The organism is Actinomadura meridiana (assembly GCF_039537545.1).
GTDB classification, from domain to species: domain Bacteria; phylum Actinomycetota; class Actinomycetes; order Streptosporangiales; family Streptosporangiaceae; genus Spirillospora; species Spirillospora meridiana.
The window spans coordinates 115,344-164,214 of sequence record NZ_BAABAS010000003.1 but is presented as its reverse complement, the minus strand read 5'-3'; the positions used below and the strand labels follow the sequence as shown (position 1 = coordinate 164,214).

Here is a 48,871-nt window from a genome sequence, read left to right as displayed (position 1 = left end):
CCCTGGATCGTCCTGCTCAGATTCGTCGGCGTCCCGTTCGCGTCGCCGTGGCACGTGCTGTACATCGTGCCGCCGTTCGTGCTGACCTGGCTGGCGACCCGTCCCGTCATCGAGGGCAAGCGCCTCACCGAACTCCTGATCTCGCAGGGCCGCTACCTGACCGAGCCCCGCACCTGGTGCCGCCTCACCCCGATCCGCGAACCCCGCGAGGTCGTCATCGTGGCCCGCGTCTGGCGCCGCGCCGGAGCGCCCGCCCCCGTCGCCGCCGCCGAACGCGCCGCGATCAAGTCCCGCCGCAAGCGCAAGCAGGCCGCCGCCGAACCCGCCCAACCCACCGTCGCGCCGCGCCCGACCGTCGTCCCGACCCCCGCCGCAGCCCAGGCCCCCGCCGTCGCCCAGACCCCCGCCCCGCCCCAGGCCCCGGCCGCCACCCAGAGCCCCGCCGCCGCGCAGAGTCCGGCCGCGCAAGGTCCCGTCGCGCAAAGTCCCGTCGCGCAAAGTCCGGCCGCGCGCACTCCGGCCGTGCAGAACCCCGCCGCTGCGCAGGGTCCGGCCGGTGCCCAGAGGCGTGCCGTGGCGCAGGGGCCTGCCGCGCAGAGGCCTGCGGGCGGGCCTGTTCGGATGCCGCGGCCGTCGGCCGCCGCTGCGCCGCCGCCGCTCGCGGAGTACGCGGCGCAGAGCGAGCCTCCGGCGGCTCCGCCCAAGCCGTGGCGGCGTACGCATCGCGACATCTCCCACGAGGACGACGTGCAGCCCGCCGCCGAACTCGCCCAGCCCACGGCGACGCCCGGGGCAGACGCCCCCGCGCCCGAGGCCCAACCCTCCGACGCCCCGGCGCCCGCCGCGCCCGAGTCCAGCGCTCCCGCGTCCGAGGCCCCGGCATCCGCCGCGCCCGCGCCGCCGTCCGGTAAGCGTGCGCTGGCGTCCGGTGTTCGACGTCCTGGCGCGCAGCCCGAGGTGTGGCAGGCCGCCGCGCCGCCGACCACCCGTCCGGACATCCCCCAGCAGTCTCCGCAGGTGGCGCGGCCGAATCCGGTGCCGTCACCCGAGCGGGAAGAGGCGAAGGAGCCGGAGGTTCCGGCGGCCGAGCGGGAACGTGCCGCCGAGCCGGTCTGGTCGCCGGGGGCGAAGCGGCGGGACGTCCGGCAGGAGCCCCCCACCGCGCCCGAGCAGGGACGGCAGGACCTCACCAAACGCGACGGCGCCCAGGAGAGCTCCAACGGCGAGGTCGGCGACAAGAAGGTCGCCGGATGGCGGACGTCCACGCCGCGGCCGACCGAGCCGCGACGGCGGGCGCCCGACACGCGGCCCGATGTTCCGGCGGCGCCCGCGGCGCGGCAGCCGGTCGAGCCCGCGCCGCCGCCGCGGATGGAGCCGCCGCGACCGTGGTCGGAGGGGCTGTCCCAGCCGTCGCGTCCGGCGCAGGTGCCGCCGCCCGCGCCCGAGCCGGGGCCACAGCCCCAGCAGCCCGTGCAGGCGCAGACCCAGCCGCAGCAGCAGGCCCCGGCTCCGCCGGAGCAGCAGGCGCCGCCGCGCGAGGTGCGATCGCAGCCCGCCTCGCCCGTCCGGCCACGGCCGTTGCCGCCGCCACCGGCGCCGCCGCCGTCCGGGCCCGCGATCACCCCGCCCGACCCGGAGCACGAGGTCACCGGCGGCGGGTTGCGACGGCTGTTCCACGCCGTCGGCGGCGGGCACGGCGACGTCGACGCCGACTACGAGCAGCGGTTGCAGCAGCCCTTCCACGGGACGCGGCACGTCGTCGTGCTCGGATGCACCGGCGGCGCGGGGCAGACCGTGACGTCGCTGATGCTGGGCCACACGTTCGCGCAGCACAACGGCGAACCGGTCGTCGCCATCGACGTGAACCCCGGCCCCGGCGCGCTGGCCCGGCGGACGCGCAGCGACACCAACGAGACGCTGACCGGGCTCATCACCCGGGCCGACCAGGTCGGCAGCCTCACCGCGATGCGCCGCTACACCTCGCAGGCCAAGTCGGGGCTCGACGTGATCGCCGCGGGCAAGAACCCGTTGCAGGCGCTGGACGACCGCGACTACGCGCTCGCGATCCGCACGATCGACCGGTTCTACTCGGTGACGCTGCTGGACGCGGCGGCCGCGGTCGTCGCGCGCGTCCTGCCGTACGCCGACCAGCTGGTGCTGGTCGCCCCGGCCAGCGCCGACGCGCCGCGCGCGGTCGCGATGACGTTCGAGTGGCTCGACGGGCACGGCTACGAGGAGCTGCGGTCCCGCGCGGTCACGGTGATCAACGGGGTGAGCCGCCGCAGCATGGACGACGTCGAGCAGGCCGAGGCCGTGGCGCGCGGCCGGTGCCGGGCCCTGGTGCGCATTCCATGGGATGATCACCTGAGCATGGACCGCGCGCCGCGCAACGAGCTGAGGTCGTTGCGCACGCCGACGCGGCGTGCCTATCTTGCCCTGGCCGGTGTGGTCGCCGGCGGCTTCACCGTCATGCCCGAGCGTTACCAGGAGTTCCAGCACGAGCAGGAGGCCAGCCGATGAGCGCCCCTCGCGGGCATCGAGCGGACACCGTCGGCGGGCTTGCGGTCAAGCCTGATCTTGATGACCGTCCGGACGGCGAACACTCTCCCGGACGGCGCTTGGCGGACGCCGCCGCGCCCGCACAATGGACCGGGGTGGGGAGGACGGCATGAGCAAGTCGAGCAGGCTGGCCGTGCGGTACTTCGACGACCGCGTGCTGCTGACCGACAACGCCGCCTGGGCGTACTTCCGGTTGCCCACGGTGTCGTACGAGTTCACGACCGACGAGGAGCGGGAGGCGCTCGCCACCAACATCACGATCGCGCTCGCGGGCATCCGCATGCAGGACGCCGAGGTGCACCTGCGGATCGCGCACCGGACGTACCCGGCGGCCGACTGGGCGCTGGCGCTCGACCGCACGTCCGACGACGGCGCCGGGTGGCGGGAGTACCTGGAGGAGACCTACGCGCACGTGTGGGCCAAGGATTTCTGGACGAAAGAGGTCTACCTCGGTGTAAGGCTCGGCCCGCGCGGGATGGGCGCGCACCTGTCCGGTGGCGTGCTGTCGCAGCTCCTCGGCTTCTACAAGCGCAGCGAGAGCGTCCTCGGCGTCCACGACGACGCGATCGACAAGAAGGAGACCGCCCGCTGGACGGAGCAGGCCGAACGCGTCGGCCGCGCGCTCGGCGGGTCGGCCCTGTACGCCAGGCACGCCACGTCGACGGAGGTGGCGTGGCTGTTCCAGCACGCGGTGACGGGGTCGCTGGCCGATCCGCCGCCGTCCGCCGTCCCGCGCCGGACGTGGGGCAAGGGCGAGATCGAGTCGCTGGTGGAGGGCGCCATCCACAACGGGCGCTCTTACCTGCGCGTCGAGCAGCCCGACTTCGCGGGCGCGAGCGGCGGAGCGACGGCCGCGTCGTACGTCGCGTACCTGTCGTTCGCGCGGTTCCCCGACCTGATGCCGTTCCCGGACGGCGAGCCGTGGTTCCACTATGCCGACGCGCTCCCGTTCCCGGTGGAGATCAGTGCGCGGATGAAGTTGATCCCGCCCGCGAAGGCGTCCAAGGACGTGTCGCGGAAGCTGGCGCACGCCCGCGACATGGACCAGCACATCCGGGAGGCGGGCGCGGAGGCGCCGATCGCGCTCGCGGAGCAGATCGACGCGGCGCGGATGCTGGAGCACGGCATCACCAAGGAGCGGCTGCCGTTCGTCTACGGGTGGAACCGGCTGATCGTGTCGGCGCCGACGGCGGAGCTGCTCGCGCAGCGGGTGGACGCGGTCGTCGAGCACTACCGCGACATCGGCATCGACGTCGTCAACTCCACCGGCGACCAGTTCTCCCTGTTCCTGGAGTCGCTGCCCGGCGACCGGATCAGGTTGAACGCCTACGCGCAGCGCCAGCCGCTGCGCACGATCGCGGGCGGCATGCCGGTCGCGACCGTCGACCTCGGCGACCGGACGGACGAGCACGACGAGGGCTGGATCGGCCCCTACATCGGCGAGACGCTGGGCCGGGCCAGGTCGATCGTGCATTTCGACCCGCTGGTCGCGGCGGCGCGGAACCGTCCGACCGCGGTGGCGATCACGGGTGAGCCGGGCGGCGGCAAGACGACGCTGGCGCTGCTGCTGATCTACCAGATGGCGCTGCGCGGCGTCACGATCGCGGCGATCGACCCGAAGGGCGACGCCGAGGCGCTGGTGGAGCTGTTGAAGTCACGGGGCAGGAGGGCGCGGATCCTGCCGCTCGGGTCGGCGGCGCCCGGCCTGCTCGACCCGTTCTCGTTCGGCGACGACCTCGCCACCATGAAGACGATGGCGACCGAGACGCTGCGGCTGCTGCTGCCGCGGATGTCGGAGGAGCGCGAGTCCGCGATGATCCAGGCGGTCGGCGCGGTCGCCAACGCCGAGCGGCCGTCGCTCGGCCGCGTCGTCGACTACCTGGAGGGCGCGGACGACCCGGCGTCCAAGAACCTCGGCGCGGTGCTGCGGTCGATGTCGGAGATGCGGCTCGCGCGGCTGTGCTTCGACCCGTCCGGCGGCGACCGCATCGACACCGCCGGGTGGACGACGGTGTTCACGCTCGGCGGCCTCACCCTGCCGGACGTCGCGATCTCGCGGGACGACTACTCCTACGAGCAGCGGCTGTCGGTGGCGCTGATGTACCTGGTGTCGCAGTTCGCGCGGCGCCTCATGCACGGCCTGGACCGGCGGATGCCGAAGGCCATCTTCCTGGACGAGGCGTGGGCCATCACCTCGACCCCGGAGGGCGCGAAGCTGGTGCCCGAGGTGTCGCGGATGGGACGGTCCCGCAACACGGCGCTGATCCTGGTGTCGCAGAACGCCGGTGACCTGCTGAACGAACAGGTGACGAACTGCCTGTCGTCGGTCTTCTCGTTCCGTTCCACCGAACGGGTCGAGGTAGGCAACGTGATGGCGCTCCTCGGCGTGGAGGCGTCCGAGGAGCACAAGGCCGTGCTGCGCAACCTGGGCAACGGCGAGTGCATCTTCCGCGATCTCGACGGCCGGGCTGGACGGATCGGCGTCGACCTGATCTCCGAGGAACTACAGCGTTGGCTGGACACCAACCCGACCCGGTCACGTCCGGGCGCATCCGAACTCACCGCCGCGGGGGCCGAGGTCGAGGAGGTCAGTCGATGAGGGGTCCCCGCGACCCGATGGCGCGCCTACAGCGCGCACCCGGCGAGGGCCTGGACCCATCGGTCCTGCGTCGGCGCCGCCTGCGGCTTCGGCGGCGGCGCCCGCATCCGGGGATGCGCCGCTCGGCGCTGCTGCTGATCATCATGGCGCTGTTCATGACCGGTCCGCTGGCACCGGCGTCCGCGTCGATCCCGAAACCGTTCCCGTCGCCCAACGACGTGTGCAAGCCGGCCGACAATCCCGCGCCGGAGCAGTACGGGTCCGGGACGGACGGCATGATCAAGCCGCCGGACTACCCGAACAAGGCACTGCGCGACACCCCGGTCGAGAAGCTGACCAACTACGACCGGTACGGCACGGCCGGGCAGTACTGGTACGCGGTCGACATGGGCTGCTCCGACGCGATGGCGTTGATGGGCAATGGCATCGCCAACACCGTGTTCACCGCCGTCCGGGCCATCGACCGGACCACGATCAGCGTCTACCAGGCGGCCGCGTCCGACTCGCTGCTCGGCTGGCTGAAGGACACCGTCGACGGCGTCATCAGCGACATGGGCAAGACGTTCAACGCGCGCTACTGGTCGTGGGTCGTCATCCTCGGCGCGATGTGGCTGGCCTGGTGGGGGCTCGTCCGCAAGCGCGCCAGCAAGGTCACCGAGGGCGTGATCTGGATGGTCGTCGCGATGACCGCGCTGGTCTGGCTGGTCGCGCGGCCCTCCGACTTCACCACGCTCGGGACGAAGACGTCGGAGGCGACGGGCGCCGCGTTCGACGCCGCGTTGCCGCAGAGCAACACCAAGGGCGGGGAGTGCGTGCCGAGACCCGGCGGCAAACCCGACCCGTCGGCGGCGGAGAACCTGGACGACACGACCCGCAACGCGAACCGGCTGTGGGTGGCGCTGGTCTGCAAACCGTGGTTGCAGGGTGAGTTCGGCACCACCGACCCGAACGCGCAGGTCGTGAAGGAGAACGCCGACAAGCTGTTGTGGTCGCAGGCCGTCGACCTGCCCGAGACGTACGGCAAGAACAACAGCGCCGACCTCGGGAAGAAGGCCGACGCGTACAAGGACGTCGCGGGCAATCTCAAGGAGAAACATCCCGAGGCGTATCCGCTCTTCCAGGGCAAGAACTGGGAGAACCGGCTGGCGATCGCGTTCGGCGGGCTGCTGGCGGCGCTGGTCGCGGGCGTGCTGATCATGGTGATCGCGATCGCGTTGATCGTGGTGAAGATCGCGTTCCTGTTGCTGCTGGTGGCCGGACCGATCTTCCTCGGGATCGGCATCCATCCGGGCATCGGACGGGTGATCGCCGTCCGCTGGCTGGAACTGTTGCTGTCCATGCTGCTGAAACAGGCGGCGCTGATCGGCGTGCTGTCGCTGTTGCTGTGGGCGTACGGGCTGATCCTCGGCGAGACGCTGCCGTGGGGCCTGCAAATCCTGCTCATCGCGCTGGTGACGTTCGCGGCGTTCGTGTACCGCAAGCCGTTCCAGCACCTGTTCTCCGCCGTCGGCTACGGCATGGTCGGCTCGCGGGAGAAGAGCGAGACGCAGCTCGACCGGTCCGTCTCCACGGCGCGCCGGAACTCGATCGCGGCCGTCGCTCCGTTCGGCGCGGGCGGGTTCGCCCGCTGGGCCAAGCGGGAGGCGACGTCCGAGTCCGCGGCGACGGCCGGGCAGCGCGACGCCTCGGCGGCCGCCCCGGTCGCGGCCGACCGCCGGGGCGTCGGTGCGGGCGAGGGCCCGTCGCCGGAGGACGCCCCGGTGCTGGCGGCCAGGCCGCGCGGTGGCAGTGCCGCCGCGCATTCGCGGTCCCGGCGGGGCGCACCGCCGCTGAACCTGCCGTCCCGCGCGGGCGCGCTCAACGGGCGCGGCTCGGACGACGGACCGTCCGAGCCCGCCGAGGGCGTGGTGGTCGGCGGCGGCAAGTCGGCCCCCGGCTCGGGCCGGGCGTCGTCGCGCCCACCGTCCTGGACGGGACGCGGCGGTTCCGGCGGCGGAGGCGGCGGTAGCGGTGGTTCCAACGGTGGCCGCGCCTCGGGCGGCGGTTCCGGTGGTTCGGGCGGCGCCGGTGGGTCCGGCGGCGGCTCGGCCGGTGGCAACGGCCGCGGTTCCGGCGGCGGCGGCGGGGGCGGCTGGTTCGGCAACGGCCGGTCCTCCGGTGGCGTGGAACGCGGACGTGGCCGCGGTGGCGGTTCCAATGGCGGCTCGGGTGGCTCGGGCGGTTCCGGTGGTTCCGGTGGTTCCGGCGGGTCGGGCTCGGGTGGCGGACGGTCCGGCGGATCGGGCGACATTCCCAGGCAGCGCGGCACCGGCGGCGGGACGGCCTCCGGGTCCGTGCCGGGGTCCGGGACGGGCGGTGGGCAGAAGCCGCCGCCGCTGTGGGCCAGGTCCGGTTCGCAGGAGAGCCCGCCGCTGCCGTTCTGGCTGCGTCCGGTCGATCCCGCCGAACGCCTGCCCGGTGAGAACGACTGAGCGGCGATGAACCTGAACGACCGGCAGCGCAGGCTCCTGTTCGCGGGGATCCTGGTACTGCTCACCGCCGCGGGCCTGTACTTGACGTTCGCCAAGCCCGACGACGGGCCGGACCGTCCGGAGGCCAAGTCGAGCGAGTCGGCCACCGCGCCCCCGACCGGCCCGGCGTCCCCGCCGCCCGGCATCCAGACGCCCGTGAACCCGAACGACTTCGACATCTACCGGCTGCTGCCGTTCACCCGGCAGGAGTTCGCGACCGCCGCCGACCTCGCGCAGCGGTTCGTCGCCGCCTACGGGACGTACCGGTTCGACGAGCCGCCCGAGACGTACTCGCAGCGGCTGGCCGGTTTCGTCACCGACGACCTGCGGACGCAGCTCACCCGGGACGCCACCACCCCCGGCCTGCTGGAGGAGCGCCGCCGGGAGCAGATCGTCGCGCGCGGCTCGGCGTCCCTCGACCAGGTCCGCACCATCGAGGACAACTCGATCATCTTCGTGGTGACGGGCACGCAGCAGGTCACCAAGGGCACCACCGAGTCCAGCGACAGCCGCAAGTACGCGGTCACCGTGACGCGGAACGGCGGCTCGCTGCGGATCTACTCGTTCCAGCCCGCCGACGCCGGGCAGGCGGGTGACACCGGATGACCCGCCGCGTAGTGATCTTCGGGGCGGTCGGCATCGCCGCCGCGATGTTCTCCGCGCTGCTGTTCGTCCCGATGATGTTCGGGGCGAGCCGGTTCCTGTTCGGCGGCGGCCTCGGCGGAGGCGGCTCCAACTGCGTGAACGTCGCGGGGGCCGGTGCCCAGCCCGCCGCGGCGACCGACGCGAAGGCCATTCCGGCGAACTATCTCCAGTTCTACCGGACGGCTGGCGGCAAGTACGGCATCCCGTGGAACGTCCTCGCCGGGATCGGCAAGGTGGAGACGGGGCACGGCACGTCCAACCTGCCGGGCGTCAAGAGCGGGGAGAACTACGCGGGCGCGGGCGGCCCCATGCAGTTCCTGGCCGCGACGTGGAAGGAGTTCGCGGTCGACGGCGACAAGGACGGCCACAAGGATCGCTACAACCCGGCGGACGCGATCCCGTCCGCCGCCGCGTACCTCAAGCACAACGGCGCCCCGACCCGGATGCGGACCGCGATCTTCCAGTACAACCACTCGTGGGACTACGTGAACCTCGTCCTGGAGTGGGCGAAGCGGTACGCGGGCGGCGCGTTCGAGGTCGTCCAGGCGAACGGGATCAACTGCGAGGACAACGAGCTGCCGGCGAACGCCAGCGCCCTCATCCAGCGGATCATCCAGTTCGCGCTGGCGCAGCGCGGCAAGCCGTACGTGTTCGGCGCCAACGGGCCGGACGCCTGGGACTGCTCCAGCATCATCCAGGCCGCGTACCGGACGGTCGGCCTGAACATCCCGCGCACGACCTTCGAGCAGTGGCCGTTCGGCAAGAAGATCAAGAAGGGTGACGAGCAGCCCGGCGACCTGGTGTTCTTCAACTCGGGCCCGGGGACGGCGTCCAACAATCCCGGGCATGTCGGGATGGTCGTCGGCAAGGGCAAGATGATCGTCGCGAGCTGCTCGACATGCGTCCCCGCGATCGGCGTGAAGTCGTACAAGCGGCCCGACTGGGTGGGCGTGACCCGTCCGCTCGCGCGGCCCGACCTGAAGAAGAAGGCCAGTGAGCTGGCCGCCGGTCAGACGGGCGGCTGACACCCCGAACGCGCGCCGCCGCCGCCCCTACAGGAAGCCGATAATGCGGAGGGGGCCGGGCCCGGACGTGGCATGCTGATCGTCGTGGAGTCCGAGATTTCCATCCGGGTCGCCGACGAGCTGTTGATGTTCCTGCCCGCCGCGCGGCGGATGCCGGTGAGCCGCGTCCCGTGGGACGGCACCTCCACGCTCGGGCATCTCGTGGAGTCGCTGGGCGTCCCGCTGCCCGAGGCCGGGCCGATGACCGTCGGCGGCGAGCCCGCCGACCCGGCCGACCGTCCCGATCCGGGTGGCGAGGTGCGCGTGGCGGCCGTGCCGCGTCCGCAGCGCGTCCCGCTGGAACCCGGTCAGGACGCGCCCCGGTTCCTCCTCGACGTGCATCTCGGCACACTGGCGCGGCGGATGCGGCTGCTCGGCCTCGACACCGCCTACCACAACGACATGGACGACCCGGCGCTGGTCGTCCAGGCCAACGCGGAACGCCGCGTCCTGTTCACCCAGGACCGGGGCCTGCTGCGCCGCCGCGCGCTGTGGTTCGGCGCCTACGTCCGTGGTTCCCGTGCGGACGACCAGCTGGCCGACGTGCTGGGCCGGTTCGCGCCCGTTTTGCGGCCGTGGACGCGCTGCACCGCCTGCAACGGCGAACTCGTCCAGGTCGACAAGCGCGAGATCGAACGCGACCTCGAAGCGGGGACGCGCCGCAGCTACGACGTCTACGGACGCTGCGCCGACTGCGGGAAGGTCTACTGGCGCGGCGCCCATGGCGACCATCTGGAGCGGATCGTACGGAAGGCGGTCGGAGCGTGACCGACAAGCTCACGGTCGTCGGCGCGGCGATCATCTCGGACGGGCTGCTGCTGACCGCGCAGCGGGCCGAACCCCCGCACATGGCGGGCGGCTGGGAACTGCCCGGCGGGAAGGTCGATCCGGGCGAGTCGGACGAGGACGCGCTCGTCCGCGAATGCCACGAGGAACTCGACGTCAAGGTGCGGCTCGGCCGCAGGATCGGCGACGACTGGTTCCTGAGCGACCGGGCCCTGCTGCGCGTGTGGACGGCGCGGGTCATCGAGGGCGAGCCCCGCGCGCTGGAGCACACGGCCCTCCGCTGGCTGTCCCGGGACGACCTGTACGACGTCGACTGGCTCCCCGGCGACCGCCCTGTGATAGACGCCATAGCCGCGCTGGACCTACTCAAAAGGTGACAAAACCCCTGCCTTTGGGCAGTTCCGGGGGGTGTGGCGGGTCGGCCGCCCGCAGGGGACAGGCCCGGTTCGAAAACGGCGGGATGGGGTGGTATGCAGGGCCAAGTAGACTGTGCTTGCCGCGTGTGTGCGGCCGATCCCGAACTCTCACGCAAGGCGAGCCCGCATGCCCATCTCCACGCGCGACGATCTCCGGAACGTCGCGATCGTCGCTCACGTCGACCACGGGAAGACGACGCTGGTCGACGCCATGCTCTGGCAGTCCGGGGCCTTCCGCGAGAACCAGGACGTCGACGACCGGGTGCTCGACTCGAACGACCTCGAGCGCGAGAAGGGCATCACGATTCTCGCGAAGAACACCGCCGTCCGGCACGGCGGGCTGACGATCAACATCATCGACACCCCGGGCCACGCCGACTTCGGCGGCGAGGTCGAGCGCGGGCTGTCCATGGTGGACGGGGTCGTGCTGCTCGTCGACGCCAGCGAGGGCCCGCTCCCGCAGACCCGGTTCGTGCTGCGCAAGGCCCTGGCCGCGCGGCTGCCGGTGATCCTGGTCGTGAACAAGACCGACCGTCCCGACGCCCGCATCGACGAGGTCGTCGACGAGACGTACGAGCTGTTCATGGACCTCGACGCCGACGAGGACCAGATCGACTTCCCGATCGTGTTCGCGTCCGGCCGCGCCGGGCGGGCCTCGCTCGACAAGCCCGCCGACGGCGAGATGCCCGACAGCCCCGACCTGGAGCCGTTGTTCGGCGTCATCACCGAGACGATCCCGGCGCCGTCCTATGACCCGGATGCAACGCTCCAGGCGCATGTCACGAACCTGGACGCGTCCAGCTACCTCGGCCGGATCGCGCTGTGCCGCGTCCACGCCGGGGCGATCAAGAAGGGCCAGCAGGTCGCGTGGTGCCGCCACGACGGCAGCGTCGAGCGGGTCCGGATCACCGAGCTGCTGATGACCGAGGCGCTGGCCCGCAAGCCCGCCGACGAGGCCGGTCCCGGCGACATCATCGCGATCGCCGGAATCCCCGACATCATGATCGGCGACACCATCGCCGACCCGGACGACCCGCGCCCGCTGCCGCTGATCACCGTGGACGAGCCCGCGATCTCGATGACGGTCGGCACCAACACCGGGCCGCTCGCCGGACGCGAGAAGGGCACCAAGGTCACCGCCCGGATGGTCAAGGACCGGCTCGAGCGCGAACTGGTCGGCAACGTGTCGATCAGGGTGCTGCCGACGGAACGTCCCGACACGTGGGAGGTGCAGGGCCGCGGTGAGCTGGCCCTGGCGATCCTCGTCGAGGGCATGCGCCGCGAGGGCTACGAGCTGACCGTCGGCAAGCCGCAGGTCGTCGCCAAGACCATCGACGGGAAGAAGCACGAGCCGGTCGAACGGCTCACCGTCGACATCCCCGAGGAGCACCTCGGCGCGGTCACGCAGCTGATGGCCGTCCGTAAGGGCCGCATGGAGCATATGACCAACCACGGGACCGGCTGGGTCCGGATGGAGTTCCTGGTCCCGGCGCGCGGGCTCATCGGGTTCCGCACCGAGTTCATGACCGAGACGCGCGGCACCGGCATGGCGCACCACGTGTTCGAGGATTACGAGCCCTGGTTCGGGGAACTGAGGACTCGTCCCTCCGGCTCACTGGTGGCCGACAGGAGCGGCGCCGCCACCGCGTACGCGATCACCAACCTTCAGGACCGCGGCACGTTCTTCGTGGGACCGACCACCGAGGTGTACGAGGGCATGATCGTCGGGGAGAACTCCCGGTCCGATGACATGGACGTCAACATCACCAAGGAGAAGAAGCTCACGAACATGCGGTCCTCCACCGGTGACGAGCTGGAGCGGCTCACCCCGCCCCGGCAGCTGTCCCTGGAGGAGGCGCTGGAGTTCTGCCGCGAGGACGAGTGCGTCGAGGTCACGCCGGGTGCCGTCCGCATCCGCAAGGTCGTCCTGGACGCCAGGGAACGCGAACGCACGCGGGCACGTCTGAAGCGAACGGGCTGAGCCCACCGTGCCGAACCGACACCGTGCCGAATCACGTGGCTGAACCCCCGCAAGGCTGATCTTCCGAGAACCAGGCGTTACGGCGGGCCGACGTTACGGCCGACCGCGGCGGACCGAACGTCCCGACCGAGCGCTGAAGGGACGGGGGCCGTCCGGTACCTGGCGGCCCCCGTTCGCTTGTCCACGGCCCGCTTGTCCACGGCCCGCTTGTCCACGGCCCGCTTGTTCCCGGCCCGGCAACGGTGACCAGACGGTGACCAAAATGGCGGCGGCCCCGAGGGAGAACCCTCGGGGCCGCCGTTCGCCGTTTCGCGGGTGTCAGCTCAGCTGGACGGTCCCGGTCACGTCGGCGGCCAGGCGGAGCTGGTCGCCGTCGCGGAGCGGGGCCTCCACGCCGCGGGGGAGACGCTCGCCGTTGACGAACGTCCCGTTGGTGGAGCCCTCGTCACGGACCCAAGCCGTCCCGGACGGGTCGAGCCACACCGTCGAGTGGCGCCGTGACACGTTGTCGTACTGCGTGAACGTGGACGCGACGGGGGACTGCCCGGCGTCCCGTCCGATCACCAGGTGCTGCCCGACCGACACCTTGAGCTCGCCGGTGGGGAACAGCACCCGCAGGACGGGCGTGCCCTTCTGCGGCAGCGGACGCAGGCACGAGTCGCACTGCGCGGCGCCCGGGTGGGGCAGGACGGCCTCGCAGTACGGGCACATGAACGCCGTGCTGTCGGGCTGCCGCCCCTGGTTGTGGTCGGGCGGCAGCAGCGTCGCCTCGCGCCCGTGCGGGGGCGGCATCGGCGGCTGGCCGCCGGGCTGCGGCGGACCGTACTGGTTGTCGGCGGGCCCCTGCTGCGGCAGGCCGTACTGGTCCTGCTGCTGGTACTGCTGGTCGCCGCCGCGACCGTACTGGTCCTGCTGGGGCGCGTACTGCTGGTCCTGCTGGGGCGAGTACTGGTCCTGTGGGGGAGAGTACTGCTGCTCCTGCTGCTGGTAGTCCGGCATCGGGGGCTGCTGCTGTTGCGGCGCGCCCCAGGGGTCCTGCTGCTGTTGCGGCTGCTGTTGGGGCAGGCCCCACGGATCCGGTGACTGCTGCGGCATCGGCTGCTGGCCGCCCTGCGGCTGCGGCGAACCGTACGCGGGCTGCCCATGTTGCGGTTGCCCGTGCTGACCCTGCTGCTGCTGGCCGTGCTGCTGTTGACCGTGTTGCTGCTGGCCGTGTTGCTGTGGAGCGTGCTGGTCGGGCGCCTGCTGCTGCATCGGCGGACCCCACGGGTCCTGCTGCTGCTGTGACTGCGGCGGCGGGCCCCACGGGTCGGACGACTGTCCGGGCGGGCCCTGTGGCTGCGGCGGCCCCTGCTGCGGTGCCTGCTGGTGGGAGGGCTGGTGCTGGGGGGCCTGCTGCTGGTACGGGTCGGGCGCCTGGCCGTAGGACGGCTGGCCGCCCTGCGGCGGCGCGGGCGGGCCACCGTACTGCTGCTGGCCTCCGTACTCCGGCTGACGACCGTACTCCGGCTGGCCTCCGTACTGCGCGCCCCCCTGCTGGGGGCCCTGGGGCGGCGGGAAGCCCCGGTTCTGGTCGTCGAATCCGCGCTGGGCACCGCCCGCCCGGGCCAGGTTGGCCCCGCAGCTCATGCAGAGCAGATCGCCCTGCTGGAACGGTTCGTCACAGACAGGACAGTTCAAGGTCGCCATGACACATCCCCCGAGCGCACCCCGGCGCGGTAGAGCCTCGACGTGAGGTGCTCCATGTCACCCCTTCGCGGGATCCCGATGTAGTACACCCGCCTTCCCTCCGGCCCTTCGTCCACGGACACCTGCACTTGGGGCCCTGTTCCTTCTCCAGTCTTCCCGATGTCGGCCAGTGCCCCGTACCGTTCCCGCCCCAGTGCGGACAGCGGCACGACGCGCTGGTTGGCCGACCCCCTCCAGAGTAGGGAGCCGCCCTGGGACTGTCGCCCCCCCGGGTTGAGCCGATCGACATACGGCCCGGTGATCACCGCATCGCACATGTCCAGGATCTCGCGGGACTCACCGCTACGGGTGAGCCGAGAGTAGACATATCCGCTGTAGACCAAAATGTCCAACGCAATCGTCTCATGGTCAAGGCCGTCTCGCCACGCGCGGATCCCTCGCACCAGTGCCGCCAGCGCCTCGGGCTGCTGGAACGGCTCACCTCCGGAAATGGTGATTCCGTCGACCGGTCCGGGCAGGGAGGCGAGCCAGCCGAGGACCGCCTCGACCGGTACGGCCCTGGCCGGATCGGCGTCCCAGGTGTCGCGGGACAGGCAGCCGTGGCAGTGCAGCGTGCAGCCCTGCGTCCAGATGCCCGCGCGGGTCCCGGGGCCAAGAGTGGTCACCGGATAGTGCGCCTTGGCGAGCAGCAGTGTGCCGGACGTCACTGAAGTTCCAGATGGACGATGCTGCCCTCGCGCCGGACGCCGGTGACGGTGATCTTCTCGTCCGCGACGAGTTCGCGGTCGAACAGTGCGCGCGCCAGCGGGTTGACGAAACACGACTCCAGTGCCATGCCGATGCCGCGTCCGCCCTTGTCCAGCTCCTCGGTGCACCAGCCGCGCAGCGTGGTCAGCGCGTCGCTCTTCACCGCGAGGACGAGCCGGTGCTCGTCGGTCACGCGGCGGCAGATGTTCGCGAACTGGAGGTCGAAGATCTTGTGCGCGGCCTCGGCGGAGATGAAGTCGAACACCACGATGTTGTCGCCGAACCGGTTGAGCAGCTCGGGACGGTTCAGCACCTCGGTGAAGTGGCCGGCGACGGCGCCCTTGATGCGCTGCTCCACCTCGTCGTACGTCATCCCCGGTGTGATGTTCTGCACACGGTTCGGCGAACCATAGGGGTTCGAGTCGCGGGTGGTCAGGTCGGTGCCCGGGACGTACATCCCGAGGTTCGAGGTGAAGATCAGGATCGACTCGGAGAAGTGCACGGTGTTGCCGCGCCCGTCGGTGAGGCGTCCGTCCTCCAGGATCTGGAGGAACTTGTCCAGGATGCGCGGGTGGGCCTTCTCGATCTCGTCGAAGAGCATCACGCGGAACGGGTCCTCGCGGACGGCGTTGGTCAGCTCGCCGCCCGCCTCGTGTCCCACGTAGCCGGGCGGCGACCCGATCAGCCGGTCGCCGGACCCCTCGCCGGAGAACTCGCTCATGTCGAACCGCAGGTAGGCGGACTCGTCCCCGAACACCAGCTCGGTGATGGCCTTCGCCAGTTCCGTCTTGCCGGTGCCGGTCGGCCCCGCGAAGAACAGCACCCCGCGCGGACGGCTGCCCGACCGGGTCGCCTGCGCGCCGGAGAGGCCGAGCACCGCCCGCTTGAGGATGTCGAGCGTCTTGGTGACGGCCTGCGGCTGCCCGATCACCCGCTCCGGGACGCGTTTCTCGCCCTCCAGCACCCGCCGCCGCAGATGGCCACGGCTCCACGGGTTGTCGAGCACACCGAGCTTGTAGGTGCGGACGGCGTCCGGCAGGTCGGCCAGGTCGACGTTGCGCTCCTTCGCCAGCCGCGTCACCTCGATCATCGACTGGAGGGTCAGGCCGTCGGCCTGCTCGGCGAAGGCGTCGCAGGCCGCGGCGGCGATCTCGTCCGCGCCGACGTCGCTGACCCCGAACGCGCGGGCCAGCAGCCGCGCCGTCTCCTGCCGGTCGCCGAGATGCGGGCGCGGGATCGTGATCTCGCGGATCGTCTCGTTGTCGGTCGTCAGCCACGGCGGCAGGTCGCCCGGCCGCTCCACCAGCCACACGATCGGGTTGTACAGCGGCTTCGGCCGCGGACCCGCCACCCGGACGGGACGCGCGCTGCGCGACAGCTTCGCGCAGAACCGGAAGAAGTCGCGTTCGGCGGGCTCCAGGTCGGTCGGGGTGCGGGCGATCCGCGACGCCGAGTCGATCACGAACGCGGCGCGGATGTCCTCCTTCGGGCGGGCGACCGCGGCCAGATGCCTGGTCAGCGCCTCCAGCGACGGCCTCTCGTCCGCCTTGACCTTGCCGATCAGCCGCTCCGCCGACCGGGCCGCCTCGTCGCCGATCTCGTCCCCGGCCTCCGGGTACACCTGGAGGCCGTCCACCGGGTCGTACACGATCATGCAGGACGCGCCGCTGGAACGCAGCGTCTCCCACAGCAGGCCGCGCAGCGGCAGTAGGCGGGCGGGCCCGACGACGTCCGGCGGCGGCGCGAGGAAGCTGTCGTGCAGGTTGCCCGACAGGACGTACTGGGAGTGGACGGAGAGGGTCGCGTCCATCTCGCGGATGAACGGCGGCCAGCCTTGCAGCCGTCCCCCGAGAGTCGGCGATTCAATGCTCATACCTGCTCCTCGCGGAGGGAGGATCCCCCGCGCCCCCCGGGTTCACTCCCGATCATGTCCGGCACCTCATGTACGACGCTCGCGGCGGCGCTCATGTTGCCCCGCGCGGGACCCAGTCTGCCGTGACGTGGCCGAAACCGGCAGCTCACGGACCCCCGGGTCGAGTCGCCACGCCACGTCGGAGCGGACTCCGGCGTCCTGGAGGCGGGCCCGCGCGGCCTCGAACGCCTCGCACCACTCCCGCTCCCGCTCGACGTCGACGCGCCGGTCGTCCTCGCTTTCGGCGGGTCGCGTCCGCACCATCGACGCCCGGACGTGCGCGGCGTCGTCGACCCGCATCCGGACGCTGTGGTCGGGCCAGGCGCCCTTCGTGAGCGTCATGCCGCCGTCGCCGTCCGCCGTCAGGGTCTCGAAGCCCGGCTGCACCTCGTACCCGAGGTCCTCGAACGCGGCGGTGATCGAGTCGAGGACGTAGCGGCGCTCGGCCTCGGCCTGCTCGGCGGCGTCGAGCTCGTCCGCCAGGCGTTGCTCCTCTTTACGGCGCTCCTCGGTGCGGCGGTTCGCGTCCTGGATCCGCAGCCTCACCTCGTGCAGGACGCCGTCGACCTCTTCTGCCGTCTCGATCCCGGCGAGCAGCCCGGCGGCCTCGGCGACGGCGCGGCGTTCCTCGTCGTCGGCGTCCGGGAGCAGGCGCGCCATGATGCGGGCGAGATTCTGTCGGACGTCCTCTTTACTGTCGGTGGTGGGGGGAGGTGGTTTCTGTGCCGTGTCGGATTGGAGCCCTTCTGCGGGGACGGCGAAGACCTGCGCGGTTACCTCGGCCGCCAGGTGTTCGGAGAGTTGGTGCTCTGCTTCGTCAAGGAGCCGGTCTGTGGCTGCGCACCACTCGATCAGCTCTTCGGCGGGACGGTCGTCGAGGGGCAGCGGCGGCGGGAGCGTCACGTCGGCTCCGAGCGTGGCCCGTGTTTCGGCGAGCGCCTCGATGCGTGCGTTGCGTCGCACGACCTCCCGCAGCGCCCGCTCCTGCGTCTCGACCTCGGCGAGCGCCGCCGCCCGGGTTTCCGCGCGTCCTTCCGCGAGGGCCGCCAGCGCCTCCGCGCCCCGGCCCGCCATCCCGGCGCCGCGCCCGAGGACGCGGTTCATGCCCAGGGTGAGCACCACCGCCATGTCCAGGGCGATCTCCGCCTCGACCCCACTGCTCACGTTTTCCCTCCGCCGCTTCGAGACTCCCGCCACCGGTGCAGCCGCATGCCCGCCGTGACGGCGTGCGCGAACGCGCCCACGGCCATCACCAGCAGCCACAGCAGCGTCCCGAGCGGCATCACCGCGCCCAGCAGGAACAGGACGACCACCGCCGGGAGGAATCCGACGAGCAGCAGCATGCCGCAGCCGCCGCGCCCGGTGCGCCGCGCGGCTCCCGACACCGACCGGGTCGCGCCCGACACCTTCGACAGCGCCCGTCCGGCCGCCGACAGCACCGTGGAGAACAGTGACCATGGCCCGCCCGGCAGGTAGTCGGTGCCCTGGGTGCGTGCGAGCATCACCTCGCTGCCGCACTGCACCCCCCACGCGAGCACCGACGCCACGACCAGGAGACCGGCTGACGCGCCGGACGACCGCTGGAAGCCCCCGACGGAACTGGAACCCGTGTCGTCCACGCCGAACAGGGCGTCGACGATCCAGCTGCCGAGCAGCCAGAACCCGAGGAGCGGCAGCGTCCACAGCACGGCCCGGGTCATGGCGGCGTTGACTCCGGCGAGCCGTTTTCGCTCGTGGTCTGCCCACTGCGCGCGGAGCGCCTCGTCCTGCCGCGCGGCGGTCAGCCGGTCCCGCTTCTGGACCTCGGCCTCCAGGACGGCCTCCGGCGCGGCGAGCGACACCGCGAGCAGCCGCAGCGGATCGTCTCCGGCGCCGTCCGCCATCCAGCCGAACCACGGCGCCGGTTCGGGGAGGGACGCGCGGGCTCGTGCCGCGCCGTCCGCGATCAGCCGTCCCGACTGCTCGGGACGGGCCGCGAGCGCCAGCAACGTCAGCAGGACGACGGGCGGGTCGTCGGCGCCGGCGTCGGGGAGCCGCGCGTCGAGCCCCGGGGGAGTGGCCTGCTGTGTGCGCAGCCAGCGGGCGAGGTCGTTCCACTCCGCCGCGTGGGCACGCCACTGGTCGTCGACGCGGGCCAGTTCGCGGCCTCCGCCGAACCCGGCCAGCACCCGCAGCAGGCCCCGCTCCCACAGGTCCAGGCCGATTCGGCAGGCCAGCCGGTGGTCGGGATGGCGGCGGTCCCCGGCAAGGACGGCGAGGTTCGGCAGATCGTCGGCCGTCATCCGGCGGCCCAGGTAATGAGGTGGCAGATCCGGGTCGAGCCAGTGCACCAGATGCAGCAGCTTCACGTCCGGTGGCAGGCGCGTCGTGAGGTGGCCGTCCACCAGGTCGTCGCGGCCGTCGTCTTGGATCTCTGCCAGCCAGTCGCGGAGGCTTCGCCACGCTTGCCCCGACTCGCCGCGTCCGAAGAAGTGCTCCGCGGCGTGCTCCCAGTCGTCGACGAGCTCGCGTGCCAGTTCGTCGCGGCGGGTGAATCGCCTGCCCTTGAACGCGAGCCCGCCGCCCGCGTCCGGCCGAGCGCTCTCTTCGGCGACCGGTGGGGAACCGCCGTCCAGCCACTCCCGCACCTGCGCGCCCGTCCAGCGCTGGCGCGGGTCGCGGGCCAGCAGCCCTCGGCACAGCAGCCGCAGCCCCGGATCGGCGACGTCGTCCGCGCTCACCGGCCGCGTCGCCAGATGGTCCACCACCACTGTTTCGCTCATGCCCTGAAACGGGGAGCGGCCGGTCGCCATCTCCCGGACGATCATGCCGAGCGACCACCAGTCACGCGCGGGCGACACCTGCCCCGACAGCGACTCCGGCGCCGCGTAGGCCAGCGTCCGCGACGACGACGCGAACACCACGCTCTGGTCGAGGACCCGGCTCAACCCGAAGTCGGCGATCACCAGCCGCACCGGGTCCGTGCCCAGGACCAGCACGTTCTCCGGCTTGAGGTCACGGTGGACGATGCCCGCGCCGTGCAGGGCCGCCAGGCCGTCCGCGAGCTGCGCCGCGAACTCGCGGGCGGTCGCCACGGGCAGCGGCCCGTCTTCCAGCAGTCCCCGCAGGTTGCCGTCCGGCGCGTACGCGGCGATCTCGTAGTCGCGGCCGTCCGCGTGCCCGGTCTCCAGGATCCGCAGCACATGCGGGGAGTCGAGCGCGGGAAGTTTCGCCCACACCTCCCGGTCGGCGCTGTACCCGCGGCGGAAGATCTTCGCGACGTACTCGTCGCCGTCGTCGTCCCGCACCAGCAGCAGATCGGACTCGGCGCCCTGCACCGGCAGCTCCCCGACCACCTGGTACCGCTCGCCCAGCGCCCCCGGCAGCCGCAGCAGCGGATCGCCGGGCGCCGTCCCCTCCCGCCGCGTCTCGTCCGCCGCCCGCGGCCCCGGCACCCGCGCGTCGCGCCGCGTGGCCCCGCTGTCTCGCCGCGCGTCGTCGTCCGGCCGCGCGTTGTCGTCCTGTCGCGCGTTGTCGTCCTGTCGCGCGTTGTCGTCCTGTCGCGCGTCCCGCCGGGTGTCCCGCGACGACGTCCCGCCATCGGACCCCGTCCCGTCGAACTCGCCCACGTCGGACCCCGCCTACGTCTTGTCCTTGATGATCCGCAGATACTCACTGATCTTGAACTGGTTGATCACGAACTCCAGGATCAGCCGCGTGACGAGCAGTTGGAAGATCCAGATGAACGGGGTCGCGACCAGCAGCGCGAGGCCGAGCCCCGAACCGTCCACCAGCAGGGCCAGCCCGTACCACGCGAGGATCAGGTCCATGAGGGTGATCGAGACCAGCGCGAGCGCGTAGACGGCCTTCACCAGCTTCGCGGTGATCATGTAGTCGAAGCTCAGGTCGAGCAACGTCCCGACCACACCCTTGCGCGCCGGGACGCGTGGCGGGGGCGCCCACCCCTGCTGCTGTTCCTGCGGCCCGCCCGGCGGCGGCCCCGGCGGCCCCGGCGGGCGGGGGCCGGGCAGCGGTGGCGGCCCATAGAAACGGGCCGAGTCGGGCTCCGGCCGAACGGACTCCGGATGGACGGGAACCTGCGGGCGTGGTGGATGACCGGGATCCGGCTGGTGCGTCATCGCTGTCGTCTCCAGAGTGGGGCCGCCTACACCGGAACTCTAGAGCCTGCGCGCCGCCGCATGCCGGAACGCGACGACGGACCGGCCGGCCGCGGGCCCCCGGTATCGTGCGGGGGCCGAGATCGTAGGGGCGAGGGTCGATGGTCGCGTTGCTGCTAGTGCCCGTGGGGTTCGCTGTCGGCCTGCTGCTGACCCCCCTCGCGGCACCCTTCGTGGAGGACGTTTCGCGCCGTCACCGGATGGCAACGGCACTGCTAACGGCGGTCACCTTTTCCTTGCTCGGATGGCGTGTCGGGCCCGAGCCCGTCCTGCCCGCACTGCTCTACCTCGCCGCCGCCGCGACGCTGCTCGGCTTCATCGACATCAAGACCAAACGGCTCCCGGACCGTTTCACCCTGCCGTCCTACGCCGCCGTGGCCCTGCTCGCCGCCGCCGCACCATTCAGCGACAACGGGCCCGAACGACTCCTGCACGCGCTCATCGGCATGGTCGCACTGTTCGCCCTGTTCTTCCTCCAGGCGTTCTTCGTGCCGTCCGGGATCGGCATGGGCGACGTCAAACTGTCGGGAGTCCTCGGCCTCTACCTAGGCTGGTTCGGCCGCGACACCTGGATACTCGGACTCCTGACGACCTACCTCCTGGGTGCCCTGGCCGGGATCACGATTATGATCGTCCGCCGCACCCGAAAGGGCGAGTTCCCCTTCGGCCCCGCTATGCTCGCCGGGACGCTCATCGCCGTCCTCGCCTCCACGAGCTGACGGACATCAGTCCTTGCACAGGTTCTGATCGCCCTTGACGCCTCCGCCGATCTTGTTAATGGTCGGCGGAGCGAGCCGGATCCCATTCCTCCCGATGACGAGCCGCACCCCACCCGCCGGAGCCTTGGCATCAGGGGTGAGCAGCGCGTCCGGGACGTCCCGCGCAAGCGCCGACGCCTGCGCCTCCGCCGACGGCGCGAACACAATGCGACTCTCCGGCACCGCCGCGCCCTTCTCGACCTTCTTCGTCACCTTGAAACCACGCAACCGAAGCTGCTTCACGATGCGCTTGACCAACTTGTCCCGCGCGCCCGCGTCAACGATGGTGACGGGCACCTTGCCGGGCTGCGGCGGCGCCTGCTTGGCCTGGACGGGAGGCGCCGCGGGCAACTCATTGTCATGACGGACCGCGTCGAACAGCGGCTCGGCCAGCTCCCGATTCCACTGGACGCGGTTGGCGTCCGGCGCGTACCGCTCGACGGGCACCGTCACGAACCGCACCTGTCCAGCGCTCATGCCCTTGACTCCGTCGGCGAGCTTCCGCATCGCGGACAGATCGAGTTCATCATCCGTCGTCACCGACTTGGTCGCCGCTTTCAGGAACTTGTACGTCTTCTTCGGATCGGTGAGGACCTCACCGCTGGTCGCCTTGTCGACGACGGCGGCCATGAACTTCTGCTGCCGCTCGATCCGCTCCAGGTCCGACCCGTTCCCCAGCGAGTACCGGGCCCGCACATACCCCAGGGCCTGCTCACCCTTGACGGTCTGCTTCCCGGCCTTCAGATACAACTCCGCCCGGGGGTCGTTCACGGGCTTGTCAACACAGATCTGCACACCGCCCAGGGCGTCCACCATCCGTTTGAACCCCGAGAAGTCCACCTGGACGAAGTGGTCGATGTGAATGCCGGTAAGAGACTCCAGCGTCTTCCACGTGCAGGTCGGCCCCGCGAACGCGAACGCCGTGTTCAACATCCCGAACCGTCCTGGAACGGTCCCACCCTTCTCCTTCTTGCACTCCGGAATCTTCACCATCGAGTCACGCGGAAAGCTGATCCCGACCGCCTGATCCCGGTTAGGCGACAGATGCAGAATAATCGCCGTATCCGACCGCGCCCCCGAAATCTCGGCAGCACTCCCATACCGGGCGTTGTCTCCCGCACGCGTATCAGACCCAATCAACAAGATATTGAGCGACTTGTTGAGTTTCCGAGGCCGCTCACTACCAAGCTGGTCAGTAACATGCTTGGTCTTAATCCCCCCAACCAAATCATGATAAAGCCACGCCGCTCCCGCACCCCCAAGCAACACAACAACCCCCACCCCAACCGCGACCCACCGCAAAACCCTCCGCCCCCGCCCCCGAGACTTCCCCGTCCCCCCACCACCAGCACCGCCGTCGCCAGCTCCGCCACCACCGCCAGCCTGCCCCCCACCACCTTCAGCCGCGCCAGCCCCCTCCACCTCGTCCGGCCCAGACCCCCGCTCCTCAGACTCACCAACATCCCCAGCCGCGTCATCCCCACCCGAACCCACCACGCCGCCCTCTGGAACGTCCTGCCCAATCGCAGCGGACACGCGTCCCGCCTGAGTAGAGGCCCCCTCGCCATTGTCCTGCTGTTGCGTTTCGGGCTGGAGAGTGTTGTGGCTGGGGGCGCCCGCTTGGACGGCGTTTGTGGAGTCGGGGGGCGTTGCCGCCTGTTGTTCGCTCTGGTTGTCTGCTGAGGGAGCCTCGGCAGCGGCGGGAGGTTGGCCGGGTTTGGGGGTGGTCTGCGGCGAAGACTCGTTGGATGGCTTGTCGGTTTCGGCGGTCTCGTGGATGCGGGTCTCGTCGAACACGATGCGTGCTGTTGCTGACCTGCTCTTTTCGCCGGACGCGCTCGGGCCGGATGCTGGGTTTTCGCGGGGTTGCTCCGGTGCGGTGGCCGCTGGGCCTCCGGCTCGCGGGGTGGAGGCAGGTGTCGCTTCGTTTCCGCTGCTTGTGGAGGCGGCGGGGGTGGTGTGGGCGGCCTCGTCCCCCGCGAGATCGTCGCGGCCGGGGTCTTTGTCGCTCATCGGTCCCGTCTCGGCGCAGGCCCTGGTCAGGGCGCGTGGTTTGCGTGGTTCGTCAGTCTATGAAGGTGGCGGGATCACGAGGGAGCGTGCACCTCCTCATTGTTGGATGCGCGAGACGTCCGTTTTGTTGACAGAGGGGCGAAACCTGGTCTCCTGTCGGACGGGGTCGGTTCGGGTTTCCGTACGATCGGTGCGTGAACGCGGGGTGGGTGATCGGCGGTCGGTTCACGATGCTGGACCGCATTGGGAGCGGCGGCACCAGCCGTGTATGGCGCGCCTACGATCATGCGGAGCGGCGTTACTGCGCGGCCAAGCTCGTTCGGCAGCGGGGGCCGACGTCGATACTGCGGGTCGTCCGAGAACGGGCGTTTCAGCTGGCACATCCGCATGTGCTGACGCCCTATGCGTCATGTTCCGCGGACGAAGATGTGCTCCTGGCAATGAACCTGGTCAGCGGTGGTTCGCTGGAGACGCTGCTTGGGGACTACGGAAAGCTGCCACCCGCTTACGCCGCCGAGGTCTTGGACCAGTTGCTGGCCGCCTTGAGCCATATCCACGGCGCGGGCGTGGTGCACCGGGACGTGAAACCCGCCAATCTGCTGCTGGAGCCGAGCCCGGTGGGCGCGCCGCACGTTCGGCTGGCCGATTTCGGTATCGCGTTGAGCGATGACGGGATGCGGTTCACCACTACCGGCTTCAGGGTGGGCACGCCGGGATACATCGCCCCCGAAGTCCTGGACTGGAACAGGCCCGGCCCGCGCCAGGACCTGTTCGCGGCGGGCATGGTCTGCTGGCGCATGTTGACCGGCGCGGGTGATCCCCATCCGCGTCAGCGGGTCGGTGAACCGCCCGCCGATGTGCCGCCCCTGCTCTGGGCAGTTGTCGCTCGACTGTGCGCCTCTGACCCCGCACAGCGTCCCGACACCGCCGACGCCGCGCGCCGAGCCCTTGCCGCTTGCCACCTCGACCTGCGTTTCCCCGTCCGCACCCTGGACGGCGAACTGCTACAGATCTTCGACCACCTGGGCCCACCGCCTCGCTGACCCCCACAACCTCCAACCTGGGGGTGAAGAGTGAGGATCGCCTGGACAGCGGCGGTTTGGCGCGACGGTATGACGAACTTCCTTCCGGATGGTCGCCGGTGATCTCGGGGCGGCTGTTCGGGGGACGGAGTGGGATGTTTTCCGGTGGTTTTGAGGAGGGCTGGCGGTGTTCGTTTTGTCGGTGGCGGATGGGACGGTGTGGCCATTCCAGTGAGAAGGAGGATCTGCCGTGGACGAGTCCGGATGGCCGTATGTTCACCCGCATGACTGGACGGACGTCGAGAAGATCCGGGCGCTGTTAGAGGGCGGTGCCGATCCGGACGGTGAGGCGAACTATGGCGTTCGGGCACTGCACCTCGCGGCGGAATACGGCTCACCGGCGGTGGTCGCGGAGCTCGCCGAGCGCGTGAGCGACATCGACGCCGAGGATCACGGGCGGAGCGCGCTGTGGGTCGCGGTGTGCCATCACCGTATGGACAACGTGCGTCCCTTGATCGAGGCGGGTGCTGATCCGTGGCGCACGATGATGGGAGGGTGGTCGCCCGGACGGCTCAGCCTCGCGGGCGCGACGCCGGACCTGTTCGAGGTCCCTGAGAGCGAGGCGGGGCTCTCGGCCGCGGAGTCCGCGTTGGTCGTTTCCGCTCTCCGGCTGAACGAGATGTTGGACGACGCCGATCGGTACAGCGAAGGCTTGAGCCTGGCGTGTGTCGCGGGCGTTGGTGCGGAGGAGGCGGTGCGAGCGCTCGGCGGGAGCACACTGACCGCAGCCGAAATCGACCCGCAAGAGGAAGACGACATCGACATCATCGGTGTCACCGATGTCCCGGGAGGCTGCGTCCTCAGTCAGCCCTGGGGATACGCACCACAGATGCCGGGTGTCATGGCGCGCCTGTCCGTGGGCACCTTCGCCTACGGGCTCTACGCCAATCCCAAGAGCGGAGACCAAGGGTGCATCTCCGAGAACGGCGCCACCACGGCCTGGGATCTCAGCCCCGGATATCCGGGGTCCGCTGCGACGCCCCGCGATGTTCTGGTCGGCTACGTGACGCCGCACAATGCAATCGCCCACTGCTTCGTCTATGCGGGGCTGGAGCCGCGAGATGCCCGGTCGGTCGAAGGGCCGCCAGACATCTGGATGCGGCTGCCGGAGCTCGATTGGTGGAAATGATCGGCGACCCCGGTCGCCTGGGTATGTGCGGCGCGCTCCATGGTGAGCTGACTACGTCGTTGTCGATCGTGGTGTGTGCCGGACAGCGGGTGGCGGGTGGCGGATGGAAGACAGTGGGCGGCGGGCAGTGGGTGGCGGGCCGCGGGGTGGGCGGCGGCTGGGCATCGGTGGGGTCTGCGGCTCGTTCTGGGCTCCCGACGTACGTGACGGCTTCGTCTGCGGCCTCCTGATCGGGGCTGTTGTCTTCTGGTCAGGCTTTTTCGTAGGTGATTTCTACTCGACGGTTCTTGGCTCGGCCGCTTGGGTTGTCCTTGCCGTCCAGCTCGTTGGGGGCTACCGGTCTGGCCTCGCCGTATCCGGTGGCCTGGAAGCGGAGGGTGACGCCCTTCAGGGCGTTCTCCAGTTCGGTCTTGACGGCCTCGGCGCGTTGTTCGGACAGGGTCTGGTTGTAGGTGGCGTCGCCCAAGGAGTCGGAGTGGCCGGATACCAGGACGGTGCCCCGGGCGGTGCGTAGGCGGGGTGCCAGGTCGGCGATGCGGCGTCGTGCGGTGGCGGTCAGGGTCGCCTTGTTGAAGTCGAACAGGACGTCCGCCGAGAGGCGGACCGTGATCTGTGCGCCGTTGGTCTCCTCCTCTTCCAGCGGGATGACCGATTTGGACAGGTCGATGCCGAGCACGGCGGCGTTCGTGTCGATGGACAGGACGCTGTCGGTGATGTTGCCGTCCGGCGCGTCCGGCTCGGCCCGGGCCATGGTCGGGACGGCGAGGGTCAGGGCCAGGGCGGCCGCGATGATGGTCGGCCTGCGCACTCGGTTCACCTTTCGACCGGGATGTTGCGGAAGGTGGGCCACGAGCCGATCTGCACGTCGACGGACTTCACGTTCTCCGGGGGAGCGGCGAAGGTGGCGTTGAGGTGCCCGGGCTGGTTGTTGGTGAGCTTGGTGAACAGGTCGTCGGTCGCCAACTCCCGGCCGCGGGAGTCCTTCACGACGACGTAGCGCTTGAGGTTGACCGGGTCGATCAGCGAGGTGCCCAGGACGTGTTTGCCGTTGAGGTCGTAGGGGCTCAGGGCGCCCTGGTCGCCCGTGGGGAGGCGCGGCGTGAGCTGGAAGTTGAGGGTGGCCAGCCGACCGCTGACCTTGAGGCCCAGGATCCCGACGTCGACCTTGGCGCCCGCGGCGGCCGGGGTGGCGAAGGTGCCGTTGGCGACGGTGTCGGTGGCGTTGTCGACGCCCGCCTTGCCGGTCGCCGAGCCCGCTGCGGCGGACGCCGGGTCGGAGTCGTTGCCGAACGCGGAGCAGCCGGTGACCCCGCCGGTCAGGAGCAGTGCGGCGACCGCGACGGCCATCGCGCGATGGGACAGAGCCATGTGTTGCTTCCTCCAGAGGTGTCGCATATGCAAACGGTGCCGTCCGTGACACCATGGACCCGGACGCACCGTCCGCGTGTGCATCCGAGAATCTAGCGTTTGCATCTGCGAACAGTCAAGGGGGTCGCCCGGGTGAGCGTCGCCGAGGACACGGTCGTCCGGAATCGCGCGTTGCAGACCGAGTGGTACGGCGAGCCGCTCGGTGATCGCGTCCGGCCGCTGCTCGACCGGCTCGGGCTCTCCCAGTCGGGGCTCGCCGGGGTGCTCGGGCTGTCGCCGCCGATGCTCTCCCAGTTGATGTCCGGGCAGCGGGCGAAGATCAGCAACCCGGCCGTGCTGCATCGGTTGATGGCGGTCGAGGAGTTCGTCGCGGCGGCCGGGTTCGACGCGCTGACGGCGGCCGAGGTCAAGGAGCGGTTGGCCGAGATCGGCGCCGAGTCGGCCGTGACCACGTCGGGGGTGCGGATGGGGGCCGTCGAGCGCGGTCCGGCGGGTGGTGCGCGGGGGCGGGTCTCCGCTGAGTCGGCGCGGCTTGTGCAGGCGGTTCTGCGCGAGGTCGCGTCCGCCGCGGAGATCGAGGCGGCGGCCGCGTTGATCGCCGATCGGTTTCCCGACCTCGCCGAGGTGCTGCGCGTGTACGGGAACGGCCGGACGAGTGAGGCCGAGGCTCATTTCATCCGGACGATCCTCGATCACGGGTAGGGCGGGCATCGGGTGCGCGGGAGCATCCTGGTCATGCCGTCGCGCGCTCGTCTCGATTCCGCTTGGCAATAACGACTGGTTATGGATGACGGTCGGTGCCGAGGGGGCGTTCGGCGGCTAAAGTCTGTGGTCAGACTCACATGCGGGTTCTCCCTGTTATGTATGTCACAGCCCCTGGCCGGTGGCGTAAGGTCGCTTCGCTAGAAGCGCACACGAGGCGTCACCGCCCGCATGCGGCCCGGTCTTCGGCAGCCGTTCGCGGATCCGGCCGGGGACGCGGCCAACGGTTCAGGCGCATGGGGACAAACGGCGTCGCATGGGTGCGCGCAGACCGTGGTACGGGGCCACGACGACCCGAGCTCTCAGGAGAGCGATCGATGAGCACTGTGGAGGCGCCGGCCAGGTCGCGCGCCCAGATAAAGGACCGCACGCTCCGGAAGGACAACTGGCGTCTGTATCCGGTCACGACATTCGTGATCTTCACGGCGTGGGTGGTGTACGCGACCGTCCGGGCGTTCTGGGGCTCCGCCTTCTTCGTCCCGGAGTACCACTACCTGACGCCGTTCTACTCGCCATGTTTCAACGAGATCTGCAACAACGTGACGGTGGACGGGCACACCGGGAACGCGGCGGAGTTCGGGACGTTCCTGCCGGAGTCCACCCGGGGCTGGATCCCCTTCGCGGCGATCTCGCTGCCGTTCCTGCTGCTGTTCCGGTTGACCTGCTACTACTACCGCAAGGCGTACTACAGGTCGTTCTGGGCGTCGCCGTCCGCGTGCGCCGTCCGCGAGCCGCACGGCAAGTACACCGGTGAGCGCCGGTTCCCGCTGATCGGGCAGAACCTGCACCGCTACTTCTGGCTGTTGGCGATCCTGATCTCCCTCGTCAACACGTGGGACGCGGTCCGCGCCTTCCACGGCAAGGACGGCGGGTTCGGCATCGGGCTCGGCACGCTCATCCTGGTCGCGAACGTGGTCCTGCTGTGGCTGTACACGCTGTCGTGCCACTCGTGCCGGCACATCGTCGGCGGACGGTTGAAGAACTTCTCCAAGCACCCGTTCCGGTACCGGATGTGGGGCTGGGTGTCCAAGATCAACCAGAAGCACGGAACCTACGCGCTGATCACCCTCGGCTCCCTGGTGGTCGCCGACCTGTACGTCGCGCTGGTCGCCAGCGGAACCATCTCCGACCTGCGTTTCTTCAACTGAGGCCAAGGAATCATGACTGAGATCGAGAGGCACTCGTACGACGTCGTGGTGATCGGCGCCGGTGGCGCCGGGCTGCGCGCGGCGATCGAGGCGCGCCTCCAGGGCAAGAAGACCGCGATCATCTCCAAGTCGCTGTTCGGCAAGGCGCACACGGTGATGGCGGAGGGCGGCGCCGCCGCCGCGATGGGCAACGTCAACGCCAACGACAACTGGCAGGTCCATTTCCGCGACACCATGCGCGGCGGCAAGTTCATGAACAGCTGGCGGATGGCCGAGCTGCATGCCAAGGAGGCCCCGGAGCGCATCTGGGAGCTGGAGCACTGGGGCGCGCTGTTCGACCGCACCAAGGAAGGCAAGATCAGCCAGCGCAACTTCGGCGGGCACGAGTACCCGCGGCTCGCCCATGTCGGCGACCGGACCGGCCTGGAGCTGATCCGCACCACCCAGCAGAAGATCGTCGCCCTCCAGCAGGAGGACCACGCCGAGCACGGCGACTACGAGGCCCGGCTGAAGGTGTGGGCCGAGACGACGGTGACGCGGCTGCTGAAGGACGCCGACGGCAAGATCTGCGGCGTGTTCGGCTACGTCCGCGAGACGGGCACGTTCGTCGTGTTCGAGGCGCCCGCCGTGGTTCTCGCGACCGGCGGCATCGGCAAGGCGTTCAAGGTCACGTCCAACTCCTGGGAGTACACCGGGGACGGGCACGCGCTGGCGCTGCTCGCGGGCGGGACGCTGCTGAACATGGAGTTCGTGCAGTTCCACCCGACAGGGATGGTGTGGCCGCCGTCCGTCAAGGGCATCCTCGTGACCGAGTCGGTGCGCGGTGACCGCGGCGTCCTCAAGAACTCCGACGGCAAGCGCTTCATGTTCAACTACATCCCCGAGGTGTTCAGGAGCCAGTACGCGACGTCCGAGGCCGAGGGCGACCGCTGGTATGACGACCCCGACAACAACAAGCGTCCGCCGGAGCTGCTGCCCCGCGACGAGGTGGCGCGGGCGATCAACTCCGAGGTCAAGGCCGGACGGGGATCGCCGCACGGCGGGGTGTTCCTGACCGTCGTCGACCGGATGCCGGGTGGCGCGGCCGAGATCGTCAAGCGGCTGCCGTCGATGTACCACCAGTTCAAGGAGCTGGCGGACGTCGACATCACCAAGGAGGCGATGGAGGTCGGCCCGACCTGCCACTACGTGATGGGCGGCGTGGAGGTCGACCCGGACACGGGCGCGGCCCTCGTGCCGGGCCTGTTCGCGGCGGGCGAGGTCTCCGGCGGCATGCACGGGTCGAACCGGCTCGGCGGCAACTCGCTGTCCGACCTGCTGGTGTTCGGCCGCAGGGCGGGGCTCGGCGCGGCCGAGTACGTGGACGCGCTCGACGCGCGTCCCGCCGTCCCGGCCGCGGAGGTCGAGGCGGCCACCACCGAGGCGCTGGCGCCGTTCGAGCGCAAGGACGGCGAGAACCCCTACGCCGTCCACGCCGAACTCCAGCAGACGATGAACACGCTGGTGGGCATCATCCGCAAGGAGAAGGAGCTGGAGCAGGCCATCGAGGCGCTCGAAGGGCTCCGCGCGCGGGTCGCGAACGTGGCCGTCGAGCCGGTCGCGGTCGGCGACGACGGACGCGGCTACCACCCGGGCTGGCACCTCGCGCTCGACCTGCGCAACATGCTGCTGGTGTCGGAGGCGGTCGCGAAGGCGGCGCTGGAGCGGCAGGAGAGCCGCGGCGGCCACACCCGCGACGACTTCCCGGGGATGTCCGCCGACTGGCGGAAGGTCAACCTGGTGTGCTCGCTGGCCGGTGACCCGTCGTCGCCGCACGTCGAACTGCGGCACCAGCCGATGAACCCGATGCGGGTCGACCTGCTCGAACTGTTCGACAACGATGAGCTGAAGAAGTACCTGACCGCCGAGGAACTGCCCGCCGGGCTGGCCGAGGAGGCGAAGTCGGAGGAGGCGGAGGCCGCCGCCGGGTCGGGCGCGACCGCCCTGTCCGCCGAGGGGCCCGCCGAAGGGCCCGCTGACGAGGCCGCCGAGAAGAGCGAGGAGGACGGCCGATGAGCTACGAGGCCAAGTTCAAGGTCTGGCGCGGCGACGACGGCGACGGTGAGCTCACCGACTACACCGTCGAGGTGAACGAGGGCGAGGTCGTCCTCGACATCATTCACCGGTTGCAGGCGACGCAGGCCCCCGACCTCGCCGTCCGGTGGAACTGCAAGGCGGGCAAGTGCGGATCGTGTTCGGCGGAGATCAACGGCATGCCGAAGCTGCTGTGCATGACCCGGATGTCGACGTTCGAGCCGGACGAGACGGTCACGGTCACGCCGGTCCGCACGTTCCCCGTCATCCGCGACCTCGTGACGGACGTCTCGTACAACTACGAGAAGGCGCGGCAGATCCCCTCGTTCGACCCGGGCGACGTCAAGCCGGGCGAGCTGCGCATGCAGCAGGAGGACGTCGAGCGCTCGCAGGAGTTCCGCAAGTGCATCGAGTGCTTCCTCTGCCAGAACGTCTGCCACGTCATCCGCGACCATGAGGAGAACAAGCCGGAGTTCTCCGGCCCCCGGTTCCTGATGCGGATCAGCGAGCTGGAGATGCACCCGGCGGACGTGTCGGACCGGCGCGAGATCGCGGCGAAGGACCACGGCCTCGGGTTCTGCAACATCACCAAGTGCTGCACCGAGGTCTGCCCCGAGCACATCAAGATCACCGACAACGCGCTGATCCCGATGAAGGAACGGGTCGTCGGCCGCAGGTACGACCCGGTGGTGTGGCTCGGCAGCAAGCTCGGCATCGTCAAGAAGGGCCAGGACACGCCGTCCGCGTGACGGCCGTTCCAGGTGACGCCCCCACGGCCCCGGAACAGCCCGTTCCGGAGTGTTCGTCGCGATCGTCCCCCGCCGCCCCGCGCGACGGGGGACGCTCGCGTTTCCGCCTGGAGGGCCCCGCTCTGGCATGCGGCGTCCCCGAACACGGCGGGCGGCGTGCCCCCGGCCCGCCGCCCACCGTTTCGCCGTTCCCCACGAACATGATGGGAACGCCATGACGCCGGGCGGGATGCCGGGTGGCCTCCCGGCCGCACACGCCGCCAGTAACTGTCGCGCACGCCCGGCGCCCGCACTAGGCATTTGTACACACAACGCGTGACTGAACCGTGATTGTTTTCCCGGGACCGGTGACGGTGAGGGCCCTCTAGCGTGGTGGTCATGAGCGCCCTCGAACCGGGCTCGTTCCTCGCCGATCTCACCCAGGCGGAACGGGAGGACCTTGAGTCACGCGGTCGCGTCCGCGAATTCGACCGGGGCGACACCCTCTTCGTCGAAGGCGAGGACCCCGGCTGGGTCGCCGTCCTGCTGCGGGGCAGGGTGAAGGCGTTCTCCTACCGTGAGCAGGGCGGTGAGGCGCTGCTGGCGGTGCGCGGCCCGGGCGCCCTGCTAGGCGAGGTCGCCGCCATCGACGGGCTGCCGCGCTCGGCGTCGGTGGCCACGCTCGAACCGGTGCGGGCGCTCGCCATCACCGCCGACGAGTTCATGGGGTTCCTCCAGGCCCACGGCCGCGTCTCCATCATCATCATGCGGATGCTGTGCCAGCGCTGGCGCGACGCCGACCGCAAACGCGCCGAGTTCGGCATGTTCGACGCCACCGGGCGCGTCGCGCAACGCCTCGTGGAGCTGGCGGAACGGTTCGGCGTCCCCTACGAGCGGCGGACCGGGCCGGGGACGACGACTGGGCCCGGGACGACGACCGGGCAGAGCGTCCGCATCACGTTGAACCTGTCGCAGGAGGAGCTGGCGGGCTGGGTCGGCGCGTCCCGTGAGGCGGTCAGCAAGGCGCTGCGCACGCTGCGGGCGCACGGCTGGATCGAGACGGGACGGCGGCGCCTCATCGTCCACGACCTGCAAGCACTGCGCCGCCACGCCCGCTGACCCGGTGCGAAGCGGGTGCGGCCACGGCCCGTACCCTGTGCAGGATGCAGTTGCAGCAGCTCGCCTACTTCGTCGCGGTCGCGGAGGTACGCCACTTCACGCAGGCCGCCGAGCTTCTGCGGGTGGCTCAGCCGTCGCTGTCCAAGCAGATCCGCGCGCTGGAGGCCGAGCTGAACGTCTCGTTGTTCAGCCGCGCCAGGGGAAACATCACGCTGACGCCCGCCGGTGAGGCGCTGCTGCCACTGGCGAAACGCATCCTTGCCGATGTCGACACCGCCCGCTTGGAAGTGCAGGAGCTGGTGGGTCTGAAACGCGGGCGGGTCAGGCTGGGGGCCACTCCCTCTCTCTGCGCGGGCCTTCTGGCGGACGTTCTACGCCGATTCCACGACACCTACCCGGGTATTCAGCTCATCGTCGAAGAGGGCGGTTCACGCGACCTGGTCCGCGAGCTGACCCGCGGGTCGCTGGACATGGCGCTGGTCATCCTCCCCCTGCACGGCGACCCGCCCCTGGACACGACGCCGATACTGCGCGAGAACCTGGTGGTTGCGTCTCCGGCGGGCCCGGGGCAGGGCGCGACGGAACGGTCGCCCAAAGCCGCGCCCTTGCCACGGCGTGCGTTTCTACGCATCGAGGATTTGCGGAACCGCCCGCTGGTGATGTTCCGTCCCGGATACGACCTTCGCGAGGCGACCATTGGCGCGTGCCGTGCGGCAGGGTTCGAGCCGAGGTTCGCGGTGGAGGGCGGTGAAATGGACGCCGTGTTGCGGTTCGTCGAGGTCGGTCTCGGTATCGCGGTCGTCCCGAGCATGGTGCTGGCCGGTCGTCCCGGGCTGCGCGGCACCCCGCTCGTCCTGCCGGACGAGGAGGCGCGGCGCGGCCGTCACGGCCCGGGGCTCCTCCGGACGGTCGCACTCGCCCACCGCAAGGACGTCGAACTGACCCACGCCGCACGCGCCTTCCAGGACACGCTGGAGACGTTCCTCGTAGAGGCCGGTCTCGCCGGAAGCCTTCCCGCAGGCGTCGAGACCCTCGTCAACGACTAGGCGGAGAGCAGGTCGGCCAGGACGCGGGCGCGAATGGTGTTGTCGTCACCCTCGGGAAGGTCCCAGGGGCAGGCCAGGTCGATCGCGGCCACACGGCCGGTGGACATGATGCGGCGCACGGACTCAAGGACGGCCTCCCTGGACGGCCCGTCCCCGACCGGGAACTTCATGCCGGGCAGGGCGTCCTTGTCGATCACGTCCAGGTCGATGTGCAGGAGCAACGGCCCGTCGGGCAGGACGACGTCGTCCACGGGACAGACCCGGACCTTCGACGTCGCCAGGAACTCGGCCTCGCCCGGGTCGGTGTCGCGGGCGTCGACCAGGACGACGCGCTCCTCGGCGAGCGGGCGGAGCCCGATCCGGTCGGCGAGCAGTTCGGGATGGTCGCCGAGCATCTGCCGCAGCGGCATCCCGCTGATGTAACCGGACGTGGAACTCTCCAGCGAATGGATGTCCGCGTGCGCGTCGAACCAGATGACCGCAGGGTCGACCCCGGCCCGCTGCATCCCCGCGAGCAACGCCTCCGCGATGAGGCAGTCACCGGATACGACGGCGGGCACCGTCCCGCCGCTGACCTGGTCGGCGACCTCGGCGGAGACCAGTTCGCAGAGCGCGGCGACGCGCGTCCACACGTCGCCGTCCGGCAGGTCGCGCGTCACCGGGATGATGTCGAACTCGGGCAGCGGAAAGGACGAATCGGGCAGCCGTTCGTCCTGGTGGTAGGGAACCAAGGTGATCGCCATGCGACCACAGTAGAAGATTCGCGTCAGCGCTTCCGGCCCCCGGCCGTCGCCTTCAGATAGTCGTGGTTGAGGCGCCCGATGACGTCGAGCGGGATGCCCTTCGGGCAGGCGACGGTGCATTCGCCCGTGTTGGTGCAACCGCCGAAGCCCTCCTCGTCGTGGGTCTCCAGCATCGACACGACGCGGTCCCAGCGTTCCGGCTGCCCCTGCGGCATCAGCCCGAGGTGGGTGACCTTGGCGCCGAGGAACAGGGCGGCCGAGCCGTTCGGGCAGGCCGCGACGCAGGCGCCGCAGCCGATGCACTCGGCGGCCTCGAACGCCCGGTCGGCGTCCGGCTTCGGGACGGGCGTCGCGTGCGCCTCCGGGGCGGTGCCGGTCGGCGCGGTGATGTAGCCGCCCGCCTGGACGATCCGGTCGAACGCCGACCGGTCGACGACCAGGTCCTTGACCACGGGGAACGCCGCCGCCCGCCACGGCTCGACGTCGATGACCTCGCCGTCCCTGAACTTGCGCATGTGGAGCTGGCACGTGGTGGTGTTGCGCTCCGGCCCGTGCGGGGTGCCGTTGATGACCAGGGAGCACATGCCGCAGATGCCCTCGCGGCAGTCGTGGTCGAACGCCACCGGGTCCTCGCCGGACGCGATGAGCTTCTCGTTGAGGACGTCCAGCATCTCCAGGAACGAGGCGTCGGGGGAGATGTCGTCGAGCGCGTACTCGACCATCGCGCCCTTGTCCTTCGGGCCGCGTTGGCGCCAGACGCGCAGGGTGAGCTTCACTTGTACGACCTCTGACTCGGCTTGACGTACTCGAATTCGAGGGCCTCCTTGTGGAGGACGGGCTGCGCGCCCTCCCCGGCCCACTCCCAGGCCGCGACGTAGGAGAAACGGTCGTCGTCGCGTTTGGCCTCGCCGTCCTCGTCCTGGCTCTCGGCACGGAAGTGGCCGCCGCAGGACTCGGTGCGGTGCAGCGCGTCGATCACCATCAGCTCGGCCAGCTCGAAGAAGTCGGCGACACGCCCCGCCTTCTCCAACTGCTGGTTCAGCTCCTCGGGCCTGCCCGTCACCTTGACGCGCTCCCAGAACTCGGCGCGCAACGCGGGAATGAGGTCGAGCGCCTTGCGCAGCCCCTCCTCGGTGCGTTCCATGCCGCAGTACTCCCACATGATGTGGCCGAGTTCACGGTGGAAGGAGTCGACGGAGCGGTCGCCGTCCACCGCCAGAAGCTTGTCGATGCGCGCCCGTACCCGGTCTTCCGCTTCGGTGATGGCGCTCTTGTCAACAGGCAAGAGGTTGTTACGCGCGATGTAGTCGCTGATGGTGTTGGGCAGGACGAAGTAGCCGTCCGCCAACCCCTGCATCAGCGCGGACGCGCCCAGACGGTTCGCGCCGTGGTCGGAGAAGTTCGCCTCGCCGATGACGAACAGGCCCGGGATGCTGGACTCCAGGTCGTAGTCCACCCACAGCCCGCCCATCGTGTAGTGGACGGCCGGATAGATGCGCATCGGCGTGTCGTACGGGTTCTCGCCGGTGATGCGCTCGTACATCTGGAAGAGGTTGCCGTACTTGGCCTCGACCTTGTCGCGTCCGAGCCGGTCGATCGCGTCGGCGAAGTCGAGGTAGACGCCGAGCCCGCCGGGGCCGACGCCGCGTCCCTCGTCGCACACGTTCTTGGCCGCGCGGGACGCGATGTCACGCGGGACGAGGTTCCCGAACGACGGGTAGACGCGCTCCAGGTAGTAGTCGCGCTCGTCCTCGGGGATGTCGGCGGGCCTGCGGGCGTCGCCGCCCTTCTTCGGCACCCACACCCGGCCGTCGTTGCGCAGCGACTCCGACATCAGCGTCAGCTTGGACTGGTGGTCGCCACTGACCGGAATACACGTCGGGTGGATCTGCGTGAAGCACGGATTCGCGAAAAGCGCGCCGTGCCTGTGGGCGCGCCAAGACGCGGTGACGTTCGAGCCCATCGCGTTGGTCGACAGGAAGTACACGTTGCCGTAGCCACCGGACGCCAGCACGACCGCGTCGGCCGTGTAGTGCTTGACCTCACCGTCGATCAGGTTCCGGACGACGACGCCGCGCGCCCGCCCGTCCTCCATGATCAGGTCGAGCATCTCGTGCCGCGGGTGCAGCTCCACGTTCCCGGCCTCGACCTGCCGCATCAGCGCCTGGTAGGCGCCGAGCAGCAACTGCTGGCCCGTCTGGCCGCGCGCGTAGAACGTGCGGGACACCTGCGTCCCGCCGAACGAGCGGTTGTCGAGCAGCCCGCCGTACTCGCGGGCGAACGGGACGCCCTGCGCGACGCACTGGTCGATGATGTTCCGGGAGATGTCGGCGAGCCGGTGCACGTTCGACTCGCGGGACCGGAAGTCGCCGCCCTTCACCGTCTCGTAGAACAGCCGGTACACGCTGTCGCCGTCGTTGCGGTAGTTCTTGGCGGCGTTGATCCCGCCCTGCGCGGCGATCGAGTGGGCGCGGCGCGGCGAGTCCTGGAAGCAGAACTGGACGACGTGGTAGCCCGCCTCGCCGAGCGTCGCCCCGGCCGAGCCGCCCGCCAGCCCCGTGCCGATGATGATGATCTTCTTCTTGCGCTTGTTGGCGGGGTTGACCTGCTTGGCCTCGAACTTGCGGGTCGTCCAGCGGTCCTCGATGGGGCCGGACGGCGCCTTGCCGTCGGCGATCGGGTCGCCGGTCTTGTAGAAGTCGTCGTACATGTACTAGCTCACCCACCCGAACGTGATGGACAGGGGGACGGAGGCGAAACCGAGCGTCACCACGCCCGCGACACCGGCGGCGAGGGCCCGCAGGGCGCGTTCGCTACGCGGGGTGCGCAGGCCGAGGGTCTGGAACGCGCTCCAGATGCCGTGCCGCAAGTGCAGGCCGACGAGCACGATCGCGACGACGTACCAGACGGTGATGTACCAGCGGGACGGGTCGAAGTCGGCGACCATCCGGTCGTACGGGGTGTCGTCGGCGCCCTTGGGGTTCACGACGAAGAACGTCAGGTCCAGCAGGTGCCAGACGACGTAGACGGCGATGAGGATGCCGCCGTACCGCATCGTGTGGACGGCGTAGCCCTGCGCGTGCGACTTCTTCTTGGACTGGTACTTCACCGGACGCGCGTGGGCGGCGCGCTTGCCGAGCGACACCGCCGACCACATGTGCAGGACGACCGAGACCCCGAGCACCACCTCGATCAGCGTCAGGACGGTGCGCCGCGGCACCGCGGGCTCGCCGATCGTGCGCAGCCAGTGCGCGTAGTGGTTGAAGTCGTCGGCGCCCATGAAGATCTTCAGGTTGCCGACCATGTGGGCGACCAGGTACAGCACCAGGATGCCGCCGGTCACCGCCATGACGGCCTTCTTGCCGACGGTCGTTCGATAGATCGCGGGTATCGCTACAGCCACGCCTCGACGCTACGTCTGCCTGGGGAAAGAGTTCCAAGTCATCAGAGCACTCGATGCGATAGCCGCAGGCTATGAACCGAGAAGAACGGGCATCGGACGCGTTCTACGACAAACAGGCAGGTGAGTGACCTCACAGGATGTCCGGGGACCCGTGTGGCGAGTGACCCGCGTGACGTTCACGGGGCGAAGCCCGAGGTCAGCCCAGGATCAAGCCCCGGCTCAGGCCGGGGCCAGGCCGGGGTCAGACAGGGTTGCCCGCCTGGACGCGGGACAACAGCAGCACCGCCAGGTCGTCGGTCAGCGCGTCGCCGTTGAGCCGCTCGACCTCGCCGACCAGCTCGTCGATCAGGGACCGTCCGGTGACGCCCCGGCCGCGCGCCACCCCCGCCAGCTCGACCAGGCCGTCGGTGCCGAGCCGGTCGGAGCCCGCGCCCACCCGGCCCTCGATCAGCCCGTCGGTGTAGAGCATCAGGCTCCACGACTCGCCGAGGTCGATCTCCGTGGTCGGCCACTCCGCGCCCGGCACCAGGCCGAGCGCGGGCCCGTGCGCGTACTCCGGCAGCGCCGCCACCTCGAAGGCGCCCGTCCCGGTCAGCCCGTCGCCGGGCCGCTCGCGGAACAGCAGCGGCGCGGGATGACCGGCCAGATGCATCCGCGCGGTCCGCCGCGACGGCGCGATCGTGATCATGCAGAGTGTGGTGAAGATCTCCTCGCTGCGCCGCTCGTGGCCGAGGACGGTGTCGAGCGTGCCGAGGAGCTGGTCGCCGGTGTGCCCGGCGAGGACGAGCGTCCGCCACGCCATCCGGAGCTGGACGCCGAGGGCCGCCTCGTCCGGGCCGTGCCCCGCCACGTCGCCGATCATCAGATGGACGGCGCCGCCCTCGGTCTGCACGGTGTCGTAGAAGTCGCCGCCGAGCAGCGCGCGCCGCCGTCCCGGCCGGTAGCGGGTGTGGTGCCGCAGCGTCGGGTCGTCGATCAGCGGGACGGGCAGCAGCCCGCGCTCCAGCCGGGCGTTCTCGCGGCCGAGGATGCGCGCCTCGACCAGCCGCCGCTCGGTCTCCTCCGAGCGCTTGCGCTCTATGGCGTAGCGGATGGCGCGTGCCAGAAGCGGCGCGTCGACCTCCTGTTTCACCAGGTAGTCCTCGGCGCCGGCGGCGACGGCCTGCACGCCGAGGTGCGCGTCGTCGAGCCCGGTCAGGACGACGACGGCCGCCGACTCCGACAGCGCGAGAACCTGCCGGAGGCCCTCAAGCCGGTCGATGCCAGGCGTGGACAGGTCGACGAGGATGCACTGGGTGCGGCGCGGCAGCGTCCGCCTGGCGGAGGCGAGATCGCCCGCGACCGTGATCCCGGCGTCCATGCCGCTCTCGGCGAGCATCTTCTCGACGCCGCGGACGTCCGCGGGGTCGTCGTCGATGAGGAGCAGGTCGATCCTGTCCTCCGACCCAGGCGTGTACGAGTGCGTCTGATGACTGATGGTGCTCACAAGGGCTTCCGAAGTCGGGCGTGCGACGGCTGAATCCTTTTCGTCCGGACCGTCCAAGAGACCTGGTCGTTCGGGCCTCCCCGAGGACGAGAAGCATTCACTTGGCAACGACCCGGGCGTCCCGCCGTATTCCTACGGCCGCAGGGGAGCGGGACTACGGGCCGCGCCGGGGGGCGGCGTTGGCCTAGCCGCCGAGGTCCCGGCTCAAGGAGCGAAGGAGCGGTGCTCCGTCGATCCGACCTTAGCGCGACCTTACCTGCGTCCGCACCCCCGGAACACGTCCGCAGAGGCGGTTGTGGACAGTCCGCAACCGGGACGTCACTGCGGAAAAACCAGTCGAAGTTGGGGTGATCGGCTGCATAACCTTCGTCCGTGAAGTCGCTGCCCGAGAAGGATCCTTGTGGCCCCGACCACGCCGTCGACGGGGGACCGACGACCTCCGGCCCCTCCCTCAGCCCCTTCGGCTCCTACCGGCGATCACCGGGACGCTACCTGCTGTGGCTGCTGCGCGCCGAATGGCGCACCATCGCGGGCGGCGCCGCGCTCGGCGTGGTCTGGATGGTCAGCCAGGCGCTGATCCCCGCCGCGATCGGCCGCGCCATCGGCGACGGGGTCGCCGCCAGGGACGAGGGCACCCTGCTCGCCTGGAGCGGGGTGCTGGTCGGTCTCGGCGTCCTCCAGGCCGTGACCGGCACCTGGCGGCACCGGTTCGCGGTCTACAACTGGCTCGCGAGCGCGTACCGGACGGTCCAGCTCGTCACCCGGCAGTCCACCCGCCTCGGCGGGACGCTGCCGAAGCGGCTCAGCGCGGGCGAGGTCGTCAGCATCGGCCTGTCGGACGTCGCGCACATCGGCGACACCCTGGACATCATCGCCCGCGGGTCGGGCGCCGTGGTCTCCATCGTCGTCGTCGCGGGCATCCTGCTGTCGGCGTCGCCGCCGCTCGGCCTGATCGTGCTGGTGGGCGTCCCGCTGATCCTCGCCATCGCGGCGCCGCTGCTGCGGCCCTACCGCGACCGGGAGCTGGCGCACCGTGAGCTCGTCGGCGAGCTGAGCACGCACGCCACCGACGTCGTCGCGGGCCTGCGGGTGCTGCGCGGCATCGGCGGCGAGCCGCTGTTCTCGGGCCGCTACCGGGCCGAGTCGCAGCGGGTGCGCGCCGCCGGGGTCGCGGCCGCGCGCGCCGAGACGCGGCTGAGCGGCGCCGAGGTGCTGCTCCCCGGACTGCTGATCGCGCTGGTCACCTGGGTCGGCGCCCGGTTCGCCGCGAACGGCACGATCGGCGTTGGCGAGCTGGTCGCGTTCTATGGCTACGCGGTCTTCCTGATCATCCCGCTGAAGACCCTCGGCGAGGCCGCCGGGAAGATCACCAAGGGCCTGGTGGCCGCGGGACGGGTCACCGCGCTGCTGAGCCTCGACCCCGAGCTGCCCGACACGGGGACCGCCCGCCCGGCGGCGGACTCCGACCTCGTCGACATCGCGTCCGGGCTGGTCGTGCGGCCGGGCAGGCTCACCGCGGTCGCCGCGGCCGATCCGCGCGACGCGCAGGCGATCGCCGACCGGCTCGGCCGGTACACGCCCGGGGAGGTCGACTTCGGCGGCGTTCCGCTCCAGGACGTCGCGGACATCCGAAAACGAATCCTCGTGGCCGTCAACGAAGACCGCCTGTTCGCCGGACCCCTGGCCGAATCACTGTCACCGGACGGTGACATCACGGTTCTCACGGCGGCGATCCACGCCGCGAGCGCCGAGGACATCGTCGAGTCATCCGGACTGGACGGGCACGTGGCCGAGGCCGGACGGGAGTTCTCCGGCGGGCAGCAGCAACGTCTCCGCCTTGCCCGAGCCCTCGCGGCCGATCCGGACATCCTCATCCTGGTGGAGCCCACCAGTGCGGTCGACGCGCACACCGAAGCGCGCATCGCCGACAGGCTCCGCCCAGCGCGCGCGGGACGCACCACCGTGGTGTGCACGACGAGCCCGCTCATGTTGGACCGCGCCGACCATGTGGTCTTCGTCCAGGACGGGCGCGTCGCCGCGGAAGGCGCGCACCGCGACCTCCTGGAGACGGAGCCGCGCTACGCCGCCACCGTGACCAGGGGCGAAGCAGGCGAAGTAGCAGGAACAGGCGAACCAGCCGAAGGGGTCAGACGATGAGCGCCGAGATACTGCCGGTCGCGACGCCCGCGCAGGTGCGCGCGTACGCGCGGCGCCTCGTCGTACGGCACCCACGCGACCTCGCCGGGGTGCTGACCCTGCACGCGCTGGCCGCCGTGACCGGCCTGGTCACGCCCCGGCTGCTCGGCGCGCTCGTCGAGGACGTCCGCGACGGCCACGCCGACATCGACACGTTCGGCCTCGCCATCGCCGCCTTCGTGATCGTGCAGGGCGTGCTGATCAGGTTCGCCTACCTCGCGTCCGCGAAGCTGGGCGAGCGCGTGCTGGCCGAGCTGCGGGAGGAGTTCGTCGACCGCGTGCTGGCGCTCCCGCTGTCCAGGGTGGAACGGGCGGGCACCGGCGACCTCGTCACCCGCGCGTCCCGGGACGTGGACACGCTCGGCACGTCCGTCCGGTACGCCATGCCGGAGACGCTCATCGCGATCGTCGTCGGGGCGTTCACCGTCGGCGCGCTGCTGCTCAACGGCCCGCTCATCGCCCTGGCCGCGCTGGTCGCCGTCCCCATGCTGTGGGCGGTGATGCGCTGGTACCTGCCACGCGCGCACGGCGGCTACCTGCGCGAGAACGAGTCGTGGTCACGGATCGCGGACGGCCTGACCGAGACCGTGCAGGGCGCCAGGACCGTCGACGCCCTCGGCGTCGCCGACCGGCGGCACGCGCGCGGCGACGCCGACATCGCCAACTCCTACGGGGCCGAGCGGTACACGCTGGGGCTGCGCACGGTGCTGTTCCCGGTCGCGGAACTGGGCTTCGTGCTGCCCGTCGCGACGACCCTGCTGGTCGGCGGCCTCCTCTACATCCACGACATGGCCTCGCTCGCGCAGGTGACGGCCGCGACCCTGTACGCGCAGCAGCTCATCGCGCCGGTCGACGCGCTGCTGTCCTGGCTGGACGAGCTCCAGCTCGGCGGCGCGTCGCTGGCCCGGCTGCTCGGCGTCGGGAACATCCCGCCGGACCGGACCGCGAACGGGCGCCGTCCGGAGGGAGAACGCCTCACCGCCCGCGATGTCCGCTACGCCTACCGTCCCGGCAAGGACGTCCTGCACGGCGTCAGCCTCGACCTGCGCCCAGGCGAACGCTTGGCCATGGTCGGCCCGAGCGGCGCGGGCAAGTCGACCCTGGGCCGCCTCCTGGCCGGGATAGACGCCCCACGCACCGGCACGATCACCCTGGGAGACCACCTTCCCCAAGACACCGTCCCGGACGACACCAACGGCAAAAACACCTCAAGCAGAACAAAGGACGAATTCTCCTCAGAGGGGGAGGACGGCGTACCCCTCGTTGAGCTGCCCTTGGACGTGTTGCGCGGACACGTCGCCCTCGTCACCCAGGAGCACCACGTGTTCCGGGGGACGCTGCGCGAGAACCTCGTGATGGCGCGGCCGGGGGCGTCCGACGCGGACATCGAACGGGTGCTCGCTGCGGTCGACTGGGACGGCCCGGGGCTCGCGACCGTCGTCGGCTCCGGCGGCGAGTCGCTGTCGCCCGCGCAGGCGCAGCAAGTCGCGCTGGCGCGGCTCGTGCTCGCCGACCCGCACACGCTCGTCCTGGACGAGGCGACGTCGCTGCTCGACCCGCGCGCGGCACGGCGGCTGGAACGCTCGCTCGCCGCCGTCCTGGACGGCCGCACCGTCGTGGCGATCGCGCACCGCCTGCACACCGCCCACGACGCCGACCGCGTCGCGGTCGTGGAGGACGGCCGCATCACCGAACTCGGCACCCACGACGAACTGATCGCCGCGGAGGGCCCCTACGCCGCGCTCTGGCGCTCCTGGCACGGCGCCTGACCACCCGCCTCGCGCGGGCAGGGGGCGTCAGCGGCGCTCCGGGCGTCAGCGGCGCTCCGCGGACAGGTGGAGGAAGTCGTTGACCCCGGCCAGGCCGAGCAGTGGCCGGACGGGCGCCGGGACGGCCGTGCGGGCCGGATCATGGACGATCCGCGGGTCGGTGACATGCACGCGCTCACCCCGCACCACGAGATCGCAGCCACCGGCCGCGATGACGTTCTTCAACCAGTCGGTGCCGGTTCCGTAGGTGAGGGCGGCGACATACCCGTGCCCGCCGGGCTCCCGGAAGATGTTGATCGGCGTTCGGTGGGGGCGCCCTGATCGGCGCCCCCGGTGCAGCACGATCCCGAACCCGGGCAGGCGCCCCGCGAACGGCATGGTGAGCTTGTTGGTCGCCGCGCGGTTGGCCCGCGCGACGAACCTGGGTATCGGCATGAGTCCGCTCCCTCCCGGGCGCCCGGCCGAAGGGCCGGGTACCCGGTCGGTTCACGAGGACGCTGTGTTCGCCGAGGCCGCGTTCGCCGGGGCCACGGGGGTGGGCTCGGCCGTGTCGGCCGAGCGCTCGATGATGATCATCTTTTCTTCCAGGGTGGCGGGCACCTGCCGGACCCCGGCCTCGACGCCCGCCTCGCGCAGCACCTCGGCGACCCGATCCGGCGGGGTGCCCGCGACGCGGACGAGCCGCCCGGCGAGGGTGACCGGCAGCCCGGCCGAGTCGAGCGCGGCGAACGCGCGCGACCAGTCGGCCTCGGGATCGACCTCGACCGCGATGGTGGCGCCGATGATGTCGGTGTCGGTGCCCGCGGCGACTTGACGGCCGTGCGACATCAGCACCAGCCGGTCGCACTGCTGCGCCTCCTGCATGTAGTGCGTGGTCACCAGCACGCCGACGCCCTTCTCGGCCTGGACGTGGATGGTGTCCCACAGCCGGGTCCGCGACAGGGGGTCGACGCCGGACGTCGGCTCGTCGAGGATCAGCAGCCCGGGCTCGTGCCCGAGCGCCGCCTCGAAGGCCAACCGGCGCTGCAACCCGAGCCCGATGTCGGCGACGAGCTGGCCGCCCGCCTCCGGCGTCACGTCCGACTTGGCCGGTCGCCCCTTGCGGTCGAAGGCGTGGGCCACGAAGTCGAGGTTCTCCATGGACGTGAGGTCGGTGTACAGGCCGAGACCCTGCGGGACGTAGCCGAGCCGGACGCGCGTCTCGCGCGACGGCGGGCGCCCGAACAACCGGACCGCGCCCGAGGTCGGGACGACGAGGCCGAGCAGCATCCGGATCAGGGTGGTCTTGCCAGCGCCGTTGGCGCCGAGCAGCCCGACGATCTCCCCGGCTCCGACGGTCATCGTCACGTTGTCGACGGCGGTGAAGTCGCCGAAGCGGCGGGTGACCCGGTCGGCGTGGGCGAGCGGTTCACTCACTGGTGTGCCTCCTCGTCGTGGCCGGATTCGGGAGCGGATCCGTTGCCGGAGCCCGCGACGCGGGCGTGCAGCGCCGCGGCCACCACGGCGTCCTCCATGTCGGGGGACACCTGCTCCTCGCCCGGCCGCACCGGCCCGGGATGCCAGGCGTGGAAGATGCGTCCGCGCCGCCAGGCCAGCGCCGGGTCGGGTGGGCGGCGGACGACCGTGATCGTGCCGGGCACGCCGTTGATGACCTGGTCGGGCGTGCCGGACTGGAGGGCGCGGCCGTCGTCGAGCACCAGCACCGTGGCGCAGCGTTCGGCCTCGTCCAGATAGGTGGTGGCCAGCGCGACCGCGGTGCCCTCCACGGCGGTCTGGCTGATCAGCCGCCACAGGTCGATGCGGCTGACCGGGTCGACACCGGTGCTCGGCTCGTCCAGCACCAGCATGCGCGGCCTGTGCAGCATGGCGCACGAGAACGCGAGCTTGTGCAGCATCCCGCCGGACAGGTGGCCCGCCTGCCGGTTCAGCAGGTGCGCGAGCCCGGCGGCCTCCAGCAGCAGGTCGCGGCGCTGCCGGAACTCCTTGCCGCGGATGCGGTGGGCGGAGGCCACGAACTCCATGTTCTGCGCGACGGTCAGGTCGCGCCAGACGCCGGTGGCGGCGGGCATGAACCCGATCTCCTTGCGGGACGGCGCGACGATGCGGCCCGAGCGCGGCCGGACGGCCCCGGTGAGGCAGCGCAGTAGCGTGGTCTTGCCCGCGCCGTCGCCGCCGACGACGGCGGCGACCTGCCCCGCCGGGACCTCCAGCGTCACCTCGTCGAGGGCGAGCTTGCGGCCGTAGGCGACCGTCACGCCGAAGGCGCCCCAGTCCTCGCGCTGGCTCATCGCGCGCCCACCAGCGGCTCGCTGCGCTCGGGCCCGGACGGCGGCTCGGACTTGGTCGACGGCTGCTTGGGCGCCAGGTCGCGGCGGAAGCGCAGGACGGCGGCGCTGAACACGAACACCGCCATGCCGGTGAGCACGGCCAGCGGCATCCAGAGCGACTCGAACGGCGCGTCCTTCAGCATCGTCCCGCTGGCGATCTTGATGAAGTAGGTCAGCGGCAGCAGGTAGCCGATCCAGCGGACGCCGACGGCCATCGACTCCAGCGGGAAGATCATTCCGGACAGCAGGATCTGCGGCAGCATCGTCATCAGCGCGAGCTGGGTGGCCTGGCCCTGGTTCTGCGACACCGTCGAGATCAGCACGCCGATGCCCAGCACCGTGAACAGGAACACCGCGCCGCCGACCGCGAAGATGAGGAGCGAGCCGTTGAACGGCACCCCGAACAGCAGGGAGCCGACCACCGCGACGATGACCATGTCGATCGCCGCCAGCACGAAGTAGGGCGCGATCTTCCCGGCGATGACGTCGGACGGCCGGAACGGCATCACCGCGAGCTGCTCCAGCGTGCCCGCCTGCCGCTCGCGCACCAGCCCGATGCTGGTGATGATCGTCCCGATGAAGGTGAGGATCATGCCGATGAGCGCCGGGACCATCACCCAGGAGGTCTTGAGGTCGGGGTTGTAGAGCACGTCCGGCTTGAGCTGCCCGCCGCTCTCGGCGGCCGCGGCCGCCGCGGCCTTGGCCATGAACAGCTCCGACCCGTCGATGTAGACGGTGCTCGGGCCGGACGCGGTCGTCGAGACGACGACGTCGGCGTCGCTCTTGCGGAGCGTCTCGTGGGCCGTCGCCGCGGTCCCCGCCGGGTCGATCTTGTCGACCTTGAGCGGCTCGTGCAGCTGCGCGGCGACCTGCTGGGCGCGCGGACCGACGACGTGGGTGGAGACGTCCTCGACGTTGAAGCTGGCGGCGTACCCGAAGACCACCAGCAACACCAGCGGCAACACGATGATCATCGCCATCGTGCGATGGTCCCTGCGGAGTTCGAGGAACTCCTTAACGATCATTGCCCACATAGGGTGAGCCTCCGTTCCACGGTGGTGGACCCGGTGCGCCGTCCGATGCGGAGACGGCCGGGAGCGTCATCGATAATTGGTCGCCTGATGGAATCACGCTATACCAATCCTATAGTGGTGTTCAACGGCTTCGGTGGAGGAGGACGTCGAGGAGGACATGGAGGAGGACATGGACGTACCTGATGACCTGGTGAGGACCGCGATCCGGGTGGCCGGGGAGCGCGGGGTGGACGTCGCCGACGTGCCGCTCTCGGCGCTCGCCGAGGCCGCCGGCGTGTCGCGGAGCACGCTCGTGCGGCGGCTCCGGGGGACGAGGCGGACGCTCGACGACGCGGTCCGCGCGGCGGGGGTCGATCCGGGCGGGCTCCCCGTCCGCGACCGCGCCGTCGCCGCCGCCGCCGCGCTGATCGGCGAACACGGGCTCGCGGCGGTGACCCTGGAGGCCGTCGCGGCGGAGGCCGGGTGCTCGCTGCCCAGCCTGCACGCGATCTTCCAGGGCCGCGACGGGCTGCTGACCGCCGTGTTCCAGCGGTACCTGCCACTGGACGATCTGGGGAGCCTGCTGACCGACCCTCCCGGCACCCCCGAGGAAACGGTGCGGGCCATCCTGCGCACGTTCGTCGAGGGGTTCTTCCAGGAGCGGGGGGTGTTCTCGGCGATCCTGGCGGACGTCCTGGCCCGTCCGTCCGGGCCGGGGCGTGACGTCTGGAGCCGGACGGCCCTGCCGGTGCTGATCGGCAGCGTCGGCACGTGGCTCTCCGAGCAGGTCGGGACGGGCCGGTTCAAGCCGCTCCCGCTGCCGATCCTCGCCCAACTACTCGTCGGGCCCATCACGGCGCACATGCTGCTCCGTCCGACGCTGGAGCCGGTGTTCGGGGCCGCGGAGTCCACCCCCGGCGAGATCGTCGACGTTTTCGCCGACGCCTTCCTGGATTCCGTCACCGTCAAGCATTCCCGCGCTGATGACCTTAACCGGCCAGTGCGGTGAAAGAGGAAAACTGTCGGCCTTATTGAGGGCTGTCCGAATTCGGGGGGCGATCGGGACGCATTGTTGATCTTCATGGGAGCGGGTTCCGCCGGGCCGCCGGGCGGGCGGGGAGATGATCACGTGCGTGATCATGCGGGATCACGGCCGAATCGCGCGCGCCGGGTTCCGTCCGGGTGCCCGGGGCGTCGGCGCAGATGGTCGGCGGGGGCGCGCGCACCGAACCTCGTTCGCCGCGCGCCGCCTCATTAATGATGTTCGGCGGGTCCTTGACACGCTTCCGTCCCCCTTGTTCGCTGTGCCGTATGGGGGCCAACTCCTCCTTGAAGTCGAGGGGCAAAGGAGGCGCTGCATGTCCGACCTCGCCGATCAGGAAACTGCCAGAGTTTATTCGCCGGATCCCTCGGCCGATGCGGACGATTCGGTCCTGTCGCCCTACTGGATCAATTCACATCCGATCGCGAGGGTTCCGGTGGACGCGCTGGTCATCACCGACTCGCCGCGGCTGGGCGGGGAGAATTGGGATCATGTCCGGCTGCTGGCCGAATTGGGTGGCGGACTTCCGCCGATAATGGTGCACCAGCCGACCATGCGCGTGATCGACGGAGTTCATCGCGTGCAGGCGGCGATATTGAAT

At 70.7% G+C, this 48,871-nt stretch carries 39 protein-coding genes (1 of these 39 running past the window's edge); 21 read left to right on the top strand and 18 right to left on the bottom strand.

Going from position 1 to position 48,871, the window contains the following annotated elements; translation table 11 throughout:
- From ABD808_RS02265 to typA, 8 genes are all read left to right on the top strand, one after another.
- Positions 1-2,520, top strand: a 2,520-nt coding sequence (locus ABD808_RS02265) for a TcpE family conjugal transfer membrane protein (protein ID WP_344888796.1), incomplete at its 5' end; no start/stop codon positions are given.
- 148 nt (positions 2,521-2,668) lie between these two features.
- Positions 2,669-5,158: an ATP-binding protein gene (locus ABD808_RS02260; protein ID WP_344888793.1), complete on the top strand. Its 2,490-nt coding sequence runs from the start codon at positions 2,669-2,671 to the stop codon at positions 5,156-5,158.
- Entirely contained in the window at positions 5,155-7,629 is a 2,475-nt protein-coding gene (locus ABD808_RS02255; protein WP_344888789.1) for a type IV secretion system protein, read from the top strand. Before ABD808_RS02260 ends, ABD808_RS02255 begins: the two co-directional genes overlap by 4 nt.
- A gap of 6 nt (positions 7,630-7,635) precedes the next feature.
- Complete coding sequence (locus tag ABD808_RS02250) at positions 7,636-8,274, top strand: hypothetical protein (RefSeq protein WP_344888786.1); 639 nt, start codon at positions 7,636-7,638, stop codon at positions 8,272-8,274.
- Complete coding sequence (locus tag ABD808_RS02245) at positions 8,271-9,338, top strand: C40 family peptidase (RefSeq protein WP_344888783.1); 1,068 nt, start codon at positions 8,271-8,273, stop codon at positions 9,336-9,338. Before ABD808_RS02250 ends, ABD808_RS02245 begins: the two co-directional genes overlap by 4 nt.
- Before the next feature lie 72 nt (positions 9,339-9,410).
- Positions 9,411-10,145 carry a Mut7-C RNAse domain-containing protein gene (locus ABD808_RS02240; protein ID WP_344888780.1) on the top strand — a complete coding sequence of 245 codons (735 nt, stop codon included), beginning with the start codon at positions 9,411-9,413 and terminating at the stop codon, positions 10,143-10,145.
- Positions 10,142-10,540 carry a (deoxy)nucleoside triphosphate pyrophosphohydrolase gene (locus ABD808_RS02235; RefSeq protein WP_344888776.1) on the top strand — a complete coding sequence of 133 codons (399 nt, stop codon included), beginning with the start codon at positions 10,142-10,144 and terminating at the stop codon, positions 10,538-10,540. Before ABD808_RS02240 ends, ABD808_RS02235 begins: the two co-directional genes overlap by 4 nt.
- A 166-nt stretch (positions 10,541-10,706) precedes the next feature.
- Complete coding sequence (gene typA / locus ABD808_RS02230) at positions 10,707-12,560, top strand: translational GTPase TypA (RefSeq protein ID WP_344888773.1); 1,854 nt, start codon at positions 10,707-10,709, stop codon at positions 12,558-12,560.
- Positions 12,561-12,878: 318 nt separating this feature from the next.
- Here the strand turns inward: typA and ABD808_RS02225 are convergent, their stop codons facing one another.
- From ABD808_RS02225 to ABD808_RS02200, 6 genes are all read right to left on the bottom strand, one after another.
- A complete protein-coding gene (locus tag ABD808_RS02225) occupies positions 12,879-14,249 on the bottom strand; it encodes an FHA domain-containing protein (protein WP_344888770.1) in 1,371 nt (456 codons plus the stop codon).
- Complete coding sequence (locus ABD808_RS02220) at positions 14,237-14,956, bottom strand: 4Fe-4S single cluster domain-containing protein (protein ID WP_344888767.1); 720 nt, start codon at positions 14,954-14,956, stop codon at positions 14,237-14,239. Before ABD808_RS02220 ends, ABD808_RS02225 begins: the two co-directional genes overlap by 13 nt.
- Positions 14,953-16,869: an AAA family ATPase gene (locus tag ABD808_RS02215; RefSeq protein WP_344888764.1), complete on the bottom strand. Its 1,917-nt coding sequence runs from the start codon at positions 16,867-16,869 to the stop codon at positions 14,953-14,955. Before ABD808_RS02215 ends, ABD808_RS02220 begins: the two co-directional genes overlap by 4 nt.
- A 66-nt stretch (positions 16,870-16,935) precedes the next feature.
- Positions 16,936-18,072, bottom strand: coding sequence for a response regulator receiver protein (locus ABD808_RS02210; protein WP_344888761.1), 1,137 nt, complete (start codon positions 18,070-18,072; stop codon positions 16,936-16,938).
- Positions 18,069-20,516, bottom strand: a complete 2,448-nt coding sequence (locus ABD808_RS02205; RefSeq protein ID WP_344888758.1) for a protein kinase domain-containing protein — start codon at positions 20,514-20,516, stop codon at positions 18,069-18,071. Before ABD808_RS02205 ends, ABD808_RS02210 begins: the two co-directional genes overlap by 4 nt.
- 12 nt (positions 20,517-20,528) lie before the next feature.
- Positions 20,529-21,026 carry a DUF4282 domain-containing protein gene (locus ABD808_RS02200; protein WP_344888754.1) on the bottom strand — a complete coding sequence of 166 codons (498 nt, stop codon included), beginning with the start codon at positions 21,024-21,026 and terminating at the stop codon, positions 20,529-20,531.
- Between the two features lie 164 nt (positions 21,027-21,190).
- Between ABD808_RS02200 and ABD808_RS02195 the strand changes: the two genes are divergently transcribed.
- Positions 21,191-21,784, top strand: coding sequence for a prepilin peptidase (locus ABD808_RS02195; protein ID WP_344888751.1), 594 nt, complete (start codon positions 21,191-21,193; stop codon positions 21,782-21,784).
- Between the two features lie 6 nt (positions 21,785-21,790).
- Here ABD808_RS02195 and ABD808_RS02190 read toward each other — a convergent pair whose 3' ends face one another.
- A complete protein-coding gene (locus tag ABD808_RS02190; protein ID WP_344888748.1) occupies positions 21,791-23,836 on the bottom strand; it encodes an LCP family glycopolymer transferase in 2,046 nt (681 codons plus the stop codon).
- 194 nt (positions 23,837-24,030) lie between these two features.
- On the opposite strand from ABD808_RS02190, the gene ABD808_RS02185 reads away from it, so the two are divergent.
- Together ABD808_RS02185 and ABD808_RS02180 are read left to right on the top strand one after the other, a co-directional pair.
- The gene (locus tag ABD808_RS02185) at positions 24,031-24,879 is read left to right on the top strand and encodes a serine/threonine-protein kinase (RefSeq protein WP_344888745.1); all 849 of its coding nucleotides are present in this window, start codon (positions 24,031-24,033) and stop codon (positions 24,877-24,879) included.
- A 229-nt stretch (positions 24,880-25,108) separates the two neighbouring features.
- Entirely contained in the window at positions 25,109-26,047 is a 939-nt protein-coding gene (locus ABD808_RS02180; RefSeq protein WP_344888742.1) for an ankyrin repeat domain-containing protein, read from the top strand.
- A gap of 250 nt (positions 26,048-26,297) precedes the next feature.
- Here ABD808_RS02180 and ABD808_RS02175 read toward each other — a convergent pair whose 3' ends face one another.
- Positions 26,298-26,855 (bottom strand): OmpA family protein, encoded by a 558-nt coding sequence (locus tag ABD808_RS02175; protein WP_344888738.1) that lies wholly within the window; start codon positions 26,853-26,855, stop codon positions 26,298-26,300.
- Positions 26,856-26,860: 5 nt separating this feature from the next.
- A complete protein-coding gene (locus ABD808_RS02170; protein WP_344888735.1) occupies positions 26,861-27,415 on the bottom strand; it encodes a hypothetical protein in 555 nt (184 codons plus the stop codon).
- 99 nt (positions 27,416-27,514) lie between these two features.
- Here ABD808_RS02170 and ABD808_RS02165 point away from each other — a divergent pair, with 99 nt between their 5' ends.
- The 6 genes from ABD808_RS02165 (at position 27,515) to ABD808_RS02140 (ending at position 34,291) form a co-directional block, all read left to right on the top strand.
- Positions 27,515-28,117: a helix-turn-helix domain-containing protein gene (locus ABD808_RS02165; protein WP_344888732.1), complete on the top strand. Its 603-nt coding sequence runs from the start codon at positions 27,515-27,517 to the stop codon at positions 28,115-28,117.
- A 377-nt stretch (positions 28,118-28,494) separates the two neighbouring features.
- Positions 28,495-29,325: a hypothetical protein gene (locus ABD808_RS02160; protein ID WP_344888729.1), complete on the top strand. Its 831-nt coding sequence runs from the start codon at positions 28,495-28,497 to the stop codon at positions 29,323-29,325.
- Between the two features lie 12 nt (positions 29,326-29,337).
- Positions 29,338-31,380, top strand: coding sequence for a fumarate reductase/succinate dehydrogenase flavoprotein subunit (locus tag ABD808_RS02155; protein ID WP_344888726.1), 2,043 nt, complete (start codon positions 29,338-29,340; stop codon positions 31,378-31,380).
- Positions 31,377-32,147 (top strand): succinate dehydrogenase/fumarate reductase iron-sulfur subunit, encoded by a 771-nt coding sequence (locus ABD808_RS02150; RefSeq protein WP_344888723.1) that lies wholly within the window; start codon positions 31,377-31,379, stop codon positions 32,145-32,147. Before ABD808_RS02155 ends, ABD808_RS02150 begins: the two co-directional genes overlap by 4 nt.
- 378 nt (positions 32,148-32,525) lie before the next feature.
- Positions 32,526-33,245 (top strand): Crp/Fnr family transcriptional regulator, encoded by a 720-nt coding sequence (locus ABD808_RS02145; RefSeq protein ID WP_344888720.1) that lies wholly within the window; start codon positions 32,526-32,528, stop codon positions 33,243-33,245.
- Between the two features lie 44 nt (positions 33,246-33,289).
- Positions 33,290-34,291 (top strand): LysR family transcriptional regulator, encoded by a 1,002-nt coding sequence (locus tag ABD808_RS02140; protein ID WP_344888717.1) that lies wholly within the window; start codon positions 33,290-33,292, stop codon positions 34,289-34,291.
- Here the strand turns inward: ABD808_RS02140 and ABD808_RS02135 are convergent.
- The 5 genes from ABD808_RS02135 to ABD808_RS02115 form a co-directional block, all read right to left on the bottom strand.
- Positions 34,288-35,034, bottom strand: coding sequence for an arginase family protein (locus ABD808_RS02135; RefSeq protein ID WP_344888714.1), 747 nt, complete (start codon positions 35,032-35,034; stop codon positions 34,288-34,290). The genes ABD808_RS02140 and ABD808_RS02135 overlap by 4 nt on opposite strands.
- Before the next feature lie 23 nt (positions 35,035-35,057).
- Positions 35,058-35,810: a succinate dehydrogenase/fumarate reductase iron-sulfur subunit gene (locus tag ABD808_RS02130; protein WP_344888711.1), complete on the bottom strand. Its 753-nt coding sequence runs from the start codon at positions 35,808-35,810 to the stop codon at positions 35,058-35,060.
- Positions 35,807-37,744: a fumarate reductase/succinate dehydrogenase flavoprotein subunit gene (locus ABD808_RS02125; protein WP_344888708.1), complete on the bottom strand. Its 1,938-nt coding sequence runs from the start codon at positions 37,742-37,744 to the stop codon at positions 35,807-35,809. Before ABD808_RS02125 ends, ABD808_RS02130 begins: the two co-directional genes overlap by 4 nt.
- A gap of 3 nt (positions 37,745-37,747) precedes the next feature.
- Positions 37,748-38,437 carry a succinate dehydrogenase cytochrome b subunit gene (locus ABD808_RS02120; protein ID WP_344888705.1) on the bottom strand — a complete coding sequence of 230 codons (690 nt, stop codon included), beginning with the start codon at positions 38,435-38,437 and terminating at the stop codon, positions 37,748-37,750.
- Positions 38,438-38,678: 241 nt separating this feature from the next.
- Positions 38,679-39,923 carry a PP2C family protein-serine/threonine phosphatase gene (locus ABD808_RS02115; protein ID WP_344888701.1) on the bottom strand — a complete coding sequence of 415 codons (1,245 nt, stop codon included), beginning with the start codon at positions 39,921-39,923 and terminating at the stop codon, positions 38,679-38,681.
- A gap of 372 nt (positions 39,924-40,295) precedes the next feature.
- On the opposite strand from ABD808_RS02115, the gene ABD808_RS02110 reads away from it, so the two are divergent.
- A complete protein-coding gene (locus ABD808_RS02110) occupies positions 40,296-42,080 on the top strand; it encodes an ABC transporter transmembrane domain-containing protein (RefSeq protein WP_344888698.1) in 1,785 nt (594 codons plus the stop codon).
- Positions 42,077-43,888, top strand: a complete 1,812-nt coding sequence (locus ABD808_RS02105) for an ABC transporter ATP-binding protein (RefSeq protein WP_344888695.1) — start codon at positions 42,077-42,079, stop codon at positions 43,886-43,888. The genes ABD808_RS02110 and ABD808_RS02105 overlap by 4 nt, the downstream gene beginning before the upstream one ends.
- A 45-nt stretch (positions 43,889-43,933) precedes the next feature.
- On the opposite strand, the gene ABD808_RS02100 is transcribed toward ABD808_RS02105, so the two are convergent.
- Genes ABD808_RS02100 through ABD808_RS02085 form a run of 4 tightly spaced genes read right to left on the bottom strand, consistent with a single transcriptional unit; the run spans position 43,934 to position 47,240 of the window.
- Positions 43,934-44,323, bottom strand: a complete 390-nt coding sequence (locus ABD808_RS02100) for a nitroreductase family deazaflavin-dependent oxidoreductase (protein WP_344888692.1) — start codon at positions 44,321-44,323, stop codon at positions 43,934-43,936.
- A 51-nt stretch (positions 44,324-44,374) separates the two neighbouring features.
- On the bottom strand, positions 44,375-45,304 hold the full coding sequence (locus ABD808_RS02095) for an ABC transporter ATP-binding protein (protein WP_344888689.1): 930 nt from the start codon (positions 45,302-45,304) through the stop codon (positions 44,375-44,377).
- Positions 45,301-46,176, bottom strand: coding sequence for an ABC transporter ATP-binding protein (locus ABD808_RS02090; protein ID WP_344888684.1), 876 nt, complete (start codon positions 46,174-46,176; stop codon positions 45,301-45,303). The genes ABD808_RS02095 and ABD808_RS02090 overlap by 4 nt, the downstream gene beginning before the upstream one ends.
- Positions 46,173-47,240, bottom strand: a complete 1,068-nt coding sequence (locus ABD808_RS02085; protein WP_344888681.1) for an ABC transporter permease — start codon at positions 47,238-47,240, stop codon at positions 46,173-46,175. The genes ABD808_RS02090 and ABD808_RS02085 overlap by 4 nt, the downstream gene beginning before the upstream one ends.
- 142 nt (positions 47,241-47,382) lie before the next feature.
- Here ABD808_RS02085 and ABD808_RS02080 point away from each other — a divergent pair, with 142 nt between their 5' ends.
- Together ABD808_RS02080 and ABD808_RS02075 are read left to right on the top strand one after the other, a co-directional pair.
- Positions 47,383-48,237 carry a TetR/AcrR family transcriptional regulator gene (locus ABD808_RS02080; RefSeq protein WP_344888676.1) on the top strand — a complete coding sequence of 285 codons (855 nt, stop codon included), beginning with the start codon at positions 47,383-47,385 and terminating at the stop codon, positions 48,235-48,237.
- 349 nt (positions 48,238-48,586) lie between these two features.
- On the top strand, positions 48,587-48,871 hold the 5' portion of the coding sequence (locus ABD808_RS02075; RefSeq protein ID WP_344888673.1) for a ParB/RepB/Spo0J family partition protein. Its footprint extends 957 nt past the window's final position; the window shows 285 of its 1,242 coding nt (coding positions 1-285); its start codon is at positions 48,587-48,589; its stop codon lies off the right edge, out of view.

Coding starts and splice junctions, on each gene's coding strand:
- ABD808_RS02260 (WP_344888793.1), top strand. CDS start 2,669: ATGAGCAAGTCGAGCAGGCTGGCCGTGCGGTACTTCGACGACCGCGTG.
- ABD808_RS02255 (WP_344888789.1), top strand. CDS start 5,155: ATGAGGGGTCCCCGCGACCCGATGGCGCGCCTACAGCGCGCACCCGGC.
- ABD808_RS02250 (WP_344888786.1), top strand. CDS start 7,636: ATGAACCTGAACGACCGGCAGCGCAGGCTCCTGTTCGCGGGGATCCTG.
- ABD808_RS02245 (WP_344888783.1), top strand. CDS start 8,271: ATGACCCGCCGCGTAGTGATCTTCGGGGCGGTCGGCATCGCCGCCGCG.
- ABD808_RS02240 (WP_344888780.1), top strand. CDS start 9,411: ATGCTGATCGTCGTGGAGTCCGAGATTTCCATCCGGGTCGCCGACGAG.
- typA (WP_344888773.1), top strand. CDS start 10,707: ATGCCCATCTCCACGCGCGACGATCTCCGGAACGTCGCGATCGTCGCT.
- ABD808_RS02225 (WP_344888770.1), bottom strand. CDS start 14,249: ATGGCGACCTTGAACTGTCCTGTCTGTGACGAACCGTTCCAGCAGGGC.
- ABD808_RS02215 (WP_344888764.1), bottom strand. CDS start 16,869: ATGAGCATTGAATCGCCGACTCTCGGGGGACGGCTGCAAGGCTGGCCG.
- ABD808_RS02200 (WP_344888754.1), bottom strand. CDS start 21,026: ATGACGCACCAGCCGGATCCCGGTCATCCACCACGCCCGCAGGTTCCC.
- ABD808_RS02190 (WP_344888748.1), bottom strand. CDS start 23,836: ATGAGCGACAAAGACCCCGGCCGCGACGATCTCGCGGGGGACGAGGCC.
- ABD808_RS02170 (WP_344888735.1), bottom strand. CDS start 27,415: ATGGCTCTGTCCCATCGCGCGATGGCCGTCGCGGTCGCCGCACTGCTC.
- ABD808_RS02160 (WP_344888729.1), top strand. CDS start 28,495: ATGAGCACTGTGGAGGCGCCGGCCAGGTCGCGCGCCCAGATAAAGGAC.
- ABD808_RS02155 (WP_344888726.1), top strand. CDS start 29,338: ATGACTGAGATCGAGAGGCACTCGTACGACGTCGTGGTGATCGGCGCC.
- ABD808_RS02150 (WP_344888723.1), top strand. CDS start 31,377: ATGAGCTACGAGGCCAAGTTCAAGGTCTGGCGCGGCGACGACGGCGAC.
- ABD808_RS02145 (WP_344888720.1), top strand. CDS start 32,526: ATGAGCGCCCTCGAACCGGGCTCGTTCCTCGCCGATCTCACCCAGGCG.
- ABD808_RS02140 (WP_344888717.1), top strand. CDS start 33,290: ATGCAGTTGCAGCAGCTCGCCTACTTCGTCGCGGTCGCGGAGGTACGC.
- ABD808_RS02135 (WP_344888714.1), bottom strand. CDS start 35,034: ATGGCGATCACCTTGGTTCCCTACCACCAGGACGAACGGCTGCCCGAT.
- ABD808_RS02125 (WP_344888708.1), bottom strand. CDS start 37,744: ATGTACGACGACTTCTACAAGACCGGCGACCCGATCGCCGACGGCAAG.
- ABD808_RS02105 (WP_344888695.1), top strand. CDS start 42,077: ATGAGCGCCGAGATACTGCCGGTCGCGACGCCCGCGCAGGTGCGCGCG.
- ABD808_RS02100 (WP_344888692.1), bottom strand. CDS start 44,323: ATGCCGATACCCAGGTTCGTCGCGCGGGCCAACCGCGCGGCGACCAAC.
- ABD808_RS02090 (WP_344888684.1), bottom strand. CDS start 46,176: ATGAGCCAGCGCGAGGACTGGGGCGCCTTCGGCGTGACGGTCGCCTAC.
- ABD808_RS02085 (WP_344888681.1), bottom strand. CDS start 47,240: ATGATCGTTAAGGAGTTCCTCGAACTCCGCAGGGACCATCGCACGATG.